At 71.6% G+C, this 55,643-nt stretch carries 53 protein-coding genes (1 of these 53 running past the window's edge); 25 read left to right on the top strand and 28 right to left on the bottom strand.

Annotation, left to right across the window (positions count from 1 at the left end; translation table 11 throughout):
- Nucleotides 1-58: 58 nt before the first annotated feature.
- The 3 genes from ACFT9I_RS22380 to ACFT9I_RS22390 form a co-directional block, all read right to left on the bottom strand.
- Nucleotides 59-604, bottom strand: a complete 546-nt coding sequence (locus ACFT9I_RS22380; RefSeq protein WP_382566738.1) for a bacterioferritin — start codon at nt 602-604, stop codon at nt 59-61.
- Between the two features lie 6 nt (nt 605-610).
- Nucleotides 611-988: a DUF5133 domain-containing protein gene (locus ACFT9I_RS22385; protein WP_382566740.1), complete on the bottom strand. Its 378-nt coding sequence runs from the start codon at nt 986-988 to the stop codon at nt 611-613.
- An 80-nt stretch (nt 989-1,068) separates the two neighbouring features.
- Nucleotides 1,069-2,913, bottom strand: a complete 1,845-nt coding sequence (locus ACFT9I_RS22390; protein WP_382566741.1) for a transketolase — start codon at nt 2,911-2,913, stop codon at nt 1,069-1,071.
- Between the two features lie 182 nt (nt 2,914-3,095).
- Here ACFT9I_RS22390 and ACFT9I_RS22395 point away from each other — a divergent pair, with 182 nt between their 5' ends.
- Entirely contained in the window at nt 3,096-3,920 is an 825-nt protein-coding gene (locus ACFT9I_RS22395; protein ID WP_382566743.1) for a helix-turn-helix domain-containing protein, read from the top strand.
- 50 nt (nt 3,921-3,970) lie between these two features.
- Here the strand turns inward: ACFT9I_RS22395 and ACFT9I_RS22400 are convergent, their stop codons facing one another.
- Nucleotides 3,971-4,138 (bottom strand): hypothetical protein, encoded by a 168-nt coding sequence (locus ACFT9I_RS22400; RefSeq protein WP_382566745.1) that lies wholly within the window; start codon nt 4,136-4,138, stop codon nt 3,971-3,973.
- A 73-nt stretch (nt 4,139-4,211) separates the two neighbouring features.
- A complete protein-coding gene (locus ACFT9I_RS22405; RefSeq protein ID WP_382566747.1) occupies nt 4,212-4,577 on the bottom strand; it encodes a hypothetical protein in 366 nt (121 codons plus the stop codon).
- A gap of 137 nt (nt 4,578-4,714) precedes the next feature.
- Between ACFT9I_RS22405 and ACFT9I_RS22410 the strand changes: the two genes are divergently transcribed.
- Complete coding sequence (locus ACFT9I_RS22410) at nt 4,715-4,903, top strand: hypothetical protein (protein ID WP_382566749.1); 189 nt, start codon at nt 4,715-4,717, stop codon at nt 4,901-4,903.
- Between the two features lie 92 nt (nt 4,904-4,995).
- Here ACFT9I_RS22410 and ACFT9I_RS22415 read toward each other — a convergent pair whose 3' ends face one another.
- The gene (locus tag ACFT9I_RS22415; RefSeq protein WP_382566750.1) at nt 4,996-5,904 is read right to left on the bottom strand and encodes an alpha/beta hydrolase family protein; all 909 of its coding nucleotides are present in this window, start codon (nt 5,902-5,904) and stop codon (nt 4,996-4,998) included.
- Nucleotides 5,905-6,006: 102 nt separating this feature from the next.
- Between ACFT9I_RS22415 and ACFT9I_RS22420 the strand changes: the two genes are divergently transcribed.
- A complete protein-coding gene (locus ACFT9I_RS22420) occupies nt 6,007-6,576 on the top strand; it encodes a TetR/AcrR family transcriptional regulator (RefSeq protein ID WP_382566752.1) in 570 nt (189 codons plus the stop codon).
- A 216-nt stretch (nt 6,577-6,792) separates the two neighbouring features.
- Here ACFT9I_RS22420 and ACFT9I_RS22425 read toward each other — a convergent pair whose 3' ends face one another.
- Together ACFT9I_RS22425 and ACFT9I_RS22430 are read right to left on the bottom strand one after the other, a co-directional pair.
- Complete coding sequence (locus ACFT9I_RS22425; RefSeq protein WP_382566754.1) at nt 6,793-8,946, bottom strand: phage holin family protein; 2,154 nt, start codon at nt 8,944-8,946, stop codon at nt 6,793-6,795.
- A gap of 160 nt (nt 8,947-9,106) precedes the next feature.
- Nucleotides 9,107-9,511 carry a hypothetical protein gene (locus ACFT9I_RS22430; RefSeq protein ID WP_382566756.1) on the bottom strand — a complete coding sequence of 135 codons (405 nt, stop codon included), beginning with the start codon at nt 9,509-9,511 and terminating at the stop codon, nt 9,107-9,109.
- 238 nt (nt 9,512-9,749) lie between these two features.
- Between ACFT9I_RS22430 and ACFT9I_RS22435 the strand changes: the two genes are divergently transcribed.
- Nucleotides 9,750-10,541, top strand: coding sequence for an MBL fold metallo-hydrolase (locus ACFT9I_RS22435; protein ID WP_382566758.1), 792 nt, complete (start codon nt 9,750-9,752; stop codon nt 10,539-10,541).
- Between the two features lie 11 nt (nt 10,542-10,552).
- The gene (locus ACFT9I_RS22440) at nt 10,553-11,266 is read left to right on the top strand and encodes a VTT domain-containing protein (RefSeq protein WP_382566760.1); all 714 of its coding nucleotides are present in this window, start codon (nt 10,553-10,555) and stop codon (nt 11,264-11,266) included.
- On the opposite strand, the gene ACFT9I_RS22445 is transcribed toward ACFT9I_RS22440, so the two are convergent.
- The 3 genes from ACFT9I_RS22445 to ACFT9I_RS22455 form a co-directional block, all read right to left on the bottom strand.
- Nucleotides 11,246-12,343: an MBL fold metallo-hydrolase gene (locus tag ACFT9I_RS22445; RefSeq protein WP_382566762.1), complete on the bottom strand. Its 1,098-nt coding sequence runs from the start codon at nt 12,341-12,343 to the stop codon at nt 11,246-11,248. The two genes, ACFT9I_RS22440 and ACFT9I_RS22445, sit on opposite strands and share 21 nt — an antisense overlap.
- An 87-nt stretch (nt 12,344-12,430) precedes the next feature.
- Nucleotides 12,431-13,708 carry an aminotransferase class I/II-fold pyridoxal phosphate-dependent enzyme gene (locus ACFT9I_RS22450; protein WP_382566764.1) on the bottom strand — a complete coding sequence of 426 codons (1,278 nt, stop codon included), beginning with the start codon at nt 13,706-13,708 and terminating at the stop codon, nt 12,431-12,433.
- A 39-nt stretch (nt 13,709-13,747) separates the two neighbouring features.
- Complete coding sequence (locus tag ACFT9I_RS22455) at nt 13,748-14,320, bottom strand: TIGR03086 family metal-binding protein (RefSeq protein WP_382566766.1); 573 nt, start codon at nt 14,318-14,320, stop codon at nt 13,748-13,750.
- Nucleotides 14,321-14,422: 102 nt separating this feature from the next.
- On the opposite strand from ACFT9I_RS22455, the gene ACFT9I_RS22460 reads away from it, so the two are divergent.
- The 4 genes from ACFT9I_RS22460 to ACFT9I_RS22475 all read left to right on the top strand — a co-directional run bounded on the left by ACFT9I_RS22460 (nt 14,423) and on the right by ACFT9I_RS22475 (nt 17,932).
- Nucleotides 14,423-15,925: a bifunctional phosphatase PAP2/diacylglycerol kinase family protein gene (locus ACFT9I_RS22460; protein ID WP_382566768.1), complete on the top strand. Its 1,503-nt coding sequence runs from the start codon at nt 14,423-14,425 to the stop codon at nt 15,923-15,925.
- A 98-nt stretch (nt 15,926-16,023) separates the two neighbouring features.
- Nucleotides 16,024-16,593 (top strand): GNAT family N-acetyltransferase, encoded by a 570-nt coding sequence (locus tag ACFT9I_RS22465; protein ID WP_382566770.1) that lies wholly within the window; start codon nt 16,024-16,026, stop codon nt 16,591-16,593.
- A 105-nt stretch (nt 16,594-16,698) separates the two neighbouring features.
- On the top strand, nt 16,699-17,514 hold the full coding sequence (locus tag ACFT9I_RS22470) for a methyltransferase domain-containing protein (protein ID WP_382566772.1): 816 nt from the start codon (nt 16,699-16,701) through the stop codon (nt 17,512-17,514).
- A gap of 58 nt (nt 17,515-17,572) precedes the next feature.
- Nucleotides 17,573-17,932, top strand: a complete 360-nt coding sequence (locus ACFT9I_RS22475; protein ID WP_382566775.1) for a VOC family protein — start codon at nt 17,573-17,575, stop codon at nt 17,930-17,932.
- Nucleotides 17,933-18,167: 235 nt separating this feature from the next.
- Here ACFT9I_RS22475 and ACFT9I_RS22480 read toward each other — a convergent pair whose 3' ends face one another.
- Together ACFT9I_RS22480 and ACFT9I_RS22485 are read right to left on the bottom strand one after the other, a co-directional pair.
- Nucleotides 18,168-20,150, bottom strand: coding sequence for a DUF5107 domain-containing protein (locus ACFT9I_RS22480; RefSeq protein WP_382566776.1), 1,983 nt, complete (start codon nt 20,148-20,150; stop codon nt 18,168-18,170).
- Between the two features lie 108 nt (nt 20,151-20,258).
- Nucleotides 20,259-21,155 (bottom strand): arginase family protein, encoded by an 897-nt coding sequence (locus ACFT9I_RS22485; RefSeq protein WP_382566778.1) that lies wholly within the window; start codon nt 21,153-21,155, stop codon nt 20,259-20,261.
- Between the two features lie 67 nt (nt 21,156-21,222).
- Here ACFT9I_RS22485 and ACFT9I_RS22490 point away from each other — a divergent pair, with 67 nt between their 5' ends.
- Nucleotides 21,223-21,570, top strand: a complete 348-nt coding sequence (locus ACFT9I_RS22490; protein ID WP_382566780.1) for a DUF6204 family protein — start codon at nt 21,223-21,225, stop codon at nt 21,568-21,570.
- A gap of 28 nt (nt 21,571-21,598) precedes the next feature.
- Here the strand turns inward: ACFT9I_RS22490 and ACFT9I_RS22495 are convergent, their stop codons facing one another.
- From ACFT9I_RS22495 to ACFT9I_RS22515, 5 genes are all read right to left on the bottom strand, one after another.
- Nucleotides 21,599-22,549: an LD-carboxypeptidase gene (locus tag ACFT9I_RS22495; RefSeq protein WP_382566781.1), complete on the bottom strand. Its 951-nt coding sequence runs from the start codon at nt 22,547-22,549 to the stop codon at nt 21,599-21,601.
- Entirely contained in the window at nt 22,546-24,561 is a 2,016-nt protein-coding gene (locus ACFT9I_RS22500; protein WP_382566783.1) for a prolyl oligopeptidase family serine peptidase, read from the bottom strand. The genes ACFT9I_RS22495 and ACFT9I_RS22500 overlap by 4 nt, the downstream gene beginning before the upstream one ends.
- Nucleotides 24,562-24,572: 11 nt before the next feature.
- Nucleotides 24,573-25,925, bottom strand: a complete 1,353-nt coding sequence (locus ACFT9I_RS22505) for a M20/M25/M40 family metallo-hydrolase (protein WP_382566895.1) — start codon at nt 25,923-25,925, stop codon at nt 24,573-24,575.
- Between the two features lie 37 nt (nt 25,926-25,962).
- Nucleotides 25,963-26,796 (bottom strand): M55 family metallopeptidase, encoded by an 834-nt coding sequence (locus ACFT9I_RS22510; RefSeq protein WP_382566785.1) that lies wholly within the window; start codon nt 26,794-26,796, stop codon nt 25,963-25,965.
- Nucleotides 26,797-27,018: 222 nt separating this feature from the next.
- Nucleotides 27,019-27,519 carry an FAD-dependent oxidoreductase gene (locus tag ACFT9I_RS22515; protein ID WP_382566787.1) on the bottom strand — a complete coding sequence of 167 codons (501 nt, stop codon included), beginning with the start codon at nt 27,517-27,519 and terminating at the stop codon, nt 27,019-27,021.
- Nucleotides 27,520-27,997: 478 nt separating this feature from the next.
- Between ACFT9I_RS22515 and ACFT9I_RS22520 the strand changes: the two genes are divergently transcribed.
- Nucleotides 27,998-28,141, top strand: a complete 144-nt coding sequence (locus ACFT9I_RS22520; RefSeq protein ID WP_382566788.1) for a hypothetical protein — start codon at nt 27,998-28,000, stop codon at nt 28,139-28,141.
- Nucleotides 28,142-28,203: 62 nt separating this feature from the next.
- Here ACFT9I_RS22520 and ACFT9I_RS22525 read toward each other — a convergent pair whose 3' ends face one another.
- On the bottom strand, nt 28,204-29,379 hold the full coding sequence (locus ACFT9I_RS22525) for a S8 family peptidase (protein WP_382566790.1): 1,176 nt from the start codon (nt 29,377-29,379) through the stop codon (nt 28,204-28,206).
- A gap of 283 nt (nt 29,380-29,662) precedes the next feature.
- On the opposite strand from ACFT9I_RS22525, the gene ACFT9I_RS22530 reads away from it, so the two are divergent.
- Nucleotides 29,663-30,490: a lipase family protein gene (locus tag ACFT9I_RS22530; RefSeq protein ID WP_382566792.1), complete on the top strand. Its 828-nt coding sequence runs from the start codon at nt 29,663-29,665 to the stop codon at nt 30,488-30,490.
- 84 nt (nt 30,491-30,574) lie between these two features.
- On the opposite strand, the gene ACFT9I_RS22535 is transcribed toward ACFT9I_RS22530, so the two are convergent.
- The 4 genes from ACFT9I_RS22535 to ACFT9I_RS22550 all read right to left on the bottom strand — a co-directional run bounded on the left by ACFT9I_RS22535 (nt 30,575) and on the right by ACFT9I_RS22550 (nt 37,237).
- Complete coding sequence (locus ACFT9I_RS22535; RefSeq protein ID WP_382566794.1) at nt 30,575-31,294, bottom strand: class I SAM-dependent methyltransferase; 720 nt, start codon at nt 31,292-31,294, stop codon at nt 30,575-30,577.
- Between the two features lie 47 nt (nt 31,295-31,341).
- Entirely contained in the window at nt 31,342-33,843 is a 2,502-nt protein-coding gene (locus ACFT9I_RS22540) for a SpoIIE family protein phosphatase (protein WP_382566796.1), read from the bottom strand.
- Nucleotides 33,844-33,989: 146 nt separating this feature from the next.
- Nucleotides 33,990-36,449 (bottom strand): MFS transporter, encoded by a 2,460-nt coding sequence (locus ACFT9I_RS22545; protein WP_382566797.1) that lies wholly within the window; start codon nt 36,447-36,449, stop codon nt 33,990-33,992.
- 329 nt (nt 36,450-36,778) lie between these two features.
- The gene (locus ACFT9I_RS22550) at nt 36,779-37,237 is read right to left on the bottom strand and encodes an SRPBCC family protein (RefSeq protein WP_382566897.1); all 459 of its coding nucleotides are present in this window, start codon (nt 37,235-37,237) and stop codon (nt 36,779-36,781) included.
- A gap of 130 nt (nt 37,238-37,367) precedes the next feature.
- On the opposite strand from ACFT9I_RS22550, the gene ACFT9I_RS22555 reads away from it, so the two are divergent.
- The 4 genes from ACFT9I_RS22555 (at nt 37,368) to ACFT9I_RS22570 (ending at nt 40,273) form a co-directional block, all read left to right on the top strand.
- Nucleotides 37,368-38,405: an Rv2578c family radical SAM protein gene (locus ACFT9I_RS22555; protein ID WP_382566799.1), complete on the top strand. Its 1,038-nt coding sequence runs from the start codon at nt 37,368-37,370 to the stop codon at nt 38,403-38,405.
- A gap of 22 nt (nt 38,406-38,427) precedes the next feature.
- On the top strand, nt 38,428-38,934 hold the full coding sequence (locus tag ACFT9I_RS22560) for an O-acetyl-ADP-ribose deacetylase (protein WP_382566801.1): 507 nt from the start codon (nt 38,428-38,430) through the stop codon (nt 38,932-38,934).
- 364 nt (nt 38,935-39,298) lie between these two features.
- Nucleotides 39,299-39,715 carry a RidA family protein gene (locus tag ACFT9I_RS22565; RefSeq protein ID WP_382566804.1) on the top strand — a complete coding sequence of 139 codons (417 nt, stop codon included), beginning with the start codon at nt 39,299-39,301 and terminating at the stop codon, nt 39,713-39,715.
- Between the two features lie 3 nt (nt 39,716-39,718).
- Nucleotides 39,719-40,273 (top strand): GNAT family N-acetyltransferase, encoded by a 555-nt coding sequence (locus ACFT9I_RS22570; RefSeq protein ID WP_382566806.1) that lies wholly within the window; start codon nt 39,719-39,721, stop codon nt 40,271-40,273.
- On the opposite strand, the gene ACFT9I_RS22575 is transcribed toward ACFT9I_RS22570, so the two are convergent.
- Entirely contained in the window at nt 40,257-40,946 is a 690-nt protein-coding gene (locus ACFT9I_RS22575) for an adenylosuccinate lyase (RefSeq protein ID WP_382566807.1), read from the bottom strand. The genes ACFT9I_RS22570 and ACFT9I_RS22575 overlap by 17 nt on opposite strands.
- 396 nt (nt 40,947-41,342) lie before the next feature.
- On the opposite strand from ACFT9I_RS22575, the gene ACFT9I_RS22580 reads away from it, so the two are divergent.
- The 9 genes from ACFT9I_RS22580 to pssA all read left to right on the top strand — a co-directional run bounded on the left by ACFT9I_RS22580 (nt 41,343) and on the right by pssA (nt 52,248).
- A complete protein-coding gene (locus ACFT9I_RS22580) occupies nt 41,343-43,133 on the top strand; it encodes a 3-hydroxyacyl-CoA dehydrogenase family protein (protein WP_382566809.1) in 1,791 nt (596 codons plus the stop codon).
- Between the two features lie 40 nt (nt 43,134-43,173).
- Nucleotides 43,174-44,013: a TetR family transcriptional regulator gene (locus ACFT9I_RS22585; RefSeq protein WP_382566810.1), complete on the top strand. Its 840-nt coding sequence runs from the start codon at nt 43,174-43,176 to the stop codon at nt 44,011-44,013.
- A 484-nt stretch (nt 44,014-44,497) separates the two neighbouring features.
- Nucleotides 44,498-45,835 (top strand): crotonyl-CoA carboxylase/reductase, encoded by a 1,338-nt coding sequence (gene ccrA / locus ACFT9I_RS22590; RefSeq protein WP_382566812.1) that lies wholly within the window; start codon nt 44,498-44,500, stop codon nt 45,833-45,835.
- 1 nt (nt 45,836) lies between these two features.
- Nucleotides 45,837-47,870, top strand: a complete 2,034-nt coding sequence (locus ACFT9I_RS22595; protein WP_382566814.1) for a protein meaA — start codon at nt 45,837-45,839, stop codon at nt 47,868-47,870.
- A complete protein-coding gene (locus ACFT9I_RS22600; protein WP_382566816.1) occupies nt 47,867-48,859 on the top strand; it encodes an HpcH/HpaI aldolase/citrate lyase family protein in 993 nt (330 codons plus the stop codon). Before ACFT9I_RS22595 ends, ACFT9I_RS22600 begins: the two co-directional genes overlap by 4 nt.
- 3 nt (nt 48,860-48,862) lie before the next feature.
- Entirely contained in the window at nt 48,863-49,381 is a 519-nt protein-coding gene (locus tag ACFT9I_RS22605; RefSeq protein ID WP_382566818.1) for a MaoC family dehydratase, read from the top strand.
- Between the two features lie 3 nt (nt 49,382-49,384).
- Entirely contained in the window at nt 49,385-50,590 is a 1,206-nt protein-coding gene (locus ACFT9I_RS22610) for an acyl-CoA dehydrogenase family protein (protein WP_382566820.1), read from the top strand.
- Nucleotides 50,591-50,759: 169 nt separating this feature from the next.
- Nucleotides 50,760-51,407 carry a phosphatidylserine decarboxylase gene (locus ACFT9I_RS22615; protein WP_382566822.1) on the top strand — a complete coding sequence of 216 codons (648 nt, stop codon included), beginning with the start codon at nt 50,760-50,762 and terminating at the stop codon, nt 51,405-51,407.
- Nucleotides 51,394-52,248 (top strand): CDP-diacylglycerol--serine O-phosphatidyltransferase, encoded by an 855-nt coding sequence (pssA, locus tag ACFT9I_RS22620; RefSeq protein WP_382566824.1) that lies wholly within the window; start codon nt 51,394-51,396, stop codon nt 52,246-52,248. The genes ACFT9I_RS22615 and pssA overlap by 14 nt, the downstream gene beginning before the upstream one ends.
- Before the next feature lie 74 nt (nt 52,249-52,322).
- Here pssA and ACFT9I_RS22625 read toward each other — a convergent pair whose 3' ends face one another.
- The 4 genes in view from ACFT9I_RS22625 to ACFT9I_RS22640 are tightly spaced (each overlapping or abutting the next) and all read right to left on the bottom strand, a layout consistent with a single transcriptional unit that may run on beyond the window.
- Nucleotides 52,323-53,600: an ABC transporter substrate-binding protein gene (locus tag ACFT9I_RS22625; protein WP_382566826.1), complete on the bottom strand. Its 1,278-nt coding sequence runs from the start codon at nt 53,598-53,600 to the stop codon at nt 52,323-52,325.
- Complete coding sequence (locus ACFT9I_RS22630) at nt 53,597-54,706, bottom strand: branched-chain amino acid ABC transporter permease (RefSeq protein ID WP_382566828.1); 1,110 nt, start codon at nt 54,704-54,706, stop codon at nt 53,597-53,599. Before ACFT9I_RS22630 ends, ACFT9I_RS22625 begins: the two co-directional genes overlap by 4 nt.
- Complete coding sequence (locus ACFT9I_RS22635; protein WP_382566829.1) at nt 54,699-55,589, bottom strand: branched-chain amino acid ABC transporter permease; 891 nt, start codon at nt 55,587-55,589, stop codon at nt 54,699-54,701. The genes ACFT9I_RS22630 and ACFT9I_RS22635 overlap by 8 nt, the downstream gene beginning before the upstream one ends.
- Nucleotides 55,586-55,643, bottom strand: the end of a protein-coding gene (locus ACFT9I_RS22640; protein WP_382566831.1) for an ABC transporter ATP-binding protein. The gene runs 878 nt beyond the window's last position; the window shows 58 of its 936 coding nt (coding positions 879-936); its start codon lies off the right edge, out of view; the stop codon is at nt 55,586-55,588. Before ACFT9I_RS22640 ends, ACFT9I_RS22635 begins: the two co-directional genes overlap by 4 nt.

Genomic DNA, 55,643 nt, shown 5'->3' on the forward strand with positions numbered 1-55,643 from the left:
GGGCACGTGAGTGCCCGCCGGCCGGCGGCGGTGCCGTTGCCCGGGTCGTACGGGCCCGTCAGGACTTGGCGACGCCCGGCAGCCGCTCCAGCAGCCCCCGCAGGTCGTCCGCGTGCTCCTCCTCCTGCGCGAGCAGGTCCTCGAAGACCCGGCGCGTGGTGGGGTCGCCGTTGCCCAGCCACTGCGCGATCTCCGTGTAGGAGGCGATGGCCACCCGCTCGGCCACCAGGTCCTCCTTGATCATCTCGATCAGGTCCATGCTCGCGTCGTACTCCGCGTGCGAGCGCTTGGTCAGGGTGTCCGGATTGAAGTCGGGCTCGCCGCCGAGCTGCACGATCCGCTCGGCCAGCTTGTCCGCGTGCTCCTGCTCCTCGCCCGCGTGTTCCAGGAATTCCGCGGCGACCGGCTCCGCGTACAGCCCCGTCGCCGTGTAGTAATGCCGCTTGTAGCGCAGGGTGCAGACGATCTCGGTGGCCAGCGCCTCGTTCAGAACCTGGATGACGCGCCCGACATCCGCCCCGTAGGCGTCCGTCACCGGGCCCTTCTCGATCTCCTTGCGCGCGCGGTCGCGAATCGTCTCGATGTCGGTGAGGAATTCGGCCATGACCGTTTACATCCTTTCTTTCCTGCTGCTGTCGCTGCTGTTGTGCCGACGGGTCCGCAGAATTCCCCGGCCCTGGAGTTTCCGGTCGCCTCGCGGGTTTCTGCCGAGATACGACTCCGCCGCGCGAATCGCCTCATGGGCGGTGCGGTGCCCCATCAGCACGCACAAGGTGTAGGCGACGTCGTCCAGCCGTCGCCGGCGCACCGAATTGTGCGGCTCTTGCAGGACCAGCTGCTCCCAGGTCCGGTAGCGGCGCAGAAGCTGGGCGAGCCCGGCCTTGTCCGGCAGAAGCATGTTCTTCTCCCGATTCCCGAAGTCGGCCCGGATGACCGGGCAACGGAAAAACACAAAGTTGTCCGGCTCGTCCCACACTGCGCCGCTCACCCGCTGTCCGCAAACGGACACGTTCCGCGTTCAAGCAGCGGCGCCGTCCGCTCACCGTCTCCGTCGGCGCGCCGTCCCGGTCAGCGCACCATCGCCGTTCCGGTGAGGAGCTTCACGGCCGCGGCGATCGAATCGGCGTCGATACCGGCGGCGCGCAGCTGCTCCCCGGGGGTCGCGGACCCGGGCATGTTCCGTACGCCGAGCCGCACCAGCCGGGGCGCGGGGCGGCCGTCGGAGAAGACCTCGGCGACGGCGTCGCCCAGACCGCCCTGCGGGTGGTGGTCCTCCACCGTGATCAGACAGCCGGTGTCCGCGGCGGCGGCCTGGAGGGTGACCTCGTCGGCCGGCTTGACCGAGTACATGTCGACGACCCGCACCGTGATGCCCTCGGCGGCCAGCAGCTCCGCCGCCACGAGGCACTCGTGGACGGTGATCCCCGAGCCGACGAGCGTCATCCGGTCGTCGATGGAGTGCCGCAGCACCTTGCTCCCGCCGACCGGGAACTGCTCGTCGGGGCCGTAGATGACCGGTGTCTTCGCGCGCAGCGTGCGCAGATAGCTGACGCCCTCCAGTTCGGCCATCGCGGCGACGAGCCGGGTCGTCTGATTGGCGTCGCACGGCTGGAGCACCGTACTGCCGTGCAGGGAACGGAACATGGCGAGGTCTTCGAGGCCCATCTGGGACGGCCCGTCCTGGCCGATGGAGACGCCGGCGTGCGAGCCGACGACGCTGATCGACGCCCGGCTGACCGTGGCCATCCGCAGGAAGTCGTGGGCCCGGGTCAGGAAGGCCGCGAAGGTGGAGGCGTACGGGATCTGCCCGCAGGCCTGCATGCCGACGGCGGCGGCCACCAGCTGCTGCTCGGCGATGTACAGCTCGAAGTACCGCTCGGGGTGCTCCTTCGAGAAGAACTCGGTACGGGTCGAGTCGCCGACCTCGCCGTCGAGCGCCACGATGTCGCCGCGCGCGGAGCCGAGCGCGGTCAGGGCCTGCCCGTACGCGTCACGGGTGGCGATCTCGTCGCCCACGTCGAAGCGCGGCAGGTTCAGATGGCCGACCTCGAACCGGGCGTCGGCCAGCGCCGACGTGGGCTTGCGCACCTCGACCCGCATGGACCGCCGGCCGCCCAGCTCCTCGATGGCGCTCGCCGCGTCCGGGAGAGGCTTGCCGTGCATGCCTTCCTGGTCCTCGACGGCGGCGACTCCCCGGCCCTTCATGGTGGCGGCGATGATCGCCGTCGGCTCCCCGAGGGTGGAGCGCGCCTCGTTGCAGGCCGCTTCGATCGCCTCGATGTCATGGCCGTCGATCTCGATGGTGTGCCAGCCGAAGGCGTGCAGCCTGCGGGCGTACGCGCCGAGGTCGTGCCCGTGGCGGGTGGGACCGCGCTGTCCGAGCCGGTTCACGTCGACGATCATCGTCAGCGAGTCGAGATGCTGGTATCCGGCGTGCTCGGCGGCCTCCCAGATCGATCCCTCGGCCATCTCGCTGTCACCGCAGAGCACCCACACCCGGTACGGGGCCTTGCCGAGCCGCTGCCCGGCCAGCGCCATCCCGACACCCACCGGCAGGCCCTGCCCGAGCGAGCCGGTCGCCACGTCCACCCACGGGAGCCGGGGCGTGGGGTGGCCTTCGAGCCGGCTGCCTTCCCGGCGGTAGGTGCGGAACTCCGACTCGTCGATGGCACCGGCCGCGAGATACATGGAGTACAGCAGGGGCGACGCGTGGCCCTTGGAGAAGATCAGCCGGTCGTTCCCCGGGTGGTCGGGCTGGTCGAAGTCGTACGTGAGGTGGTTGGTCAGCAGGACCGCGCCGATATCGGCGGCGGACATCGACGAGGTGGGGTGTCCGGAGCCCGCCAGATCGGCGACGCGGACCGAGTCGACCCTGAGCTGCTGCGCCAGTTCTGTCAGTAGTTCGGTACGCATGTCACTCCTCAACCTCACGGGAGACCTCACAGATACGACCGGGTGCGGCAGCCGGCCGCGCCGGTTCCACCCCCTATCCACCAGATTGCCCCACCTGAGGAGAGCCCGCAGAACACGGACCCCGGGCGGGCGCCGTCCGAACCCCGGGGCGGGTGCCCGCCGGGCCCGGCTACCGTCCACGTATGACATCTCGTACGTCGGGGACCGGGGTCGGGCCGCTGCTCAGGGGCTGGCGCGAACAGCGCCGGATCAGCCAGCTGGAGCTGGCTCTGCGCGCCGACTCGTCCGCCCGTCACATCAGCTTCGTCGAGACGGGCAGGTCCCGGCCGAGCGAGGCGATGATCCTGCGCCTCTCGGAACACCTGGACGTACCCGTGCGGGAGCGCAACACCCTGCTGCTGGCGGCCGGGTACGCGCCCCGCTTCACCGAGACCGCGATGGACGACCCGTCGATGGCGGTGGTGCGGGAGGCGCTGGAGCGGCTGCTGCGGGGGTACGAGCCGTATCCGGCGCTCGTCGTCGACGGGACGTACACGCTGGTGGCGGCCAATCGTGGCCTCGCCCTGCTCATGGAGGGCGTGCCCGAGCACCTGCTGGTGCCGCCGGTGAACGCGATGCGGGTCATCCTGCATCCGGAGGGGGCCGCGCGGCACATCCGCAATTTCCGGCAGTGGCGCGGGCACCTCCTGGACCAGATGGAGCGGCAGATCGCGCTCGACCGCTCCGACGCGCTGCGGGCGCTGTACGAGGAGGTCGCCGCGTACCCGCCGCCGGAAGGGGCCGACGACGACCCGGACGAGGCCGAGGACGACGACGCGGCGGCCTTCGCGCTGAGGAACTTCGCCCTGCCGTTGCGGATCGAGCACGGGGGCCAGGTCCTGACGTTCCTGTCGTCCATCTCGACGTTCAACACACCGATGGACGTGACGGTCGCCGAGCTGGCGATCGAGACGTTCCTGCCGGCCGATCCGGCGACGGCGAAGTACCTCTTGTCGGCGCTGGGCTGAGGGCGGACCGGCCCACCGGGCGCACCCCGGTGGACCGGTCCGGATACGCCTCAGGACCTGTCGTGTCCGTCCCGGCGGGGCTCGGACGCGCGGGCCGGCTCGGGGGCGGTCGTGGGTGCGGCGGAGGGGGTTGTCCGGGCCTTGGCCTCGTGCTCGGCGGAGCGCGCCGCCTCGGCGCGCAGCAGGGCGTTGAGTACGGCGAAGGGGTCGATGGGCATGGCTGTGTCCTCGCGGTGCGATGGGGGTTGACCGGCTGGTGGGGTCGACGGGCACAGGGGCGTGCCGGACCTCTCAGCAGCGCAGCACCGCACGGCGGGTGGCCGGTGGGGCGGCCGGGGTGTTCCTCGACGGGGCGGCGGCTCCTCCGTACGGAGGGCGCGACGCCTGCTCGCGCTTCCCGGCGCTCGGGCCCGCCGCCCCGCGTCCGGCTCGGGCCGACGCGGACTGCGCGGCCATCGCCGTGGTGTCGTGGTGCCCCTCCCCGGCGGGCTCGGGCACCGTCGACACGGCCGGGCGGGGTTCCGCGCCGCGCGCGGCCGACGCGCAGGGGTCGAGCGACATCCCCAGGAGGGTGCACAGCACCAGCAGCACGACGCACATGGCGGGACGGCCCGCCGTGGCGGGCCGGGCGCTGAGCGGTTCCAGGGCGCTGTTCACTCGGCACGACCTCCTGATCGTGCATCCTGTGCCCGCGAACGCCGCCGTGCCCGCCGGGAGGCCGAGAACCGCTCTCCCGGGGGACACGGGTTACGCCGACCCGTGGAGGGCCGCCGGCACTGAAGGGGTATCAGCGGATGGGCCGGTTCCCGAAGCCGGACGATTGTCCGGAGATGGTGGTCGGCTTCGTCCGCCGTACGGTCGAGCTGCCAGAGGGCACGCTCCCGCTGTACGAGACGGGCCGCACCGAGGTGAACACCTGGATCCGCGGCCCCCGGGGCCGTGACCGTCCGCACGCGCCCGAAGCCCCGGGCGGACACCGGTAACCGCGCCACCCCCGGCGTCCGGCCGGTCGGGGCGACGGGGTCGGCAGACTCGACTGCCGGGGACCGGACCCAGCCACCCGGCCCGGCCGGGTTCACTTGCTGGAGATGCTCCACTTGCCGTCGCCGTCAGCGGCGTTGCCGAGAGCGGCCCACGGGGCGTCGTCGAGCTTGAAGGCGCCGTAGAGGTAGGCGGAGACAGTGTCGGCGACGAGGGCGACGCGAGCCGGGTCCTCGTCGGTGGTCTCGGCGACCGCCTCGCCGGCGATCCCGCCCAGAGTGTGCTCGCCGTCGGCGATGAAGAGCAGGCTCTTCGGGGACGGACCGAGGTGATAGGCGTCGGTGAACCACTCCGGCCCCCGGGTGGAGAGCTGCGACTGGTCCTTGCCGCCCGCGACGACCAGGGCCGGGGTGGTCATGGTGGAGTAGTCCGGCCTCATGAACGGCAGGTGCTCGACGGCGAGTGGGGTGAGCGTGTCCCCGGTCCCGGTCACGGCGATCAGCGCACCGGCGGAGGCCGCGGGGTGGGAGAAGTCCTCCCCCGGCCTGCCCTCGGCATCGAACACGCGAGCACCGAGGACAGCGCCGGCGGTCTGGGCACCCCAGGAGTGGCCGACGACCGCGACACGCTCGCGGTCGGTACGCTCCGGCAGGTCACCGGCCTGGAGAAGGATGTCGTCGAGGTTGTCGAGTATCGCGTGGAGGTCGGCGATCCTGACGCGCCAGATGGTGGCGAAGCGCGGGTCGTCCCACCCGATGCCGTTACGGCGCGAGTCCAGGTGGGTGGGCTGGACCACGACGAACCCGGCCGCGGCCCACCGGTCGACAAGGGGCTCATACCCGTTCATGGACCATGCGTTGCCGTGGGAGAACACAATGACGGGCAGGTCCCGGCCCGACAGCGGGGCGGTGACCTTCACCTTCAGGTCGAGGCCGCGGCCGGGCGCGGGAACAGTGATGGGCCTGACCGAGAAGATTCGCCGGTCAAGAGGGTGGGAGGGCATGACGGACCTGCGCTTTCTTTGTGGGAAGGCTCTGCCATACTTTGGCGGAGCATCGTTCCGCCAACTTAGCGGAACATCGTTCCGCGAGCAAAAGGAGGAGCCGTGCCGGATTCCGTCGGGGTGCGCCAGGCACAGGCACAGCGCACCCGCAGCGCCGTGCTGGCGGCTGCGGCAGCAGCCTTCGTCGATCAGGGCGTCCAGGCCCCTGTCCGCGACATCGCGGAACGCGCCGGCGTGGGCGTCGGCACGATCTACCGGAACTTTCCGACCCGGGCGGACCTCGTCACCGCCGTCTACCGGCACCAGATCGACACCTGCGCCGCACTCGCGCCCCGGCTCCTGGAGGAATCAGCCTCACCGTCCACCGCCCTGGCCCGCTGGGTGGACGCGTTCGTGGAGTTCCTGGTGACCAAGCACGGCCTCGGCGCCGCGCTGGGGTCCGGCGACCCAGGGCTGGAGAACCTCCACGCCCTCATGCTCGACACCCTGGTCCCGGCCTGCGCAACCCTGCTGGACGCATGCGCCGCCGACGACGAGATCAGCGTGGACATCACCGCCTACACACTCATGCGCGCCATCGGAAACCTCTGCATCACCGGCCCCGACTACAGCCAGGACGACGCCAAACGCATGGTCACCACCCTTCTCGCGGGAATGTTGCACCACCGCTGACCAACGAGGTCGACAACCTCGAAGGGTGTCGTTGAACGAACGAATGTCGATCGCGAACAGGCAGTCGTACAGCTCTTCGGTCAGCTGCCGATCAGACCCAGGCGCACGCCGACTTCGCCGCCCTCCAGCAGCGCGGCCGCAGCCGCAAGCAGTTACTCAGCGCTACACACCACCTGGCGGTAGCTGTACGAGAACAGGGCCCCCACCGCGTGGACGTCAGGTGCCCTCGGGGCTCGGCTCCGGCTCCTCCTGGGGCACCATGTCGTGCGGCACCCTGGCACTCGCCGGTGTCTGGCCGAGGGGGACCTGCGGCCCGAGGCCGTCGTACAGCCAGCGCTTCAGCACCGCGTGGACCTGCTCGGCGCCCACCAGATCGCCGTCGCCGGGGACCGGCGCGGGCAGGGTCAGGGGCGACAGCAGGAAGGCGTTCGACTGCTCCCCGCCGAGTCCTCCGTGGGAGCCGATCTGCTCCTCGAAGGCGTGCACGCGGCCCGTCGCCGGGTCGTACATCGAGTTGACCATGATGTCCGCGACATGCGGGAACGTGTCGGTGCGCCGGACCGCCTCGGCGGCGCCCGGCCCCATCGTGGCCAGCAGCCCCGTGTCGTCCAGCTTGGCGACGGGGATCTCCGCCCCGGCGGGGCCGAGCACCACGGAGCCGTTCGCCTCGCTCCGTACGAGGAGGAAGCCGACGCCCGGATGGTTGGCGAGGGTCCGCAGCAGCGCGGGGTGGCGTTCGTCGATCTGCTCGCGGCTCATCCGCTCCGGGACGTCCGGGAAGGAGATCAGCCCCAGATTTCCCGAGGCGAGCACGATCGGGTCGGAGCCACGCGCCGTTCGTTTCCCGTCGTCGTCGCCGTCGTCACCCTCGTCGCCCTCGACGGGGCGGTGGAGGGCTATCCGTACGGCGTCACGCGCCGCGTCACGCGCCTCGGCGCCGCTCTTGGTACGCACCGCGCGCCGCGGCACGGGCAGCCCGCAGCCGGCCCGTACGAGATCCCGGAGCGTGAGCCCGTACACGCCCAGGAAGGTCTCGCCGGGGCTCTGCCCGTGGTCGGACAGGAGCACGAGGCGGTACGAGCGCGGCGCGTGGTCGGCGACCTTGGCCAGCAGCGCGATCGAGCGGTCCAGCCGCTCCAGGACCCGCGTGGCGTCGCGGCTGTGCGGTCCCGAGTGGTGGGCGACCTCGTCGTACGCGACGAGGTCGGCGTAGACGGCGGCGCGCCCGGCCAGCATGTCCCCTATCACCGCCGCGACCACGACGTCCCGCTCCACGACGGTCGCGAAGGCCCGGATGAACGGGTAGAGCCCGCCCCGGCCCACCCTGGGCCGGTCACCGCGGATACGTGCCCGCGTGGACTGGCCGACCTCGCGGCCGACCTCGGCGACGAAGGAGACGGCCGTACGGACGGCGTTGGCCGGGTCGGTGAAGTACGCGAAGTAGCCGGCCCGGGAGCGGGTGGCCCTGCCGCGCCGCGCGGCCATCGACAGGACGAGCGCGAGCTGGTCGGCGCCGCCGCTGAAGAGGTTGCCGCGGCTGGCGCCGTCGAGGGTGAGGAGCCCGCCGTCGCGGGTGTGCTCGACGGCGCGGCGCTGGAGTTCGGCGGCGCTGGCGGGCCGGTTGCTGACCATGATCCGCCCGCTCTCCTTCTCGTACCAACGGAAGGCGGGGACATCGTGGTTGCTGCCGTGCAGGATGCCGAGCTGGCTGGCGCCGGTCTGGCTGGACCAGTCGGTGCGCCAGGGGGTGAGCCGGTGCGTGGGGCGCTCGCCGAGCCAGCCGGCGACGGTGGGCATGTGGCCGTCGGCGACGGCGTCGAGCAGCACCTGGTGCCCCACGCCGTCGAGTTGGAGGAAGAGGGTGCCGGGCGACGCCGTGTAGCCGCGACGGGCGCTGTCCTCGCCGCTGCGGCGCCGGCGGCGTTCGGCGAGGCGCGAGAGCCTGCGCCGGTAGGCGTTGTCGTCGCGGACGGCGAGCGCGGTGGAGGTGGCCGAAGCGACGGCGGACATGACGGCGGCGACGACGATGGCGTTCTCGGGGTTGGCGGTGCCCCCGCCGTCGGGGGTGAGTTTGAGCGCGACCAGCAGCAGCGAGCCGTTGAGGAAGAAGACCAGCAGGCCGAGGACCAAGGCCGGCACGAGCAGGAGGGCACGGACCAGGAGAGGCCAGACGAGCGCGCTGAGCAGGCCGAAGGCGCCCGCTCCCAACGCGGCGGTGATCGCGGTCCTGGTGAGGCTGTCGTCGGCGCCCTGGAGCTGGAAGTCGGGCAGGATCCCGGCGAGCGCCAGCATGGTCAGCGTGGACACCGCCCAGACGACCACCACCCGCACCAGGGCCCTGCCGGCCGTCCGCCATCGACCCTTGAACACCGCGTCTTCACCTCACGTCCAGGGCCCGCACACCTCCACGGGCTTGATGCACAGCCTGACACAGCGCGCGGCGGGGCCGGTCTGCTTAAGGAGGCGGAGACGTGACAAGGCGGTGGACGAGGCGGGCTCGAAGAGGTGCGGCGGGTGCGGCGGGACGGCTTCAGCAGCCGTCGTAGCCCGCGGTCGGCATGGAGAGTCTGCGGTGGACCTTGGCCTTCGACGTCGCGTCGTACGAAGGTTCGTCCATCCCCACGGTCTCCAGGGGGATGCCGCGGCGCTCGCACTCGGCGGAGAAGGCGGGGGCCGACGCGAAGGCCCGGTCGAGCACCCGTTCGCTGGCGACGACGAAGGCGTCGATCTCGCCGGCCTCGACGTCCACCCAGAGACCGCAGTGGTCGGAGCGCATCCCGTAGAGGAGCAGTTGCCGGGTGACGACGTACCCCTTGTCGGCGGCCCAGCGCGCGCACATCGCCTGCTGGCCGCGGATGTCCACCAGGAACGGCTCGCGGTCGAGTTCTTCGAGCGGGGTGAGGCTGGCTATGGCCGCCACTCGTAAATCGCCCATGTTTCCGGCCCCCCGCTTCGCTTCACCCGACCGCTCCCCCGAAGCCGCCCCCCGTCCCCCGGTGTTCGACGACCCTACTCCGATCGGGCCCTCTTAAGGAGGCGCGTATCGAGCACGGGCAGGCGCACGGATGTGCCACAGGCGCACGCCTCGGGCGTACGCGGCACGGCCTGGCCGCCGGCCGCCCGCCGGCCGCCGTACGCTGAGGGCTGGATACGGACGGAGCTGAGGTCCCGCTTTGGGAAATGTCATCACCTGGTGGGGTCACGCCACCTGCACGGTCGAGGACTCCGGCGTCCGGGTGCTGACCGATCCGCTCTTCGCCCGCCGCCTGGCGCATCTGCGCCGCCGGCGCGGTGACGTGCCGCCGCCGGAGGCCGCGGTCGCGGACGCCGTCCTGGTCTCTCATCTGCACTCCGACCATCTGCATCTGCCGTCGCTGGCGAAGCTCGCGCCGGGCACCCGGCTGATCGTGCCGCGTGGCGCGATGCGGGCGGTGCCCGGACTGCGGCGGCTCGACGCCGTCCGGCGGCCGGGCGGTCTGCGGATCACCGAGGTCGACGCGGGCGACGAGGTGGAGATCGGGCCGCTGTGGGTACGGGCGGTGCCCGCGTGCCACGACGGGCGGCGGCTGCCGGTGGGACCGCAGCGCTCCCCCGCGCTCGGCTATGTCATCAGCGGTGAGCGCCGGACGTACTTCGCGGGCGACACCGGGCTCTTCGACGAGATGGCGGACGTCGTGGGCCCGGTCGATGTGGCGCTGCTGCCGGTGGGCGGCTGGGGGCCGCATCTGGGCCACGGCCATCTGAACGCCGACCGCGCGGCCGAGGCGCTGGCCAGGCTCGCGCCCGGCGCTGCGGTGCCGGTGCACTACGGCACGTTCTGGCCGATCGGTATGGACGGGGTCAGGCCGCACGAATTCCATTCGCCCGGCGACGAGTTCGTCCGCCAGGCGGCCCGGCGCGCGCCCGAGGTCGCCGTGCACCGGCTTCAGCACGGCGAGAGTGTGCGGCCGGGGGCCACCCTGTGATCGACCAGCTCATGAGCCAGCTGCCGTCGGAGTCCGCGCAGCAGGCCGTCACCTATCCGTCGCTGTTCCTGCTGGTGGCGCTGGGCGCGCTGGTGCCGGTGGTGCCGACGGGCGCCGTGGTGAGTTCGGCGGCCGTGGTGGCCTTCCATCAGACGGCGCCGCTCGCGCTGCTCTACATATTCGTGGTGGCGTCGTTCGCGGCGTTCCTCGGCGACATCACGCTCTACTGGCTGGGCCGGCGGGGGGTCAACTCGAAGAACGGCTCGCGCTGGCTGGCGGCGCTGGAGCGGCGGGTCTCCGACGACACGCTCGAACAGACGCAGCGCAAGCTGCGGGAGCACGGCGTGACGGTGCTGGTGCTGTCGCGGCTGGTGCCCGCGGGGCGGATCCCGGTGATGCTGGCGTGCCTGCTGACCAGGTGGCCGACGCCGCGGTTCATCAAGGGCGCGGTGCCGGCCTGCCTGGCGTGGGCGGCGACGTACCAGCTGATCGGGATCCTCGGCGGTTCGCTGTTCGACGAGCCGTGGGAGGGCGTCGTCGCGGCGGTGGCGCTGACGGTGCTGATCAGTGGCGGTCCCACGGTCTGGCGCAGGCTGCGGAGGCACGGCAAGGGGAAGGACGGGTCGGCGCGGCCGGACGGAAAGGGCACGCCCGGCGGGCCGGCCGGCTCGAACGGGCCCGCCGCCTGTGACGGGCCGGCCGAGTCAGACGGTCAGCAGGCGTGAGGATCCGACCGGCAGGTCCCACAGTTGTCCACGTGGTCTCCCGGTCCGCTCCCAGGCGGCCCTGACCCGCTCCAGCGGCTCCATCACGGGCTCGGCCGACAGCAGGAACGTCGCCCAGTGCATGGGCGCCATGTTCCGCGCGCCGACGTCCTGGCAGGCCCGTACGGCCTCCTCCGGGTCCGCGTGGACGTCACTGAGCCACCAGCGCGGTTCGTACGCTCCGATGGGCAGCAGGGCGAGGTCGATGCCCGGGTGGCGGCGGCCGATCTCCTCGAACCAGTGCCCGTAGCCGGTGTCCCCGGCGAAGTAGACGTTCTGCCCGGTGGCCACGTCACTCAGCACCCAACCGCCCCACAGGGAGCGGCAGGTGTCGGTGAGGGTGCGCTTCGACCAGTGGTGGGCGGGGACGAAGTCGAACCGTACGGTGCCGGTGCCACCGTTCCCGGCCGGCAGTTCGGCGGCCTCCCACCAGTCCAGCTCGGTGACGTGGGTGAAGCGGCGGCGCCGGCACCAGCGGGCGAGACCGGCGGGCACGAACATCGGGGTGTCCCTCGGCAGCCGTCGCAGCGTGGGCGCGTCGAGATGGTCGTAGTGGTTGTGGCTGATGACGACCGCGTCGACGGGCGGCAGGTCCTCCCAGCGGACGCCGACGGGCGTGACCCGCGCGGGCGTGCCGAGGATCCGGCGCGACCACACCGGATCGGTCAGGACCGTGAGCCCGCCGATACGGATCACCCAACTCGCGTGCCCCGCCCAGGTGACGGCGACGGTGCCGGCGTCCACGGCGGGCGGCGGCCCGGGTTCGAAGGGCAGCAGCGGGACGGCGTCGAGCGCGCCGGGGCCCGGCCGCGCGGCGCCCTCGCGGGCGAGCCGCGCCATCGCGCGTACGCCGGGGAGCGGGGTGGTCAGCCGGTGGGCGAAGGACCGGGGCCAATGGCGACGGACCTCGCCGAGCGGGCGGAGCGCGCCGTCGGCCGCCGTGCGGCGGGCGGGGTCGGGGGCCCTGCCGTGCCCGCGCCCGTGCTCCTGTCCGTGCCCGCGTCCTGTGAGGTCCGTCCGATCGGTCTGTTCCGTCATCGAAGCTCCGTTCAGGGCGGTGCGACACGGTTCGTCGGGGCCGTACGTCGGGGTCGTCGGGCGGTCGGCGGTCGGCGGTCGGCGGTCTCAGCGCAGCTCCCCCAGAGCCGCCGTCAGAATGCTGAGCGCTTCGGCGACATGCGGCAGTTCCAGCGGTTCCACTGCGGTGAGGGACTCCGTCCGCCGCTCCGGGGTTGACCCGAGCAGCGGTCCGGTGGCGAACCGCACGCGCAGCGCGCCCAGTTCGTCCCCGAACCGGTGCCCGCCCGGCACCGGCACGCCCAGCCGTTCGCCCAGGAACTCTTCGAGTTCCATGGAGTCGCCGACCCCCCGCGCGCCGAGTCCGCGGCGCAACGGCCCGAGGTCCGCGTACAGATGACGGCCCGCCTGCGGCGGTCTGGCCAGCGCGCCGGCGGTGAGGACGACATGGTGTACGGCGGCGGCCACGCGCGCGTGCAGCGCGGCCGCCTCGGCGACCCGCGCCGTCACGGCCGCCGGCTCGTCCAGCGCGTAGGCGGCAGCGGCGGCGACCGGCCCCGCGACGAGCGCGCCCAGCGCGGTGAGGTGGTCCACCGTCCTGGCCCGGCGGGCGGCGCCGGCGGGTGTGGCGGGGAAGCGGGCGACTGCGGCGGGCCACGACGCCGGGGTGAGCGCGCCCGCCAGGTCGAAGAAGACGGTGACGTCGTCGGGCCACATCTCGGCGGGGCTGAGCGGCACCGTCTCGTGCGGCCGGTGCACGGTGTCGCGCCAGGTCTCGTCACTGATGATGTGCAGGCCCTCGCCGACCGCGGCCTCGCACGCCTCCCGGAGAAGTTCGGGCGGGGCGACGGTGCCGGTGGGGTCGTCGGCGATCGAGAGCAGCAGCAGCCGTGGGGTACCGCCCTCGGCCCGTACCCGGCGCACCGTCTCAAGGAGGGCGTACAGATCGGGTACGCCGCCGCACTCCGCCGGGGTCGGCACCTGGAAGACGGGCCGGCCCAGAAGTCTGGCCTGCGGTGCCCAGGACGCCGGGTGCGGGCGGGGCATCAGAACGTCGCCGCCGTGCGCGGCGAGCAGCGCGAGGAGCAGCGGCTGCGCGCCGGCCGCCACGGCGACCTCCTGGGGATGCGCGGGCAGCCCGCGCCTGGACCAGTAGCCGCAGGCCGCCTCCCGCAGGACCGGCCCGCCGCCGGGCGGCTCGGGTGTGGTCCGGTCGGCGGCGTCGGCGAGTACGGCGACGAGTTCGGGGAGCGCGGGCAGGCCCGAGTCCGGGGCCAGGGGCCCGTACCGTACGGGACCGCGTCCTTCGTGCGCCGCCCCTGTCGTCTTCGTGGTCCCTGTCGTCTCCGTGGTCCCCGTGGTCCCCGTGGTCCCCGTCGTCCTCATGCGCGCCACCTCCAGACCGGGCCGGGTGAGGGGCTGTGCCTACGCTTCGCGCCCCAGCATCGCCAGCAGACGCGTCTGGGTGTCGGCGTCCGGCGGCGGATCCAGCGCGGTGTCGAACAGGCCGCTCTGCGACAGGCTCACCGCGTACGGCTCGACCTCCTCCAGCGCGAAGTCGACCAGCGGTCCGGGCAGCCGCTCGTTCACGCCGATCCCGCGCGACAGGTCCCAGGTGTGGACGACGGCGTCGAGCACCATCTGCGAGCAGTAGGCGTCAGCCGCGGTCGCGCCGTACGAGAGCGGCACCGGGCGATCCAGCGCGCCCCGCTCGCCGAACGCGGCGCGCGCCGCCGCCGCCGCGCGGTCCCAGGCGGCCACCGGGTCGTCGCCCAGCACGTCGCCGTCGAAGGCGTCGCCGACCTCTGCCATGGTCCGGCCCTCGCTCACCAGCGCGGGCACCCAGAGCTGCTCGGACGTCAGGTGGTTCACCAGGTCGCGTACGGACCACTCGGTGCACGGCGTCGTCGCGCCCCACTGGTCCGCGCCGACGGCGTGCACCCGGTCCGTGAAGAGGTCGAGCGCCTCGCCGTGCCGGTCCAGCAGTGGATTGTCCATGTCCCCCACTCTCCCCGGCCCCCCGCCCGGCCGCGAGTCCGGCCGGTCGGTGCCCGGATCCGGCCCCTGCTTGGGGCCACGTCGTACGGGTACCCGCGTTCCATGTCTGACATCCACACGGGCCGTACCCCGGCCGATCCCGGCACCCGGTCCAGAGTCGCCGCGCTGCTCACCGGCTGGGACCAGCAGGTCTTCCGGTCAGCGGCGGACCGGCACTGGCCGGGTGCCGGGCCCGTGCTGCCCCGGCTCAGCCGCTCGGCCAACCACGGGCTCCTCTGGTTCGGCGCCGCCGCCGGCATCGCTCTCGTCGGGCGCGGGCAGCGCTCACGGCGCGCCGCCCTGCGCGGAGTGGCGTCGCTGGCCGTGGCCTCGGCCGCGATCAACACCGTCGGCAAGCGGTCCGTACAGCGCCGGCGGCCCGTCCTGGACGCCGTGCCGCTGATAAGGCAGCTGAAGCGGCAGCCGATCACCACCTCGTTCCCGTCCGGGCACGCGGCGTCGGCCGCCGCCTTCGCCACGGGTGTCGCCCTGGAGTCGAAGGGCTGGGGCGCGGTGGTGGCGCCGATCGCGTTCTCCGTCGCGGCGTCCCGCGTCTACACGGGCGTGCACTACCCGAGCGACGTGCTGGTGGGCGCCGCGCTGGGGGTGGGGGCGGCGTTCGCGGTACGTGGCATCGTGCCGACCCGCTCCCAGCTGCCGTCGCCGGGCCGGCCGCACGCGCAGGCGCCGGCCTCGCCGGAGGGCGAGGGCATGGTGATCGTGGTCAACCGGGCGTCGGGCTCGTCGGACTCCGCGGGCGCGCTGCGCGACGCGCTGCCGCTCGCGGAGTTCGTGGAGTGCGATCCCGAGGAGGTGAACACGGAGTTGGAGAAGGCGGCGGAGCGCTGCGCCGCGCTCGGCATCGTCGGCGGTGACGGCACGGTCAACCGCGCCGCGGTGGTCGCCGCCCGGCACGGGCTGCCGCTGGCGGTGTTCCCCGGTGGCACGCTGAACCACTTCGCGTACGACCTCGGGATCGAGGAGTTCCAGGACACGTGCCGCGCGATGGCGGCGGGCGACGCCGTCCGGGTCGACCTCGGGCGGTTCACCGGGCCCGACGGTGTGAGCGGCCACTTCCTCAACACCTTCAGCCTGGGCGTCTATCCGGAGCTGGTGCGGGTCCGGGAGCACTGGTCGCCGCGGATCGGCGGCTGGCCCGCCGGGGTCGTGGCGGCGGTGAAGGTGCTGCGCGGCCAGCATCAGTTGGAGGCGGAGTTCGAGGGCCGGCGGCGGTCGCTGTGGATGCTGTTCGCCGGGAACGGCATCTACCAGCGCTTCGGGTTCACCCCCGGCCACCGGCTCGACCTCGCGGACGGTCTGCTGGACGTCCGGGTCGTGCACGGCGGGAGCTTCCCGAGCCTGCGGCTGCTGGCCGCGGCGGCGGCCGGGCCGCTGAGCCGGTCGCCGGTGCACGCGGCGGAGCGGATACGGCGCGTACGGATCACGGGGATCGCGCCCGGTACGCCGCTGGCCTTCGACGGCGAAGTGGCGGAGTCCCCGGCCGAGTTGACCCTCGACAAGGGCAACGAGGCGCTGACCGTCTACCGCCCGCGCGCGTTCCAGTGACCGCCGCGCATACAACCGCCGCGCGTACGACCGCCGGGCCTGCGACCGCCGCGCATATCGGTGGCGGGGCCGGCGGTCCGGGACGCAGGATCATGCACATGGAATCCGTACCCCCTCCCTCCCTCGAACCCTTCCTCGAAACCCCGCGGCTGCGGCTGCGTGACTGCGTCGAGGCCGACCTCGGCCGGCTCCTCGCGCTGGACAACGACCCCGGCGTGAAGCGCTTCATCGACGGCGGCGTGCCCCCCGCGCCCGAGACGTTCCGGGCCGAGGCCCTGCCCCGGCTGCTCGGGCGCGGCTTCTGGGCGGCCGAGGAGCGGTCCACGGGCGAGTGGCTGGGCTGGTTCGAGCTGAGGCCGCTGGACGACGCCGGCTGGGAGGTGGTGGAGCTGGGCTACCGGCTGCACCGGGCCGTGTGGGGCCGGGGGTACGCGACGGAGGGCGCCCGCGCGCTGGTGCGCAAGGCCTTCACGGAGCTGGGCACCGAGCGGGTCACGGCGAACACGATGACGGTCAACGTCGGCTCCCGCCGGGTCATGGAGAAGGCCGGGCTGAGGTATCTCCGTACGTACGTCGAGGAGTGGCCGGAGGCCATCGAGGGCTCGGAGCAGGGGGATGTGGAGTACGCGCTCACGCGTGAGGAGTGGCGGCTCACGGCTTCCGGGTGACCCACGCCGACGACCCACGTCGGACCACATCGCGAGACACGGGTCTCATATTCCGACATCGCGGCGTACCGTGACGGGACCACTTCACCCGAGGGAGTCCGGATCATGCCGAGAGAGACCGCCGTCTACACCCACGGCCACCACGAGTCGGTCCTGCGCTCGCACCGCTGGCGCACGGCGGCGAACTCGGCGGCGTATCTGCTCCCCGAACTCCGTTCCGGACTCGATGTGTTGGACGTGGGCTGCGGTCCGGGCACCATCACGGCCGACCTGGCGGCGCTGGTGGCGCCCGGCACGGTGACCGCCGTGGACGCGGCGGCGGACGTGCTGGAGCAGGCCGCGGAGACGGTCGCGGCGCGCGGCCTGGACAACGTCCGTTTCGCGGTCGCCGACGTCCACGCGCTGGACTTCCCGGACGACTCCTTCGATGTCGTCCACGCCCACCAGGTGCTCCAGCATGTCGGGGACCCCGTACAGGCGCTGCGCGAGATGCGCCGGGTGTGCAGGCCCGGCGGCACCGTCGCGGCACGCGACAGCGACTACGGCGCGTTCACCTGGTACCCGGCGTCACCGGCGCTGGACGGCTGGCAGGAGCTGTACCGCCGGGTCGCCCGCGCGAACGGCGGCGAACCGGACGCGGGTCGCAGGCTCCGCGCCTGGGCCCGGAGCGCGGGCTTCACGGACCCGGACATCACGTCCACGGCGGGGACGTGGTGCTTCGCGACGCCGGAGGAACGCGCGTGGTGGAGCGGCCTGTGGGCGGAGCGGACGACCGCGTCGGTGTACGCGGAACTGGCGGTACGCGGCGGCCACGCGGACGAGGAGCGGCTCGCCGGGATCGCGGCGGCGTGGCGCGCGTGGGGTGCCGACCCCGACGCGTGGTTCATGGTCCCGCACGGCGAAGTCCTGTGCCGGGTCTGAGGGTTGGTTCCCCCGGGTTCATGGTCGTGGGGAACGGTGCTTCGATACCCTCACCGGTATGGAAATCCTGGGAACCACGCTGCGCATCTGCGTCGACGACCTGGAGACCTCGGTCGCGTTCTACGAACGACTGACCGGTAGCCCCGCGCTCCGTTTCGAGCGCGGCGGGGTCTCCGTCGCCGCCGTCAGTTGCTTCCTGTTGATGAGCGGTCCCGCCGAGGAGATCGAGGTGCTGCGCAAGGTCACCGCCACGATCGCCGTCAAGGACGTCGACGACGCGTACGCCGCACTCACCGGCGTCGGCGCCCAGGTCCTCGCGGGCCCGGTCCCCACCCCGGCCGGCCGCAATCTGATCGCCGTGCACCCGGACGGTTCGGTCTTCGAGTACGTGGACCGCAACCCGGTGCAGAGCGGCTGACGCGGCGGGGCGTGTCGGCGAAGTCCCTTCCGGGTCAAGGCGCATGGCGCGCGCCGACGCGCCGTCAGCCACGCGCCCGCGGCGGGGCGTGAGCCCTCGCCGCGCGGGTGGACGACGTCACTTCGCGGACACGCCCCGGGCCCAGTCCGCCCGCCCCCACCGGGCGGATCGCGCCGCCCGCGCGACCCGGCCGAGGACGAAACCGCCCTCGGCCGGGCCCCGTTGAGGTCCCCGTTCAGTCCCCCGGCCGCATCCGGTAGTCGTACGCCGCCGGCAGCGGGTCGTCCGTCAGGGACGCCCATACCTCGTTCAGCGTCTCCGCGCCCTCCCGCAGGTCCGCCACCTCGAAGCCCGCGTCGAACAGCGCGCGGGCCGCCGTCTTCTCGCCCTCGGCGAGCAGCAGTTGGGCCTCGACCAGCCGGAACGCGCCGCGCTGCCGGATCTCCTCCGGGAGCCGGTCGAAGACCCGGCGCGCGTCCCGCTCGCGGTCGACGGCGAGCAGCGCGGCGATCGCCTCGCGTGCCAGCGCCGCCGTGGCCGCCGTCCAGGACTCGCCGTCGTCCTCCCGCTCCCGGCAGAGGTCGTCGAACGCCTCCACGTACTGGTCGGCCGCCCGCTCCGGGTTGCCGCCCTCCCGGTCGGCGACGGCCAGGCAGCGCAGCAACGGCCAGCGGGACGAGGCCAGTTTGAGGCCGCGTTCCCAACTCCGTACCGCCTGGGCCAGATCGCCCGCGTGCCACTGCGTGACACCGAGGTGGTACTCGGTCAGCGGCTCGGCGGGCGCCGTCTCCAGCATGTCGCGCCAGTGCGGGGCGACGAGCGTCGGCCCCGGCGGCTCGGCCTTCCGCGCCTTCGGGAACGTGCCCTGTGTGAACAGCTCGACCCACGGCTCCTGTTGACCGCCGAGCATGGACTCGTCGAACGGCGTACCGGGCAGCTGGTACCCGCCTCTCATCGTGCCGCGCATCACTTCGAGCGCGCCCCAGCCCGAGCCGGTGGCGAGCCGTTCGCCGGGCTCGGTGTCCGCGTGCGGCAGCCACGCCTCGTACGCGGCGTCGACGTCCGCGCGGGGCAGGGCGCGCTCCAGCCGGTCCTCGACCTCGGCGCGGGCCGCGCCCCAGTCGGCGCCGTGGACGGTGGCGGGGTCGGCTTCGAGCGGACCGTACGACTCCAGCCAGCTGAAGTCCTCGTGCCCGTCGAGCTTGACGTGTTCGAGCTGGGTACGGGCGAGCCCGGCCTGGATCTCGGCGTAACCGGGGGTGCCCTGTTCGGTGAGCCACTGCTGCCAGCGCCTGCCGCCGCGCCCGGCGCCCCAGAGGAAGAGTTTGCGTCCGCGCAGCAGGTCGGTGGACGTCTGGACCAGCCCGTGGCCGTCCGCGTCGAGCGAGGTGATCCACTTCCGGGCGGCCCGGGGGACCTCGTAGAAGTAGTCCGCGGGGTGTTCGCCGCGCAGCGGGTACGTGCGGTCGACGCCGGCGTACTCGGGCACCGGGACCCGGCGCAGGCTCCGTTCGTACCCGAAGTGCCACGCCTCCTCGGCGGGTGCGAGGACGCGGGTGTGCTCGTCCTCGGGGACGGCGATGTTGGACCACCAGTAGACGGGCGCGGGCCCCTGGTGCGGATTGCGTATCCGGACGCCCACGTGCAGGAAGTCGGACTCGTCGGGCAGCCACAGGTCGACCTGGAACGGCAGCCCGCGCAGCGGCTCCCACTCCCAGAGCCGGACCATCTCGCCGCCGTCGGGCGCGGGGACCAGCGCGGCGTTCATGGGGGCGCAGGAGAGCGTGGTGTGGCCGGTGGCGCCGATGTTCCACTCGATGCCGCCGGAGAACCAGGCGCCGTTGAGCGCGAAGTCGGCTGGCTGGAACACCGGGTTGCGGTACAGCAGTTCGCGGCCGGTGGGCTTGTGGTGCAGGGAGTGGACGCGCCCGCCGAGACCCGGCAGGACGGTGGCCCGCAGCCGGTCGTTCTCGATGACGATCGTGTCGAGGTCGGTGGGCTCGCGGTCGCGTCCGTAGCCGTCGAGGATCCGGACCGGCAGCAGGGTGCGCAGGGGCTCGTACCCGATCTGCCGCGCCATGTCGCGGGGCAGCTCCCGCTTGGCGCGTTCGTCGATGGAGTGCGTCTCGTCGAGCGGCCGGAGCGCGGGCAGGGGGTTCTCCGGCCCCAAGGGGGCGGCAGGCAGGGTCAGTACGGCACGTCGCACGCTCGTGGCCACAGGCAAACCTCGCTTCGCTCGCGGGGGCCGCCGGCGGCTCGGTTGGCCGACGCGCACCCGATGACCATGGAACACGGTCGAGTGCGCGCCGAACAGAGCACCCAGGGGTCAGTCTTGGGTGAAGGCCGCCACAACGATGTCCGCGAGGAGGGCCCCGGCGGTGCCGTCGGGGTCGAGGTCGGGGTCGTAGATGGTCAGGTTGAGACCGACGCAGCGGTCCGAGCGCACCAGGACCCGCAGGAGCGACTCCAGCTCGTCGGGGAGCAGTCCCCCGGCGTCCGGGGCGTCGACGGCCGGCATCACCTCGGGGTCGAGCACGTCCGCGTCGAGATGCACCCAGAAGCCGTCGGTGACGGGCGTCTCCAGCGTCTGCAGTACGGCGCTGGCGAGGTCGCCGGCACCCCATTCGCGGAACTCGCCGACGGAGACGGTGGGGATCCGCAGCCGGGCCAGTTCCACGCGGTCCTCGTCGTCGTCGCGGATGCCGAAGAGCCGTACGTCCTCGTCGCGAACGTACGGACGCAGCCCCTCGATGTCGCTGAGGTCGCTCTGGCCGCGCCCGGTGGCGATGGCCAGCTCCTCGCCGCCCGCCGCGCCGACGGACGGGGAGTTCCCCAGGTGCCGGAAGTCGGCGGAGCCGTCGATCGCGGCGATGCCGTACCGGCCGAGCCGCCGCAGCGCGAGCGAGGCACCGAGCTGGATGGAGCAGTCGCCCCCGAGGACGAGCGGGAAGTCACCGGCCCGTACGTGGCGCTCGATCCGGTCGGCGAGCCGGGGGGTGTACGCGGCAATGGCGGCGGCGTTGAAGACGCCGTCACCTTCCTTCCAGTCGCCCCGGTCGTAACGGGGCGGGACGACGACCCCGCCCTCGAAGGCGCCGAGCCGTTGCAGGATGCGCTGTTCGCGCATGGCGCCGGCGAGTTTGTAACAGCCGGGCACGGTGCCGGGGGCCGGGGGCCGCAGGCCCAGGTTGGAGGGAGCGTCGATCACCACGATATTCCGCATGCGGTCCATCCTCCGCGTCGTACTCTCGTTCTTCAAACAGGATCTTCCGGAAGAAGGCGGCACACCCATGACCACGCAGCACACGTACCGGGTGATCGTGCGCGGGACCTTCTCGGCGCTGACGGACGAGGCGCGTGCGGGGTTGCTCAACGAGGTCGACGAGCACGGGCTGAGCCAGATGCGGTTCACACCCGAGGGGTCGCTCACGTACGACCGGGTGCTCAAGCACTTCTCGTACCGCTTCGTGGTCGTGTCCGACGCGGCCGACGGCGAGGAGATGGCCGCGGCACTCGCCGAGGACCGGGCGGAGACGGCGCTGAAGGCGCTCGCCGGGGGTGTGGGGGTCGGCTTCGGGGAGCTGCGGTCGACGGTGACGGACATGGACACGATGAAGATCAACCGGAAGGGCCGCTGATGCCTCCGGCTGACCGGCACAGCACCACCTAGGTCAGGGCCGGCACGTCCAGCGTGAGGGTCGCGGCGTCCAGGGACGCCTCAAGGACCGCCGGGACGCCCAGCGGCACCGTCAGATTCGTCGGGCCGTGGCCGAAGCCCAGCTCCTCCACGATCGGGACGCCGAGGCCGCCGAGCCGGTCGAGCATCAGGGCGCGGACGACCTCGTACGGGCCGCAGCCCGCCCAGGAGCCGAGCGCGATCCCGGCGACCCCGTCCAGCCAGCCGGAGCGCAGGAGTTGGGTGAGGATCCGATCCAGGCGGTACGGCTCCTCCTCGATGTCCTCGATCAGCAGCAGCCCGCCGGCGGCGGACGGGCGGGCGTGCGGGGTGCCGAGGTCGGCGGCGAGCAGGCTGACGCAGCCGCCGAGGGTGATGCCCCGGGCACTGCCGGGGACCAGCGCGCGTGCCGTGGCCAGGCCGATGGTCCGCGCCGTGTCGGGTTCGAGGAGCGTCGCGCGCAGCGACTCCTGGGTGGCGGGGTCCTTGAGGAAGGTCAGCGCGGCGACCATGGGGCCGTGCAGCGTGGCGACGCCCGCGCGCACCGCGAACGCCTCGTGCAGCGCGGTGATGTCGCTGTAGCCGACGAAGACCTTGGGCGCCGCCGCGCGCATGGCGTCCCAGTCGAGCAGGTCGACCATGCGCTGGACGCCGTAGCCGCCGCGTGCGCACAGGACGGCTTCGATCGTCGGGTCGCACCAGGCGTCCTGGAGGTCGTGGGCGCGTGCCTCGTCCGTCCCGGCGAGGTACGCCAACTCCCGGTGCCTGTCGAGGACATGGGGCGCCACGACGGGGTCGAGGTCCCAGCCGCGCAGGATGTCCAGGCCCGCTTCGAGGCGGTCGGCGGGCAGCCGGCCGCTGGGGGCGACGACGGCGACCTTGGCGCCGGGTCGCAGCCGGGGCGGGCGGATCAGGGAGTCCAGGGAGTCTGCGGACGTCACTTCTTCAGCTCCAGCAGGGGGACGTCGGGGCGGTCGATCCCGAATGTCTGGGCGTACAGGGACAGTTCGGCCTCCAGCGCGCGGACCATCGTGTCCGCCCTGCGGAAGCCGTGGCCCTCGCCCTCGAAGGCGATGTACGCGTGCGGGATGCCGCGCCCGGCCAGTTGGTCGAGGAAGCGTTCGCACTGGACGGGCGGGCAGATCACGTCGTCCAGCCCCTGGAGCAGCAGGAACGGCGCGGTGATCCTGTCGACGTGGTTGATCGGGGAGCGGTCGCGGTAGCGGCCCGGCACTTCGGCGAAGGGGCCGACCAGCGACTCCAGATACCGCGACTCGAAGTCGTGGGTCCCGTCGGTGGCCCAGCTCGACAGGTCGAGGATGGGGTAGATGACGGTGCCGCACGCGTAGACGTCGGTGCCGGTGAGCGACGCGGCGCTGGTCCAGCCGCCCGCGCTGCCGCCCCGGATCGCGAGGCGCGCGGGGTCGGCGGTGCCCTCGTCGGCAAGGGCGCGGGCGACGGCCGCGCAGTCCTCGACGTCGACAACTCCCCATTGTTCACGCAGCCGTTCGCGGTACGCGCGTCCGTAGCCGGTGGAGCCGCCGTAGTTGACCTCGGCGACGCCGATGCCGCGCGAGGTGAAGTAGGCGATCTCCAGGTCGAGTACGAGTGGGGCGTGGCTGGTGGGTCCGCCGTGCGCCCACACGACGTACGGCGGCAGTTCGCCGCCGGGCGCGCTGTGGCCGGGGCTGTGCGGCGGGTAGATGTGGGCGTGGATCTCACGGTCGTCCGGACCGGTGAACATACGGATCTGCGGCTCGGGGTAGTACACGGGATCGACCGGGTCGTCGTGCGCCGAGCCGATGACCCGGGCCCGTCCGGTCGCCGTGTCCAGCTCCACGATCTCGTACGCGCTGCGCGGACTCGCGCCGACGCCGATCACGCGGGTGTCCCGGACGGCGAGGGTGGCGGCCCATTCGGTCCAGGGCCCCGCCGCGTCGGCGAGCTGGCCGGTCTCGGGGTCGAGTATGCCGAGCGCGGTGGCGCCCTTTCCGTGGACGACGGCGACCATGCCGTCGGCCATCGGCCGGAACCACTGGAGGCCGATCTTCCACAGTGGTCCGCCGAACTCCTCCTCGACGGCGGGGCTCAGCCGGGTAGGCGCGGAGACGCCGGCCGGCGCCGACGCGTCGAGCCGCAGCCGGTTCAGCTGCCACCAGTCGCCGGGGTCGGAGACGTACAGGAGTGAGCCGTCGAACGCCCAGTCGGCCTGCGCGACGGACTCGGCCGGCCCGCCGGCCACCGTGCGTACCCCCGTGAAGGTGCCCGCCTCCGTGATGTCGGCGAGCAGCAACTCCGTGCCGTCCCAGGGCATTCGGGGGTGGTCCCAGGCGATCCACGCGGCGTGCCGGCCGTCCGGGGACACGCGGGGTCCGGTGACGAAGTGGTGCCGGTCGTCGGAGAGTTCACGTACCGCCGAACGGTCGTCGGCGGCCGAACCGTCCAGCGGTACGGCGGCGACGACGCGGCGTACGTCGGTGGGGGACTCGCCGGTGAACTCCTCCAGGACGCACCAGACCTCACCGCTGTCGAGGCGCAGCTGCGGGTCGGCCCAGCGCAGGGTGCCGGTCTGCCGGCCGGCCGGGGGCGGGGCCGGAGTGAGCGGGCGCGGCTGCCCGTCGCCGTCCGGCTCGTACGCGTACAGCCGCTGGTCCGGGAAGTGCGCGAAGACGACGAGCGTCGCGCCGTCCTCCCGTACCGCCCCGTCCCAGGGCCTGCCGCCGTACTCGATGACCCTGCTGCGGACGTTCCACGGGGCGGGCAGAACCGATTCCTCGCGGCCGTCCGGCCGGCCGCGCACGAGTGCGCGCCGGCCGCCTTCCGCGGGACGCGGCTCCGTCCACCACACCTCGTCGCCGACGGTGGCGACATACTCCGGCCGCCCGTCGTGCGAGGCGGCCAGCGCGGCGTCGACCGGTGACGGCCATGAGCCGTACGGTGCGATCTGCGGCATGCCCAACTCCCCTACGCGGACTGGAGATAGTGGTCGAGGACGCGGACTCCGAAGTGCAGGGCGTCGACCGGGACGCGCTCGTCCACGCCGTGGAAGAGAGCCTGGTAGTCGAAGTCGGCGGGCAGCTTCAGCGGCGAGAAGCCGTAGCCGGTGATGCCGAGGCGGGAGAACTGCTTGGCGTCCGTGCCGCCCGACATGCAGTACGGCACGACGTGCCCGGCCGGGTCGAACCGCTCGACGGCCGCGCGGAGTTTGGCGTACGTCGGGGAGTCGACCGGCGCCTGGAGGGCCACCTCGCGGTGGTGGAACTCCCAGTCGACGTCGGGTCCGGTCAACTCGTCCATCGTGGCGCGGAATTCGTCCTCGCCGCCCGACAGCATGCGTCCGTCGACATAGGCGACGGCCTGACCGGGGATCACATTGACCTTGTAACCGGCTTCCAGGACCGTCGGGTTGGCGCTGTTGCGTACGGTCGCCGCGACCAGGTCCGCGGCCGGGCCGAGCTTGGCGAGCAGCTCGTCGGCGTCGAAGTGCTCGGCCTCGACGTCGGCGTCGATGTCGTGGAGCGCGGCCAGTTCCTTGAGCGCGGCCCGGACGGTCGGGGTGAGCCTGAGCGGCCATTCGTGGTCGCCGATGCGGGCGACGGCCGCGGCGAGCCTGCTGACCGCGTTGGCGCGGTTGACCTTGGAGCCGTGGCCCGCCCTGCCGTGCGCGGTGAGCTTGAGCCAGCCGGTGCCGCGCTCGCCCGCCCCGATGGGGTAGAGCGCCATGCCGGGCCCGGCGTGGAAGGTGAAGGCCCCGGACTCGCTGATGCCCTCCGTACAGCCCTCGAACAGCTCCGGGTGGTGGTCGGCGAGGAAGCCGGAGCCGTCGATCGCGCTGGCCTCCTCGTCGGCCGTGTACGCGAGGACGATGTCCCGGCGCGGCCGGACGCCGGACCGGGCCCAGGCGCGGACGACGGAGAGGACCATCGCGTCCATGTTCTTCATGTCGACGGCCCCGCGGCCCCACACGACGCCGTCCTTGACCTCGCCGGAGAAGGGGTGCACGGACCAGTCGGCGGGCTCGGCCGGTACCACGTCCAGATGGCCGTGGACCAGGAGCGCGTCGGCCGTCGGGTCGGTGCCGGGAATGCGCGCGACCACGTTCGTCCGGCCGGGGGTCCGTTCGAGGAGGGTGGGCTCCAGTCCGGCGGCGGCCAGCCGCTCGGCGACGTACTCGGCGGCGGGCCGTTCGTTGCAGTCGCCGTTGCCGCGGTTGGTCGTGTCGATACGGATCAGCTCCGAGGTGAACGACACCACCTCGTCCAGCGCCACCATGTCGATGGCCTCGGCTCGGTCGGTACTCGCGTCCACGGGCGTCATGTCAGGGGACCCCGCTGGCGTCTCGATGGGCGTCATGTCAGCCATACTGCTCCTCCACGGCGGACGAGACGATCGTGGTGACCGCCTTGAACGTGCGAATGCCCTCATACATCGTCTCGCTCGTGTACGCGACACGGCGTTCGCCGCTGCCCACCACTCCGGGTACGACCGTGGCGGCCGCGGAGAGATGCTCGGCGTCGAACTCCAACTCCACGGTGAACGGGCCGCCGTCGGCCGGTTCGTACCGTACGGCCAGCGCCGTCGCCTCCTTTGCCGCCGCGCGGATGTCGGCGGCGGTACGGGCGGGGGTGCGGCAGACCGCGGCGTACCGCGAGACATGGTCCTTCACCGCGACCTTGCGGGCGTCGGGCGCGTAGCCGTCGGCGTCCCGGCAGGTCAGGTCGTCGCCGGTGACGAGGACCACGGGGACCCCGTACTCGGCGACGACATGGGCGTTGAGCAGTCCCTCGCTCGCTCGCTCGCCGTTGAGCCAGACGCCGGTGATGGAGTTGGCGAGATAGGTGTGCGCGAGAACACCTTCGGTGCCCGCGCCCGTGTGATAGCCGACGAAGGCGATCGCGTCGACGTCGCCGTGCTGGACGCCCTCGACCATGCTCAGCGGCTTGTGACGGCCGGTGAGCAGCTGGGCCCGTTCGTCCAGCCGCTCCAGCAGGAGATTGCGCATGGTCCAGTGCGCCTCGTTGATCAACACCTCGTCGGCGCCGCCGTCCAGGAAGCCGAGGACGGCGGCGTTCACATCCGAGGTGAACAGGGTGCGGCAGCGCTCCCACTGCGGCGTACCCGGCAAGACGTCGGCCGGCCAGGTCACACCGGTGGCGCCTTCCATGTCGGCGCTGATGAGGATCTTCACCGGACTTGCCTTCTTCCCAGGTCAGAAGCGTGGAGTTAACCAGCTGGCAGCAATTGTCGCAGCGGCGAGTGTAGACCCGCGCGGTGGCGTCGACGCGCTCGCGTCCAGGGCCGTCGCCGGGGAGGGGGCGGGGCGGGGTCGTAGCCGACGCTGCGGCGCGCCGCGCCTGGACGGCGCCACGTGTCGGACACGGCCGCGGGCCCCGTCCGCGACCGTCCACCGTCACGTACGGCGATTCCGTCGCCCTTCCAGCAGTTGGACAGCGGCGGTCGCGGCCCGTCGGGCCGCCGCCGGGGCGGTCTTGAAGCCCGCTCCCGACCAGCCGGCCGCCACCACCGTGTGCGGCAGGCCGGGGAGCGGGCCCAGCACCGGCAGTCCGCCGTCGACGAACAGGTCCGTGCCGCTCGATCCCGTGAGCAGACTCGCCTCGGCGAGGAAGGGCAGCCTCGGGGAGAGCCCGTCCCGTATCCACCGCACCTGCTGGTCGTCGGGGATCGTCGCCGTCGACGATGGTGGGCAGCCGCCGACCGCCCAACTCGAAGATCCCGTACCGGATGAGCTTGCTCGCGGCGGGCCGGTCCGCCGGCCAGCGGTCCCCGAGCAGCGAGGGGGTGGCGCAGCCCGCGGCGACCAGGGCGACGTCGACACGCAGTTCGCCGTGGGCCGCCGCCCGGTCGCGCGCCCCCGTTCCGCGGGCTGGGCCTGGTCCAACCGGCACTTCACCGGCCCAGTGGCTCCACAGCCGGACCAGGGCCCAGACCTGCTCGCTGCTGCCGGGGCTGGGCACCTTCGCCCGCCCGGCGGTGTCCGACAGCCAGTCGCTGACCCGCTGCGCGCTCACTTCCGCGCCGTACTTCCTTACGGCGCGGCCGACTTCCCGCCGGGAGTAGCCCTGGCCCGCCGCACGCCTCGCGGCCCTGGCGCGGTTCTCCAAGGCCCGTAACTCCTCGTAGAACGCACGAGCGCGCTGATCCATCGACTCCCCCATGGCGATGACGGTCCTTGTCCCCACCCTGACCGCCGTGTCCGCTGCCCTCGACGGGCACTGCGGGCACACCCTGTGACAAGGAGGTATACGAGGCTTCTGCCCGTAGTGCCCGGTTCAACAGCCTTCCCCGGTGCCGGAGGCCCAACCTCGTTTCAGCGCCCGCTCGTTGTCGTCGGCGGAGCGGCGCACCGTACGAGAAGCCGGGGAGTGGTCATGGAACCGACGAGGTCCACCGCAACGCAGGTCACGGTCCGCGGTCTGCGTGCGGCCGCGCTGTACAGCTTCGTGACGGGAGCCGCCACCGCCGCGGGCACCGGCACCGTCGCGTGGATCGTCTGGCTCCTCCAGAGCCGCTGAGCCCCCCGTTGAGCCCGGGTCGGCTACAGCCACGCCCGGGGGAGTGCCCGGCGAATCGCCCGTCAGAGGCCGGCGGTGAACAGCAGCCTGTTGGGGGTGTTCGCGTGGACGCCGGTCAGGACGTCCGGGGTGGCCCGGTCCTCGATGAACCGCTGTACGGCGGCGGGGCGCGCGTCCGGGTGTCCGGCCAGGTACAGGGCGGCGACGCCGGTGACGTGCGGGGCGGACATCGAGGTGCCGCTCAGGGTGGTGGCGCCGCCGCCGAGCTTCGCGGATTCGACGGCCTGGCCCGGTGCGTACAGGGAGACGCAGCGGCCCCAGTTGGAGAAGCTGGCCTGCTGGTCCTGGCGGCCCGACGCGGCGACGGTCAGGACCCGGTCGGCGGATGCCGGGGAAACGGTGCAGGCGTCGACGGCGTCGTTGCCGGCGGAGACGACGGGCAGGACTCCCCGGTCGGAGAGCGCCGTGGCCGCGCTGTTGACGGCCGTGGATCTCTCCTCGCCGATCGAGGCGTTGAGGACGGCGGGCAGTTCGGCGTTGCGGGCGACCCAGTCGAGGCCCGCGATGGTCCCCGCCTTGTCGCCGTTGCCGGTGCAGTCCAGGACGCGGACGGAGACGACGCGGGCCCGTGGGGCGACGCCGTAGGTCCGGCCGGCGACGGTGCCGGCGACGTGGGTGCCGTGGCCGTGGCAGTCGAGGCCGTACTTCTCGCTGTCGGTGGCGTCGAAGCCGGGTACGGCGCGAGTGCCGAACTCGTCGTGGGTGTAGTCGATGCCGGTGTCGAGGATGTACGCGCTCGCGCCGGTGCCCTGGCCTTGGGTGGTGAAGGTGTTGTCGAGCGGCAGGGTCCGCTGGTCGATGCGGTCCAGACCCCACGTGGTGGCCGGTACGGGCAGCTCCTGGTGGATGCCGACCCTGGTGTTCTGCTCGACGGCCGCGACGGCGGGGTTGGTCCGCACCGCCCGCAGCAGCGACGGGTCGAGGACGGCGGCGAAGCCGTTGAGCGCCGCGGTGTAGGTGAACCTGGGGGTGATGCCGAGCGCCCGGAGTACGTCCCCGGCGAGACGCTCCCGCTTGAGCGTGACGATGTACTCGTCGGGGATCGCGCCGGCGGAACGCTCCACAGGCACAGGCACAGTCACAGGCACAGGTGGCGTGGCGTGGGCGGCGGCCGGGACGGTCGTGAGCGGAAGGGCCAGCAGCAGAGCGGCTGCCGCCCCGCGCAAGGACAGGCGCATGCGGTGGTACTCCGTTCGGATCGGGTCTCCGGAAGGTGTGATCACCCGCATGATCGTCCGCGTACGGACCGAAAGCCCGCGCCCCCGCCGGACCCGGCGGGCGGACAACCCGTACAGCGTGGAACGCGCCGAGTGCGCCGGTCGGCGTGTGCGCGGTGACGAGTGCGCCGGTCGCCTACCGGGCGGGCGGTTCGGGAGGCGGACTCGGCGTGCCGGACGGCGGCACGTCGTCGTTTGCCGGGCGTACGACCCCGCCCGCCGCCGCTCTATCCGGAGGACACCGATGGCCATCCCCGCCCTGGACCACTCGACGACCCGCTACTCCCTCCCGCACGCCTACTGGATGGCCCGCGCGGCCGGGCTGGCCCCGCTGGACCGGGACGCCATCGAGGCGCAGGCCACCCCGTGGGGTTTCGACGAGGTGCGGCACTTCGAGTCGACGCACCGGCTGCCGTTCCCGATCGAGGACACCCAGGCGTACGTGATGGCCGGCGACCGCATGATCGTCGCCGGTTTCCGGGGCACCGAGGTCCTGAAGATCTACGACTGGCTCACCGACGTCAACACCCCGCCCGTTCCCGGACCGGGGAACAAGGGCTTCGTCCACTACGGCTTCCACCAGGCCCTGCAGTCCGTCTATCCCCGGATCCGCGACACCATCCAGGAACTGCGCACCGACGGGCAGAGCGTCTGGTTCACCGGCCACAGCCTGGGCGGGGCCCTCGCGATGCTCGCGGGCGCCCGCTGGTACTTCGAGGAGCCTCGGCTCCTGCCCGACGGCGTCTACACCTTCGGCCAGCCCCGTACCTGTGAACGGTTCCTCGCCGGCCTGCACAACAAGGCGTTCAAGGACCGCTGTTACCGCTTCGTCAACAACAACGACATCGTCCCCCACCTCCCGCCCGAACCGGCGTTCACGCACGTCGACTCGCTCCGCTACTTCGACGCCGACGGCCGGCTCCACGAGTCCCTTCCACTGGCGGCCCGGCTGCTGGACCGGGTCAAGGGGCTGAGCGCCGATCTCTTCGCGCCGGAGACCGACGCGGTGAAGGACCACCATCTGGCCAACTACCTCGCGGCGTTCGAGAAGAACCTCGCCAACGCCCTTTGAGGGCAGGGGAGTTCCAGCCCGCACTGATCTCGTACGCAGCGATGGGTACGTAGCCGTCCTCCGGGGCATGCGAGCCGCGTAGCCTCAGGCGGCGGCCAGGACGAACCATCTGGCCGGCAGGTCGATCCGGGTGCCGTCGGCCAGATACTCCGTCTGGGGCAGCGTGGTGTCGCCGCTGTCGATGATCCGCAGGCCCGCCTCGCCCAGCAGCCTCGGCACCTCGTCGTCGGCGGCCCCGGCCGGCTTCAGGCCGTGGTCGAAGACCCGCCGCAGTTTCGCGGGCGGCCCGCCGGGGGCCTCCACGGCCCGCTGGAACAGGGTCTTCGAGCCCGAGGTCAGCTCCACGACGAACGCCCGGCCGCGCGTCCCCAGCAGCGCGGCCACCGCTCCGGCGACGGCGGGCCGGTCCTGCGGTTCGCTCTGGTGGATGACGGCGCGCATATAGACGTGGGTGTCACCGACCCGCTCGGAGAGCGCCCGGACCGCCTCGTGGTCCACGAGGCTGAGCTGCTCGAACTCGGCCACCTTCTCGGTGTCTGCCCGCCTGGCGTGCTCTATCGCCGCGTGCGAGAGGTCCACGCCGACCGCGTGGGCGAAGCGGGTGGCGAGATAGCGGGTCTGGGTGCCGTTGCCGCAGCCGAGGTCGACCACGGGCAGCGCCGGGTCGGCGTGCGGCAGAAGGATCTCGCAGTGCGGTACGGCCGTGAGGGAGGGGTCGGAGTCCCAGATCGCCTCGCCCGGTGCGTCGGAGGTGTCGCGCCAGTAGCTTTCCCACGAATCCCGGTAGCGCTCCGACACACCCATCTGCGTCCTCCTCGATGTGCGCCCGTGAGAGGCGAATTGACGACGCGTCAGTTTCGCGTCATGCGCGAACCCTTTCCCCCCAGCGCCTGTTCGAACCACACCGTCTTGCCCTGCGCCGTGCTGCTGCTCCCCCAGCCGCGGGCCAGCCGGCTCACGACCCGCAGCCCCCGCCCGAATTCGTCGTCGGCCGTCGCGCCCAACAGGCTCGCCGGGGCGGGTTCGTCGTCGGTGACCTCACAGAGCAGGGCGTCGTTGCGGACCAGCCGCAGTCCGACGTGGCGGATGCGGGCGTGCCGTACGGCGTTGGTGACCAGCTCGCTGACCATCAGTTCAGCGCTCTCCACGGCCCCCGGCAGATCCCAGTCGTACAGCTTGCCCCGCACCAGGCGCCGGGCCCGCGCGACCTCGCGCGGGTCGAGGGCGAGTTGCCACTCGGCGACGTCATCGTCCGGGATGCCGTTGAGCCGGGCCATCAGCAGAGCCACGTCGTCCTTGCGTCCGCCGTGGGTGTTGAGCGCGCGGATGATGGTGTCGCAGGCGTGGTCCATGGAGGCGGCGGGATGCGCGGCCGACTCGCAGAGCGCCGCCAGGCCCGCGCCGATGTCCTGGCCGCGCACCTCGACCAGGCCGTCGGTGCAGAGCACCAGCCGGTCGCCGGGATGGACCCGTACCGTCGCGGTCTCGAACGGCACTCCGCCGACACCGATGGGGGCGCCGGTCGGCAGGTCGAGCAGTTCGCTGCGGCCGTCGGCTGCGCGGACCACGACGGGCGGGATGTGCCCGGCGTTGGCGATCTGCAGCTCCGAGCGGATGGGGTCGTACACCGCGTAGAGGCAGGTCGCCAGATAGTTCTCACCCAGGCGCTGCGCCAAGTCGTCGAGGTTGCGCAGCAGTTGGGCGGGCGGCATCTCCATGGTCGCCATCGTCTGCACGGCGGTACGCAACTGGCCCATCATCGCGGCCGAGTTGAGGCCGTGCCCCATGACGTCGCCCACGACGAGCGCGGTACGTGAGCCGGGCAGTTTGACGGAGTCGAACCAGTCGCCGCCGATCCGGCCGAGGCGGGCGCCGGGCAGATAGCGGGTCGCGATGTCGCAGCCCGCCATGCGCGCGGCGACCTGCGGGAGCATGCTGTCCTGGAGAGTGTCGGCGACGTTCTCCTGATACGTGTACATCCGGGCGTTGTCGAGTACGAGACCGGCCCTGGCGGCCAGCTCGGCGCCGGTGGTGCGGTCCATGTCGTCGAAGGGCTGCCGCCCCTGACGCCGCATCAGCACCATGAAACCGAGCACCACGTCGCGCGCCTTGAGCGGCACGAGCAGCATGGAGCGGTTGTTGATGAGCGGGCGCAGGTCACGCTTCTCGAACTGCGCGGAGATCCGGTCGCCGTCCTCCTCGCTGAGCCGCGGGATGAGAACGGGTTCGCCGGTGACCATGCACTGGAAGAACGGGGTGTGTTCGGGGAAGGCGATGGCCTCGCCGACCGGCACGGTGTCGTCCCAGCGGCCCGGTTCGTCGTTGTGCTCGACCCAGACCCGGTGCCAGATGGTGGTCACGTCGGGCCGGCCGGTCGGGAAGCCCTCACCGGCCAGGACGGCGGCGCGCAGATGGGTGCCCGCGAAGTCGGCGAAGCGGGGCACGGCGGCGCTGGTGACCTCACGGATGGTGCGTGCCAGGTCGAGGGAGGAGCCGATCAGGCCGCTGACCTCGTTCAGGAACTCCAGCCGCTCGCGGACCGCCGCGTATTCGAGGTCGAGTTCGGGCGCGGGCGCCGGCACGAATGCGGGGTGGTCGTCGGGGTGGTGATCGGCGTGGTGGTGTACGAGGTCGGAGCCGGGGCCCTCGGGCTCCTTCGTACCGGACGCGCGCCCCGGCCGGCCGGGCGCACGGCGCGGCACGCCCCAGTCGGGAGTGACGGGCACCCGGTCGTGGTGGCTGAACTCCAGCACGGGGTAGCCGAGTTCGAGGACCTGGGCGACGATGCGCTCCGCGTCCGCGACGCTCATGTTCGGCAGGATGTGCGGGAGTTGGCCGGCCAGCGACTCGGCGTCCGGGAATTCGGTGTGCAGCGAGAAGCTCGGCGCGATCCGCGTGCTGTCGGCACCAGGGCCCATACGGAACTGGTCGACGTCCGCGGCGAGTACGAGATGACGGCCGGGTCCCGGACCGGCCAGCGGATAGGCCCACCACAGCACGTCGAGCCGGGGGCGCCCCTCGTCGGAGAGCCTCGCCCGGCCGGCGGTGGGGTAGGAGCTGCGCCCGTGCAGCTCCGGACCCAGTTCGTCGTACCCGTCGTACGCCTCGCCGTAGGCGTCGTTGGCGCCGTTGACCCGACCGGTCCGGTCCTCGGTGAGTGCCCCGGAGACCGGCATCAGATCGCCCGCCGGCTGCCCGACCGCGTCTTCCTTGGAATGGCCGAAAAGCCGCCGTGCGCCGCTCGACCAGTGCGACACGAGGCCGTCGGCGTCCACGACGACCACGGCAAGCGGAATCCGGCCGGTCACGGCGCGCTGCCGCCGTGACCGGAGCGGCGGAGTGCCACTGTCCATGGGTGGAAGGCTCCTTCCCCGCCGCCGGGATCTGCGGCTGTGCACCCACGGTACGGCTCCGAACACGCAATGCGCCGGGCAATGAACTAATAGGTCGTGCGCCCGCGCACGCCTAAAAGTTGACTGAAATTCAGTCAGTAGCCGGCTCAGTCCTCGTGCCCCAACTGCAGGTCCCTCTCGGTGCGTCCGCCACCCGCCATCCGCAGGACCGTGGCGACCGGCGGATAGCCCGCGGCGATCACCGTGTACTCGCCCGACGACAGGTCGACGAAGCGGAATGTTCCGTCCGCGCTCGTCGTGAGCGTGTCGACGACATTGCCCGCCGCGTCGAGCAGGGTGACGCGCGCGTCCTCGACCGGACGGCCGCCCCCGGCCCGTACGGTGCCGCGCAGTACCGCGCCGCCGGCCAGTTCGATGTCCTGCCGGGTCTCGCGCGAGGCCTGGACGCTGACGAGGAGCGCGGCGGGCCGGAAGGCGGGCGCGCTGGCCGCGAGGGTGTACTCCCCCGCCACCAACTCCGAGATGACGTAGCTGCCTTCGCGCCCGCTGCGGGTGGAGGCGACGACGTCACCGCGTACGTCGGTGAGGGTGACGGCGGCGTCGCGCACGGGTGTGCCGTCGGCGGTCAGTACGGCGCCGGCGAGGCGTCCGGCGCCGCCGAGCACCACGTCCAGCTCGACGGGGCGCTCGCCCACGGTGACGGTGACGGCCTGCGGCTGGTGCCCGCCGGCCGCGGCGATCATCACGTACGAACCGGCCCCCGGCACGCTCAGCGCGTACCGCCCGTCCTCACCACTGGCCCCGCGCCCGATCTGGGTGCCCTGTACGTCGATGAGGGTGAGGGCGGCGCGCGGGACGGTGGTGCCGTCGTGGTGCTGGACGATGCCGCAGACGGGGACGCCCGGGGTGTACGCGGGGGACGCGGCGGCACCGTTCGCGGAGACGGAGACGGAGCCGGACGTCGGGGTCGAGGACGAGGCGGCGCCGCGGGCGGCCGGGACGGCGGTGGACTCGGCGGCGGAGGCGTTGTGGGACACCAGCGGTTTCTCCTTGAGGAAGAAGGCGATGAGCAGGCCGAGCAGGAGCACCGGCACGAGGTAGAGGAAGATCCGCGGCATCGCGTCCGCGTACGCCTGGATGTAGCCGTCCCGCAGCGCGGGCGGCATCGCGTGCACCATCTGCGGCGTGATGGACTCGGCGCTCGGCAGCCCGGCCCCGGCCGGGATGCGGTCGGCGAGGGCGTCGGTGAGCCGGTCGGCGAAGAGCGTCCCGAAGATGGCGGCGCCGACGCTGCCGCCGATCTGCCGGAAGTAGGTGTTGGCGCTGGTGGCGGTGCCGAGGTCGGAGGGCTGGACGGAGTTCTGCACGGCGAGGATCAGCACCGGCATGACCAGGCCGACGCCGACGCCGAGCACGGCCTGCCAGACGCTGTATTCGAGCCGGGAGGTGTCGGTCTCCAGCTGGGACAGCAGCCACATGCCGACGGCGGAGAGCGCGGCGCCGAGGATGGGGTAGATCCGGTAGCGGCCCGTACGGCTGATGAGTTGGCCGGAGACGACGGAGGCGACGACGATGCCGCCCATCATCGGGATCATCAGCAGGCCGGACTCGGTGGCGGACGCGCCGTCGACCATCTGGAGGAAGGTCGGCAGATAACTGGCGGCGCCGAAGAGCGCGACGCCGATGACCGCGCCGACGAGACTGGTGACGTTGAAGACCGAGTCGCGGAACAGCCGCAGCGGGATGATCGGTTCGGGCGCGAAGTGTTCGACGACCACGAACAGGACCGCCGATACGACGGCGCCGGCGGCGAGGCCGAGGATGACGCGCGAGCCCCACTCGTGCTCCGTACCGCCCCAACTGGTCAGCAGCACCAGGCAGGTTGACGCGGCGGCGAGCAGTGCGGCGCCCATGATGTCGATCCGGGCCTTGCTGCGGGGCTTGGGAAGCTTCAGCACGGCGGTGACGACGGCGAGCGTGACGAGACCGAACGGGACGTTGAAGTAGAAGCACCAGCGCCAGGAGACATGGTCGGTGAAGAAGCCGCCGAGCAGCGGTCCGGCGACGGAGGCGACGCCGAAGGCGCCGCCGATGAGGCCCATGTAGCGCCCGCGTTGGCGGGGCGGCACGATGTCGGCGATGATCGCCTGCACGCCGATCATGAGTCCGCCGGCGCCGACGCCCTGGAGGGCGCGGAAGGCGATGAGTTCGTTCATCGTGCGGGACCAGCCGGCCAGGGCGGAGCCGATGACGAAGACGATGATGGCGAACTGGAAGACGCCCTTGCGGCCGAAGAGGTCGCCGAGCTTGCCGTAGATCGGCAGGCCGATGGTGGAGGTCAGCAGATACGCGGTGATCGCCCAGGACATCCGGTCCAGGCCCTGGAGCTCCCCGACGATCTTCGGCAGGGCGGTGGCGACGATCATCTGCTCCAGCGCGGCGAGCAGCATCGCGAGCATCAGCCCGAAGAAGACCAGGCGCACCCGGCGCGGGGAGAGTTCACCGCCCGGGGCGGCGGCGCCGGGGGCGGGTGGAGGCGGGTTGATCGTGGCCGGAGCGGGCACGATGGCCTGCTCGTCGTCCTTCACCAGCGTGATCCCACCCACGAATTGCTCCCCTTCGTCGCGTCTGCGCGGCGTAATTCTTCACATTGCACGCAGAGCGGGAGCAAGTTGGGCGCTTGGCGGAGAGGTGCGCGGCGCACGGAAGCACGGGGTTGTGAGGGTTGGTCAGGGGGCGCTCATCAGGGGCTTTCCCGTAACGCGTGGTGCGCGGGCGCACGTCACGCGTCACGGGGAAAACCACTCGAATCGGTGACCCCGGGGAGGTCGCGAGTAGACGCCTGGTCCGCCCCGGCCGCAGGGGACTTGACGGCCCTGGGGCGGGTCACTACGGCTCAGGGCGGCTCGGACCGGCCCCAGCCCGCAAGGACGACTCAGGACGCCTCGGGGGCCTTCTCCGTCTCGGCCGCCAGCTTCGCGAGCAGTTCGTCGTAGATACGGGCGAGCCCCTTGGGCGCGAACGTCCTCTCGAAGAAGCCGCCGATGCCGCCCGCGCCGTCCCAGACGGTGGTGACGACGGCCTTCGAACGGCCCTCGCCCGCCGGGGTGACCACCCAGGTGGTGACCATCGAGGAGTTGCGGTCCTTCTCCACGAGCTGCCCGTCGGTGGGCTCGGCGACCTCAAGGAGGCAGTCGCGGACGCGCTTGCTGGTCGCCTGGAGCTTCCAGTGGACGAGCGTCCCCTCGCCGTCGCCGCCCTCGCGGACCTCGTACTCGCTGAAGTGCGCGGGCAGCACCTTCGGGCGGATGTCCTGGTAGTCCGCCAGCGCGTCGAACACCGTCTCCGGGTCCGCCGCGATGATCCGCTCCGTCGTGGCTTCGACCTGCGCCATGGCTTCCTCCAGCATTCGGTTCTCCGGGCGGCCAGCCAACCATCTCCACGAGGCGCGCCCAAATCCGGGGTTGCATCGATCATGGGAACACGTGTTCTATTCTGTGGTCAGTACAACTGAGGAGGCGCACATGCGCTGGGACAATCTGGCCGAGAACCCCATATCGGCCCGCGACGCCGCGCTCTTCGGTACGGACGTGGTGACCACCAGGACCTTCGACACCCCCGAATTCCGGGGCATCACCTTCCACGAGATCCGCGCCCGTTCGATCGTGAACCGGGTGCCGGGCGCGTCCCGGATGCCCTTCGAGTGGACGGTCAATCCGTACCGGGGGTGCTCACACGCTTGCGTGTACTGCTTCGCCCGCAAGACGCACAGCTATCTGGACCTCGACACCGGCATCGGCTTCGACTCGCAGATCGTCGTCAAGATCAACGCGCCGGAACTGCTGCGGCGCCAGCTCGCGTCACGCCGCTGGCAGGGCGCGCACATCGCGATGGGCACGAACGTCGACTGCTACCAGCGGGCCGAGGGCCGCTACCGGCTGATGCCGGGCATCATCTCGGCGCTGCGCGACCGCGCGAACCCCTTCTCCATCCTGACGAAGGGCACGCTGATCCTGCGCGACCTCGAACTGCTGCGGCAGGCCGCCCAGGTCACGGACGTGGGCGTGTCCGTCTCCGTCGGCTTCACCGACCAGGAGCTGTGGCGCACGGTGGAGCCGGGCACACCCTCGCCGGAACGCCGGCTGGACGCGGTCCGCACGCTGACGGACAGCGGCATAGCCTGCGGGGTCCTGATGGCCCCCGTCATCCCCTTCCTCGGCGACAGCGCGGACCAACTGCGCGCCACGGTGCGGGCGATAGCGGCGTCCGGGGCGACATCGGTGACCCCGCTGGTGCTGCATCTGCGGCCGGGCGCGCGCGAGTGGTTCATGCAGTGGCTGGCGGAGCACCACGCGTATCTGGTGCCGCGGTACGAGCGGCTGTACGCGGAGGGTGCGTACGCGCCGAAGTGGTACCAGCGCCGCATCACCCGCCAGGTCCACGAACTGGCGGACGAGTTCGGCATCGGCCCGGCGGGGCGGGCGGGCCGGCGGCGCGTCCTGGTTCCGGAGACGCCTGATGTGGCGCCGGAGCCGGGGCCGACACAGCTGACGCTGTTGTAGTGCCGGGTGCGATCATCCCGGTATGACAGTGATCGAGGTCGTACAGGGCGACATCACACGCCAGGACACGGACGCCATCGTCAACGCGGCGAACGAGTCGCTGCTCGGCGGGGGCGGCGTGGACGGCGCGATCCACTGGGCGGCGGGCCCCCGCCTCGCCGAGGCGGGCGCGGCGATCGCGCCGTGCGCCCGCGGCGACGCGAAGGCGACACCGAGCTTCGACCTCCCCCCGCCGATCCGCCATGTGATCCACACGGTGGGCCCGACCTGGAAGGGCGGCGACCGCGGCGAGCCGGACACCCTGGCCTCCTGCTACCGCCGCTGCCTGGAGGTGGCGGACGAACTGGGCGCCAGGAGCGTCGCGTTCCCGGCGATCTCGACGGGCATCTTCGCCTTCCCACCGGACCGGGCGGCCCGCATCGCGATCGACACGCTCAGGTCGACGCGGACGTCCGTGGAACGGATCAGGCTGATGGCGTTCGACGCGGACTCGTTCCGCCTGCTGACGGCGGCGCTCGCGACGGGGTAGGGCGCCGCGCCGGGGCCCGGGGGGTGGATGGCCGGGTGGCGCGGCTCTTGGGCCGCGCTTGTCCTCAATCGCCGGACAGGCTGCAGATGCAGCCCGTCCGACCCCCGCGAACGAACCGCCCGCCGGGCGGGCATTTTCAGCCCGTCCGGCGTTTGAGGACGAACCGGCCACCGGACGGACCCGGTGCTACCAACTCGGCCTGGCCCCCGGCCGGGTGGCAGACCGACGGCATCCACCCGCCACGGATCAGCGGCGCGCGGCGGTTGGATGCCGCCGGCGTCCACCCTCCCGGCGGCTCCGACCGGCACACCCCGCCGGCGAAAAGCCCTCGTCGCGTGGTGGGCACGTCCGCGAGGATGGCCGCATGACTCGACTCACTCACGTGCACTCCCCCGCCGGCGTCGCCCCCGGCAACGGCTACAGCCACGTCGTCTGGGGCACCGGCCGCTTCGTCGCCGTGTCCGGGCAGTGTGCCTTCGACGCCGACGGCGAGATCGTCGGCGAAGGGGACGCCGGGGCCCAGGCGCGGCAGGTGTTCGAGAATCTGCGGCGCTGTCTCGCCGAGGCGGGCGCCTCCTTCGACGACGTCGTGAAGCTGACGTACTTCGTGACCGACGTCGCGCACCTCCCCGCCGTGCGCGTCGCGCGCGACGAGGTGATCGACACCGCGCGGCCCCCGGCCAGCTCCGCCGTCCAGGTGGCCGCGCTGTTCCGGCCCGAACTGCTCGTCGAGATCGAGGCGTTCGCGATCGTCGGGGAAGACGTCGGCGAGGGCGCCTGAGCCATGGGGCTTCTCATCCGGGCGATGACCGTCGACGACTGCGACGCCGTCGCCGCCGTGCGGATCGGCGGCTGGCGGTGGGCGTACGCCGGGATGATGCCGCAGGCGTACCTCGACGCGATGAGCGTCGAGGAGGAAGCGGCCCGCCAACGCGACCGGCTCACCGACAGCGAAAGCACCGAAAGCACCGAAAACACCAACCGCACCGTCGTGAACCTCGTCGCCGAGCGCGACGGCACGCTGGTCGGATGGGGCTGCTTCGGCCCCCGCCGGGACCAGGACGTGCCCGACACCGCCGGTGAGCTGTACGCCCTGTACGTACGGCCGGAGCACGTCTCCACCGGCGTCGGCCGCGCGCTGACGGAGGCGATCGTGGAGCGCGCCACGACGGACGGTCTCGATCGGCTGGTGCTCTGGGTGTTGCGGGAGAACACCCGCGCCAGGCGCTTCTACGAAAAGGCCGGTTTCCTACCTGACGGCGCGCGGGAACCCTTCGAGGTCGGCGGTGTCTCCGTGCCCGAGGTGCGCTACGCCCGTTCCCTCACGCGAGCCGGCTGAGCGCCTCCGAAGCCGCGCCGGACAGCCGGGGATGCGCGCGGGCCGCCCTGAGCAGGGTCAGCGCGCGCCTGTCCCCCAGCCGCCCCAGGCCCTCGACGCACGCGAGCGCCACCCGCCAGTGGGTCTCGTCCGGCGCCAGCAGCCGCTCCAGCGTCGCGACCAGGGCGGGTACGGACTCCGGCGCCCGTAGCTCGGCGAGCAGCCGCACCGCGTGGAGCGCGTACGCGGTGCGCAGCACGTTCGTGGCGAGCGCGGCGGCGGCGCGCGCCGTACGCGGGTCGGCCAGCCGGGCCAGCGCGCGGGCGGCGGACACGCAGCGCTCGGGATCCCGGTGGTTCAGGAGCAGCACCAGCGCCTCGAAGGCGCGCCGGTCGCCCGCGCAGCCGAGCCGGAAGGCGGCGATCTCCCTTGCCCACAGGGGGTGTTGGGGGGCGACGAGGACGTCGGCCAGTTCCTCGTGGTTCTCGGTGGCGATCAGCCGCCGGTACGTGGCCGAGTCACCGGACTCGTCCCGTACCCGGTCGGCCAGTGCGCGCAAGTCCTCGTCCGTGACGGCCTGTTGGGCACGGGGGGTGACCGACGCGCGGGGCCTGGTCACCCCCGCCGCCTCGGCCGCCTCCGACACCGTCCCCGCCGTATCCGCAGGTCCTGCCTGCCGTTCCAGCTCGTTCATGCGGGGCAGAGTATCCGCGCTGTGTGTCCGTGAGGATGCTCTCCGTGACCGACGGGACCGGGAACGGCCGGTTTCCGCCGGTGACGTACCGCACATCTCCCCAGGGCTGGCGCGCTCATTACCCACCGGTTAACCTCAAGTGAGCGGGAAACCCCCGCGGCTCCCGGCGGCCTGGTGACGCAGCCACCGTGAGTGCCCGTCGGTTCGGCAACACGTGGTTCGACAGCAGCACGCGGTGCGACAGCACCGCACGGCGCGACTCCGGGACAGGGTCCGCCAGTTCTCACCTCTCCACGCCATCGACTCTCCACGCCATCGACGCACGCGCGGCCCGCGGCATTCGGCCGTCGCGCACCTGTCCCCTCTTCAGTCGTCACTCACCCCTGGAGTCCCGTGATGGACATCCCTCTCTCCACCATCGCCGTCGTCGGTCTCGGCACGATGGGGACCGGTATCGCCGAGGTCCTCGCCCACGCCGGCCGCGAGGTCATCGGCATCGACATCGACGAGATCGCCACCGCCCAGTCGGTCGCCGCGCTCGAAGCGTCCACCGCGCGCGCCGTGGAGCGCGGACGGATCACCGAGGAGGAGCGGCGCGGCATGCTCACCCGGTTCCGTACCTTCACCGATCTCCAGGCCGCCGCGGACGCCGATCTCGTCATCGAGGTCGTCCCGGAGTCGTACGAGATCAAGCAGCAGGTCTTCCGCGCGCTGGACGGGATCGTCGGCCCGGCCACCATCCTGGCCACCGGCACGAACGCCCTGTCGGTGACCCGGCTCGCCGCCGACTCCTCGCATCCCGAGCGGGTGCTCGGCATGCACTTCTTCAACCCCGCCCCCGCGATGAAGCTGGTCGAGGTCGTGTCGTCCGTGCTGACCGCGCCGGCGGCCGTCACCGCCGTCACCGCGCTGGCGCGCGAGCTGGGCAAGGAGCCCGTCGCGGTGGGCGACCGGCCCGGTTTCGTCGCCGACGGGCTGCTCTTCGGCTATCTGAACCAGGCCGCCGCGATGTACGAGGCCAAGTACGCGACGCGCGAGGACATCGACGCCGCGATGCGCCTCGGCTGCGGTCTGCCGATGGGCCCGCTGGCGCTGCTCGACCTGATCGGCGTCGACACCGCCCGTACGGTCCTGGAGGCCATGTACGCCGCGTCGCGCGACCGGCTGCACGCCCCTGCGCCGGTCCTCAGACAGCTCAGCGAGGCCGGGCTGACCGGCCGTAAGTCGGGGCGCGGCTTCTACACGTACGAGGCGCCGGGCAGCGGCACGGTGGTGCGTGACGCGCTGACCCCGCTGGACGGAGGGAGCGGCGCGCGCGGCGACCGGCCCGCCGTCCGCTCGGTCGGCGTCGCCGGCTCGGGAACGATGGCGAGCGGTATCGCCGAGGTCTTCGCCAAGGCGGGTTACGTCGTGGTCCTCGCGGCCCGCAGCCAGGAGAAGGCGGACGCGGCCAAGGCACGCGTGGCCAAGTCCCTGGGCCGTTCCGTCGACAAGGGGCGGCTGACCGGGGAGGCGCGCGACGACGCCCTGGCGCGGATCACACCGGCCGGCTCGCTCGACGCGTTCGACGACGTGGATCTCGCCGTCGAGGCCGTCGTCGAGGACCTGGAGGTCAAGCGGCAGCTGTTCGCGACGCTGGACAAGGTCTGCAAGCCGGGTGCCGTGCTGGCCACCACGACGTCGTCGCTGCCGGTCGTCGCCTGCGCCCGCGCCACCACACGCCCGCAGGACGTCGTCGGCATGCACTTCTTCAACCCGGCTCCCGCCATGAAGCTGGTCGAGGTGGTCCGTACCGTCCTCACCTCGGACGACGTCCACGCGACGGTCCGCGAGGTCTGCGCGACGATCCGCAAGCACCCGGTGGACTGCGGCGACCGGGCCGGTTTCATCGTGAACGCGCTGCTGTTCCCGTATCTGAACAACGCGATCAAGATGGTGCAGGAGCACTACGCGACGCTGGACGACATCGACGCGGCGATGAAGCTGGGCGGCGGCTATCCGATGGGGCCGTTCGAGCTGTTGGACGTGGTCGGTCTGGACGTCTCGCTGGCCATCGAGCGGGTCCTGCACCGCGAGTTCCGCGACCCGGGGCTGGCACCGGCGCCGCTGCTGGAACACCTGGTGGCGGCGGGCTGCCTGGGCCGTAAGACGGGGCGCGGCTTCCGTGAATACGCGGCCCGGCGATAGGGCCTCCGAGCCGCCCCCGCAGGCGCGCTCTCCTGCACGGATGCAGTACGTTCGGGGCATGGCTCAGCCCGCTGACTCCGCCCGACGGCCCGCCCGTACGAACCCGACGACCGACGCGCCGGAGAGCGCCGCCGGCGGCCGCGCGGCGGCCCAGCGGCTCAAGATGCGCCGGGAACTGTCGGCGGCGGCCATGGAGTTGTTCTCGACCAAGGGGTACGAGGCGACGACCGTCGACGAGATCGCGGCGGCGGCCGGGGTCGCGCGGCGGACGTTCTTCCGGCACTTCCGTTCCAAGGAAGAGGCGATCTTCCCCGACCACGACGACACCCTCGTCCGCGCGGAAGCCGTCCTGAACGCGGCGCCCGCGCACGAGCATCCGCTCGACACCGTGTGCCGGGGCATCAAGGAAGTCATGCGGATGTACGCGGCTTCGCCGACCCTGTCGGTGGCGCGCTACCAGCTCACCCGTGAGGTGCCCACGCTGCGCGAGGCCGAGATCGCCTCGGTGGCCCGCTACGAACGTCTCTTCACCCGCTATCTGCTGGGCCATTTCGACGAGCACGACCACCCGGACGGCAACGACGACCCGCTGCTCGCCGAGGTGGCCGCGTCCGCCGTCGTCACCGCGCACAACCATGTGCTGCGGCGGTGGCTGCGCGCCGACGGCCAGGGTGATGTGGAGACACAGCTCGACCACGCCTTCGCGATCGTCCGTGACACGTTCGGCTCGGGCATCGGCGCGGGCCGGACCATGGGCGGCGCCGAGCGGCCGGCGGCCACGGTGAGCACCAGCGGCGAGGTCCTGGTGGCGGTAGCCCGTACCGACGCGCCGCTGGACGAGGTCATGCGCACGATCAAGCAGGCACTCAAGGACGCGTGACGTCGGAGCTGTTGCCGGAGACGCAACCGCGCCGGTAACACGGCTCGTGCGACATGCCCTCGGTGACACGCCTCCACTGAGACACCCCGCCGCCAATCGGCCACTTATGGTGACATTTCACCTCACAGAGTGGACCGATGGTGCTCATGCGTGCCTCACGGATGACAACTGAGACCAATTCTTGGCACGCAGTGCCTTGTCCTATGACACGGCGTGCCATACGTTGTGGGTGTCCGGGCGGCCGGCGTACCGAGACCTCTCGTACGCCGGCTGTCCCCGCAAGCCCCCCGGCCTGTGTGCCCGGACGCCTGCGTCACAGGCATTCCGCACGCCCACCCGGCGTCGCCACGCACCACCCCGCGTCGAACCACGCGCCGAACCGACGGCACACCTCCATCGCACCACGCGCACAGCGCGACCCCTCGTCCCATCCCTCAGGGACCTGTTCAGCGTTCCCGCAACACGCTTCGCCGGAGGCCACACCGTGAAGGACATCCTGGACGCCATCCAGTCGCCGGACAGCACGTCCGCCGACTTCGCCGCACTGCCCATGCCCGAGACGTACCGCGCGGTGACCGTGCACAAGGACGAGACCGACATGTTCGCCGGTCTCGACTCCCACGAGAAGGACCCGCGCAAGTCACTCCACCTCGACGACGTGCCGGTGCCCGAACTCGGCCCCGGCGAGGCGCTGGTGGCGGTCATGGCCAGCTCGGTCAACTACAACTCCGTCTGGACCTCGATCTTCGAGCCGATGTCGACCTTCGGCTTCCTGGAGCGCTACGGAAAGCTCAGCGAGCTGTCCAGGCGGCACGACCTGCCCTACCACGTCATCGGCTCCGACCTGGCCGGGGTGGTGCTGCGCACCGGACCGGGCGTCAACACCTGGCACCCGGGCGACGAGGTCGTCGCGCACTGTCTCTCCGTGGAGTTGGAGAGTTCGGACGGGCACAACGACACGATGCTCGACCCCGAGCAGCGCATCTGGGGCTTCGAGACCAACTTCGGCGGTCTGGCCGAGATCGCGCTCGTGAAGTCCAACCAGCTGATGCCCAAGGCCGCGCACCTGAGCTGGGAGGAGGCCGCCGCCCCCGGCCTGGTCAACTCCACCGCGTACCGCCAGTTGGTGTCGCGCAACGGTGCCGGGATGAAGCAGGGCGACAACGTGCTGATCTGGGGGGCGAGCGGCGGACTCGGCTCGTACGCCACCCAGTTCGCGCTCGCGGGCGGCGCCAACCCGGTCTGTGTGGTCTCCAGCGACCACAAGGCGGAGATCTGCCGGCGCATGGGCGCCGAGGCGATCATCGACCGCACCGCCGACGACTACCGGTTCTGGCGGGACGAGCACCACCAGGACCCGCGCGAGTGGAAGCGGTTCGGCAAGCGCATCCGCGAGCTGACCGGCGGCGAGGACGTCGACATCGTCTTCGAGCACCCGGGCCGGGAGACCTTCGGCGCCAGCGTGTACGTCACGCGCAAGGGCGGCACGATCGTCACCTGCGCCTCGACGTCCGGCTACACCCACGAGTACGACAACCGCTATCTGTGGATGTCGCTGAAGCGGATCATCGGCTCGCACTTCGCCAACTACCGCGAGGCGTGGGAGGCCAACCGGCTCGTCGGCAAGGGCAAGATCCACCCGACGCTGTCGAAGGTGTACCCCCTGGAGGAGACCGGCCAGGCCGCGTACGACGTGCACAGCAACCGGCACCAGGGCAAGGTCGGCGTGCTCGCGCTGGCGCCCCGCGAGGGCCTGGGTGTCAGCGACCCGGAGACGCGCGCGCAGCACATCGACGCCATCAACCGCTTCCGGGACGTGTGACATGCCGGAAGCGGAGACCGGCAGCGGCAGGGGCCCCAAGGACCGGCCGTGGCTCATGCGGACGTACGCCGGCCACTCGACCGCCGAGGCGTCCAACGCGCTGTACCGCAACAACCTCGCCAAGGGCCAGACCGGTCTCTCCGTCGCCTTCGACCTGCCGACGCAGACGGGTTACGACCCCGACCACGTCCTCGCGCGCGGCGAGGTCGGCCGGGTCGGTGTGCCCGTCTCCCATCTCGGCGACATGCGGCGGCTGTTCCAGGACATCCCGCTCGACCGGATGAACACCTCGATGACCATCAACGCCACGGCCATGTGGCTGCTGGCGCTCTACCAGGTGGTCGCCGAGGAGCAGGGCGCGGACCGCGATCTGCTGCAGGGGACGACGCAGAACGACATCGTGAAGGAGTACCTGTCGCGCGGGACGCATGTCTTCCCGCCGGTGCCCTCGCTGCGGCTGACCACCGACATGATCACGTACACGGTGGCGCACATCCCCAGGTGGAACCCGATCAACATCTGCAGCTACCACCTCCAGGAGGCGGGGGCCACCCCGGTCCAGGAGATCGCCTACGCGATGTCGACGGCGATCGCCGTCCTGGACGCGGTGCGCGACAGCGGGCAGGTGCCGGCGGCACGGTTCGGTGATGTCGTCGCCCGTATCTCGTTCTTCGTGAACGCCGGGGTGCGCTTCATCGAGGAGATGTGCAAGATGCGCGCCTTCGGCCGCATCTGGGACCAGGTCACCCGCGAGCGGTACGGCGTGACCGACGAGAAGCAGCGGCGCTTCCGTTACGGCGTCCAGGTCAACTCGCTCGGTCTGACGGAGGCGCAGCCGGAGAACAACGTCCAGCGCATCGTGCTGGAGATGCTGGGCGTGACGCTCTCCAAGGACGCGCGGGCCCGCGCCGTACAACTCCCGGCATGGAACGAGGCGTTGGGGCTCCCCCGGCCGTGGGACCAGCAGTGGTCGCTGCGGATGCAGCAGGTACTCGCCCTGGAGAGCGACCTGTTGGAGTACGAGGACATCTTCGCCGGGTCGCACGTCGTGGAGGCGAAGGTGGCGTCGCTCGTCACGGACTCGCTGGCGGAGATGGACCGGATCGAGAAGATGGGCGGCGCGATGGCGGCCGTCGAGTCCGGCTATCTGAAGTCGCGGCTGGTCTCCTCGCACGCCGAGCACCGGGCCCGGATCGAGTCGGGCGAGGAGAAGATCGTCGGCGTCAACTGCTTCGAGTCGACCGAGCCCAATCCGCTGACCGCCGATCTGGACACCGCGATCATGACGGTCGATCCGGCGAACGAGGCACGGGTGGTGGCCGCGCTGCGGGAGTGGCGGGCGGACCGCGACGACGCGCGGGCGAGCGCGTCGCTGGCCGCCCTGAAGCAGGCCGCGGCCGGCACCGACAATCTGATGGCGGCGACCGTGGAGTGCGCGCGGGCCGGCGTGACGACCGGCGAGTGGTCCTTCGCGCTGCGGGACGTCTTCGGCGAGTTCCGGGCGCCGACGGGGGTGGGCGGCGCGCCGGTCGCGGTCGCCGCCGAGGCGGGGACACCGCTCGCCGCCGTACGGAGCAAGGTGGACCGGACAGCCGCCGAACTGGGCTCGGGGCGGCTGCGGCTGCTGGTGGGCAAGCCGGGTCTGGACGGGCACTCCAACGGGGCCGAGCAGATCGCCGTACGCGCGCGGGACGCCGGGTTCGAGGTGGTCTACCAGGGCATCAGGCTGACGCCCGAACAGATCGTGAACGCCGCCGTCGCCGAGGACGTGCACTGCGTCGGCCTGTCGATCCTGTCCGGCTCGCACGCCGCGCTGGTGCCGGACGTGCTGGGCCGGCTGCGGGAGGCGGGGGCCGGGGACATCCCGGTGATCGTCGGCGGGATCATCCCGAGCGCCGACGCCGCGGTGCTGCGGGACGCCGGAGTGGCCGCCGTATTCACCCCGAAGGACTTCGGGATCACCGAGATCATCGGTCGTATCGTCGACGAGATCCGTCACGCCAACAAGCTCGACCCCCTGGAGGTCTCCACATGACCACGTCGCCGCAGTCAACCGCGCCGGAAACGCCCGCGAACAGGCTCCGGCCCCGCCGGTCGTGCCTGGCGGTCCCCGGCTCGAACCCGCGCTTCCTGGAGAAGGCCCAGGGGCTCCCCGCCGACCAGGTCTTCCTCGACCTGGAGGACGCCTGCGCGCCGCTCGCCAAGGAGGGCGCCCGGCACACCGTCGTCGACGCGCTGAACAAGGGTGACTGGACGGGCAAGACCCGGGTCGTACGCGTCAACGACTGGACGACGCACTGGACTTACCGTGACGTGATCACGGTCGTCGAGGGCGCCGGCCACAATCTCGACTGCCTCATGCTGCCCAAGGTCCAGGACGCGCAGCAGGTGGTGACGCTCGATCTGCTGCTCACCCAGATCGAGAAGACGATGGGCTTCGAGGTCGGCCGGATCGGTATCGAGGCGCAGATCGAGAACGCCAAGGGCCTGGTGAACGTGGACGAGATCGCGGCCTCGTCGCCGCGGCTGGAGACCATCGTGTTCGGCCCCGCCGACTTCATGGCGTCGATCAACATGAAGACGCTGGTGGTCGGCCAGCAGCCGCCCGGTTACGGCGCCGACGCGTACCACTACATCCTGATGCGGATCCTGATGGCGGCCCGTACGCACGATCTCCAGGCGATCGACGGGCCGTTCCTCCAGATCCGGGACGTGGACGCGTTCCGTGAGGTGGCGGGCCGCGCCGCCGCGCTCGGTTTCGACGGCAAGTGGGTGCTGCACCCGGGCCAGATCGACGCCGCGAACGAGATCTTCTCGCCGTCGCAGGAGGACTACGACCACGCGGAGCTGATCCTCGACGCGTACGACTACGCGACGTCCGAGGCGGGCGGCAAGAAGGGGTCGGCGATGCTCGGCGACGAGATGATCGACGAGGCGAGCCGCAAGATGGCGCTCGTGGTCTCCGGCAAGGGACGGGCCGCCGGTCTGCGGCGCACCTCGACGTTCGAAGCCCCGGAGGCGTGAGAGATGCGATTCGGACGCACCTTTGAGGAGTTCGAGGTCGGCGCCGTCTACAAACACTGGCCGGGCAAGACCGTCACCGAGTACGACGACCACCTGTTCTGTCTGCTGACCATGAACCACCATCCGCTGCATCTCGACGCCAACTACGCCGAGAAGACGACCGACTTCGGCAGGAACGTGGTGGTGGGGAACTACATCTACTCGCTGCTGCTCGGTATGTCGGTCCCCGACGTCTCCGGCAAGGCCATCGCGAATCTGGAGGTCGAGTCGCTGAAGCACATCGCGCCGACCTTCCACGGCGACACGCTGTACGGGGAGACGGTCGTCCTGGACAAGACACCGTCACGGTCCAAGGACGACCGCGGGGTCGTGTACGTCGAGACCCGGGGCTACAAGCAGGACGGCACCGTCGTGTGTGTGTTCCGCCGCAAGGTGATGGTGCCGACCGCGACCTACATCGACAGGCGCGGCGGCGAACAGCCCGGCCGCCCGGAGCCGATGCCTACGACGAGGGAGATCTGACCCATGAGCCGTCTCGCCCAGACCGCGGACCTGACCGACATCCAGCGGGAGATCCTTTCCACGGTAAGGGACTTCGTCGACAAAGAGATCCTGCCGGTGGCCACGGAGCTGGAGCACCGCGACGAGTACCCGACACAGATCGTCGAAGGGCTCAAGGAACTCGGCCTGTTCGGGCTGATGATCCCCGAGGAGTACGGCGGTCTGGGCGAGTCCCTGCTCACGTACGCGCTCTGCGTGGAGGAGATCGCCCGCGGCTGGATGTCCGTCTCGGGCATCATCAACACGCATTTCATCGTGGCCTACATGCTCAAGCAGCACGGCACCCAGGAGCAGAAGGACACCTTCCTGCCGCGCATGGCCGCCGGCGAGGTGCGTGGCGCGTTCTCGATGTCCGAGCCGGGGCTCGGCTCGGACGTGTCGGCGATCACGTCGAAGGGCGTCAGGGACGGCGACGACTACGTACTCGACGGCCAGAAGATGTGGTTGACGAACGGCGGCACGTCCACGCTCGTCGCCGTGCTGTGCCGCAGTGACGAAGGCCACCCCGAGGGCACGGCCCGTCATAAGTCGATGACCACGTTCCTGGTCGAGAAGGAGCCCGGGTTCGGTGAGGTACGGCCCGGTCTCACCATCCCCGGCAAGATCGACAAGATGGGTTACAAGGGCGTCGACACCACCGAGTTGATCATGGACGGACTACGCATTCCGGCCAATCGGGTCCTCGGCGGTACGACTGGCCGAGGGTTTTACCAAATGATGGACGGTGTCGAGGTCGGCCGGGTGAACGTCGCCGCGCGTGGCTGTGGCGTCGCACAACGCGCTTTCGAACTCGGCGTCTCGTACGCCCAGCAGCGCCAGACTTTCGGCAAACCGATCGCCCAGCACCAGGCAATCCAGTTCAAGCTGGCCGAAATGGCCACCAAGGTCGAAGCGGCGCATGCGATGATGGTCAATGCGGCACGCAAAAAGGACTCCGGGGAACGAAACGACCTGGAGGCAGGGATGGCGAAGTACCTCGCCTCCGAATACTGCAAGGAAGTCGTCGAAGACGCCTTCCGTATCCATGGCGGTTACGGCTTCTCCAAGGAGTACGAGATCGAGCGTCTCTACCGCGAGGCGCCGATGCTGCTGATCGGCGAGGGTACCGCCGAGATCCAGAAAATGATCATTGGCCGCCGACTGCTGGAGGAGTACCGATTCCAGGGTTGATCGCGGCCTATGGTCCCATTTGACCGCCCACGACATCACACCGCGTCATCGTCTTCCGGCCGCCGACTCGGCTTCTGCATTGCCCAGTTGCACCCGGCAACCGATACCATCGACGGAAAGCCGCCGTCCCCCGTTGCCCGTGCGGCTCCATCCGCTACGAAGGTCATTCATGCCCCACAGCCAAACCTCCGCACCACGCGGCAGCGTCCGCCTCGCGCGCGGAGCATCGCCGTGGCTTCTGCCGACCGTCGCCACCGCAGCACTCAGTCTGGTCCGCGCGCGCCGCTCGAAGCGCGCCGCCGTCATCGCCGTGCCCGCCACCGCTCTCGCGGCGGGCATGCTGTGGTTCTTCCGCGACCCCGAGCGAGAGATCACACAGGGCCGGGTCATCTCACCGGCCGACGGAGTGGTGCAGAGCATCATGCCGTGGAAGGACGGGCGCACCCGCGTCGCGATCTTCATGAGCCCGCTGAACGTCCACGTCAACCGCGCCCCCCTCGCGGGCACGGTGACGTCCGTGGAGCACATCCCCGGCGGTTTCGTCCCCGCGTTCAACAAGGAGAGCGAGAACAACGAGCGCGTTGTCTGGCACTTCGACACCGAACTCGGTGACATCGAGATGGTGCAGATCGCCGGCGCCGTGGCCCGGCGGATCGTGCCGTACGTACCGCAGGGGACCAAGCTGGAGCAAGGCGAGCGCATCGGCCTGATCCGTTTCGGCTCGCGCGTCGACATCTACCTTCCGGAAGGTGTCGAGGTCGCTGTCGAGGTCGGCCAGACCACGACCGCAGGGGTGACTCGAATTGACCGTGATTGATCCCGACACACAGGCCGGCTGGGCCACGGACGCCGAGGAGGAGGACGAAGCCGAAGACATGCCGCTGTCCATGCGGCTGTCGATAGCGGACACCCTCACCCTCGGCAACGCCACCTGTGGCTTCATGGCCGTGTACTTCACCACCACCGGCATCCTGATCCCGCATCTCACGGGCAGCGAAGAGTCCGGCATGGCGCGGCACTCCGCGGCCACCGCCGTGATCCTCATGCTGTGCGCGGCGGTCTTCGACCTGTTCGACGGCCTCGTGGCGCGCAAGCTGCGCAGCTCCCCGATGGGTGCGGAGCTGGACAACCTCTCCGACCTGATCAGCTTCGGCCTGGCGCCCGCGTACTTCGTGCTCGTCTACGGCATGGTCGCCGACGACGCGCATCAGCGGGTGTCGGCGCTGGCGGCGATCGTGGTGCTTCTGGCGGTGGTCCTGCGGCTCGCGAGATTCTCCTGCGTGGAGCCGAAGGACGGCATGTTCCAGGGCATGCCGAGCCCCTTCGGCGCGCTCACGGTCGTCTCGATCGTGCTTCTCGAGCTGCCCTTCGTGCCGACGCTGCTCGCCATCGTCGGCGTGGCGTGGCTGATGGTGAGCCGGGTCGAGTATCCGAAGCCACGAGGTGTCCTCGCGGTGGCGATGCTCAGCTGGATCGTGGCCGCGATGGGGCTGCTCGCGGCCTGGGCGTTCGACGCGCCCGGTGGCCAGCTCCTGCTCCAGACGGGCTGTGCGCTCCAGGTGGTGACGGGCGCGGTGATTCCGCTCTTCGCCACGGCGCGACGGGTGAACACGTTCCGTGACAACCGCCGTGAGGCGCGTGCGGCGCAGCTGCCGTAGCGGTACGTACCGATACATCGGAAGGGCCCGGACGCTTCAAGCGTCCGGGCCCTTCTCGTATACAGGGTGACCGGTCAGTCGCCGAAGGTGAACGACTCCGCGGGCTTCGCCACCTGCGCCTCCTGGACGACCTTCAGACCGCCCGGCACCTTCGAGTCCGGCTTCATGATCACGGACTGCCGGGTGGAGGGGGCCGTCGGGTCCGAGAAGTCGTGGGTGATCCCGAAGCCGGTGGAGAACTTGTCGAGCCCCAGGAGCGCCTTGTCGATGCCCGCCCGGGTGAGGTCCTTGTTCTCGCACGCCTTCTTCAGCAGCTCGCCGTAGAGCGAGGCGGCCGTCCACCCGGACACGACGCCGTTGTCGAGACCGTCGTCCGGGTAGGCCGCCGCGTACTCCGTGGCCAGCTTCTTCGGCGCCGGCTCGGCGGAGCCGATGGGCAGGGTGGAGGAGGCGATGTAGTAGTCCTTCATCAGCGCCGGGCCCGCCGCAGTGGCGAGCAGCTGCGGCGCGAACGCCGAGTTGTTGCCGACGACCGGCACATTGAACCCGCCCGCCGCCGCCACGCCCACCAGCGAGGCCGCCTGGCGCGGTCCGGCGCTGATGACGATGGCCTTGACCCCGGCCTTCTTGAGCGCGGCGACCTGCGCGGACATGTCGTTGTCGGTCGGCTTGATCTTCTGCTCGACGACCGTGAGACCGGCCTGCTCGGCCGCGTACTCGGAGCCGACGAGGGCGTTCTCGCCGTAGTCGCCCTCGAAGTACACATGGCCGATCTTGTCGCCCTTGGTGATGCGCTTGTTGGTGAGGAGGTAGTCGATGGCGTTGATCGTCTCGATGTCGTACGTGGCGCCGACGACCCGTACGTACGGGCTGCCGAGCAGATTGGCCGACCACGCCTGCGGCAGCACCAGGCCCTTGTCCTGGCCGTCGATGCGCTTCTCGACGGCGGCGACGAAGGGGGAGCCGATGAACTGGGCGAAGCCGAGCACGTCCGGCTCCAGCTCCGTGTAGGCGGCGACGGCCTTCTGCGGGTCGTAGCCGTGGTCGCGTACGGTCAGCTCGATGTCGCGGCCGCAGATACCGCCCGCCTTGTTCGTCTGGTCCGCCCACAGCTGCTGGGCCTGGGTGACGCTCTTGCCGAGGGAGGCGTAGACGCCGGTCATGTCGGTGAGCACACCGAGCGAGATCGTCTTGGCGGTGACGCCCTCCCCGGTCTTCACTCCCCCGGCGTCCTCACCCTTGTCGTCCCCCTCCGTGGCCTTGCCGCTGCACCCGGCGAGCGCGAGGGCGAGTACGACCAGCAGCGCCGCGCCGCTCCTGGGCGCGTTCGTGTGACGTGCGCGTCGCTTCATGACTTCTCCCGTGAGAACCGTCGAACCGTCGGAACTGACAGGCGGGTGAGTCCGCCGGGCAGGAAGAGCACCACCGCGACGATCGCGGCGCCGTACAGATAGCGGGACGCCTCGCCCGGGGTGACGCCGCCCGAACCGGGGTCGGCGACCAGTGGCAGCGTGTCGCTGTAGTGGGTGAGGAGCTGGGGCAGCAGGGCGACGAAGGCCGCGCCGACGACGGCTCCGGCGACCGTGCCCAGACCGCCGATGACGATCATGGCGAGATATTCGAGGGCCAGGATCATGCCGAAGTAGTCGGGCACGGTCCGTTGGAAGATCAGCGCGATCAGTACGCCGGCCAGCCCCGCGTACATCGAGGAGAGGACGAACACGGCGGCCCGGTAGCGGGCGACCGGCACACCCATCACACCGGCGGCGATGCGGTGGTCACGGATCGCGTTCATGGCCCGGCCCGGCCTGCCGCGCAGCACCCCGCGGGCGAAGAGTCCGCCGACGAGAAGGGCGAACAGGCCCGCGTACCAGAGCTTCTCCGCCGAGCCGAAGGGGACGGCGGCGATCACGACCTCGGTGTCGTCGAAGTCGAAGCCGAAGAGGGAGAGCACGGGGACGTCGCGGCCGTTGAACCCGCCGGTCAGATCCCCGGCGTTGAAGAGGACATGCTGCCCGATGAAGATCAGCGCGAGCGTCGCGATGCCGAGGTAGGCACCGCGCAGCCGGCCGGCGATGGGGCTGAAGAGACCGCCCGCCGCCCCCGCGAGGAGTACGGCCAGTACGACCGCGAGCCAGGTGGGCAGGCCGAGTCCGGTGAGCTGCCGGCCGTTCTCCGCGCCGCTCTCGCCGCCCTCGCCGGCGAAGACGCAGTAGCCGTAGGCGCCGACGGCGAGGAAGAAGGAGTGGCCCATGGAGAGCTGGCCGGTGGCGCCGGTGAGGAGGTTGAGGCCGATGGCGCCGATGGCGGCGGCCATGGCGAAGAGGCCGGCCTGGAGCCAGAAGCGGTCGAGGTAGAAGGGCAGGGCGAGGAGCAGGAGGGAACCGGCGAGCCAGGCGTAGGCGCGGGGGCTGCGGTGCGGTGGGGCCTTGGTGGCCGCGTGGGTCGGGTCAGACACGGGCCAGCTCCTTCGTACCGAACAGCCCGGCGGGCCGGATGAGCAGCACCACGACCATCACGAGATACGGCGCGAGGTCGCCGAAGCCGCGCCCGAGGAAGGTCAGATCGCTCTGGTAGCCGGTGGCGAAGGACTCCGTGACGCCGACGATGAGTCCCCCGGCGAGCGCCCCGGTCGTGGAGTCGAGGCCGCCGAGTATCGCGGCGGGGAAGGCCTTGAGCGCGGCGAGGGACGTGGCGCGTTCGAGCCCGGGGGTCGGGAAGACCGTGAGGAACAGCGCGGCGACGGCGGCGAGCGAGCCCGCGACCGCCCAGGCGGAGAGCGAGACGCGGCCGAGGCGTACGCCCATGAGTGCGGCGGTCTGGGGGTTCTCGGCCGCCGCGCGCATCGCGACGCCCCAGGTGGTGTAGCGGAAGGCGAGCAGGAACGCGGTGATCAGCAGCGCCGCGGCGACGAAGGCCGCGACCCGGGTCTGGGCGATGGTGATGTCCCCGACGGTGAGGAGCTTGTCGCCCCACGGGTCGCCGAGCGCGAGGACGTCGGTGCCGATGCGGCGGGTGAGTTCGGTGGTGAGGAGGATGTCGACGCCGATGGTGACGATGGCCAGGACGCTGTGGTCGGAGCCGCGGTAGCGCCGCATGACGGTGTACTCGACGGCCGATCCGACGACGGCGGCGCCCGCGATACCGACGGCGAGCGCCGGCCAGAAGCCGATGTCGTCGTGGAGCACGGCGGTGACGTAGCCGCCCGCGAGGAGGAGCGAGGCGTGGGCGAAGTTGACGACCTCGGTGGCTTTGAAGATGACGACGAAGCCGAGGGCGATGAGGGCGTAGACGGAGCCCATGGAGAGCCCGCCGAGGAGGAGTTCGACGAAGGTGGTCATGAGGCGGCCTCCTCGCCGCTGAGGCTGTCGTCGGCGCTCTCGATGGTGTCGGCG

It is taken from the genome of Streptomyces sp. NPDC057137, assembly GCF_042670825.1.
GTDB lineage: Bacteria > Actinomycetota > Actinomycetes > Streptomycetales > Streptomycetaceae > Streptomyces.

What these genes read in the sequence shown, in the direction of transcription:
- ACFT9I_RS22580 (WP_382566809.1), top strand. Translation starts at nt 41,343, where the DNA reads ATGGACATCCCTCTCTCCACCATCGCCGTCGTCGGTCTCGGCACGATG.
- ACFT9I_RS22615 (WP_382566822.1), top strand. Translation starts at nt 50,760, where the DNA reads ATGCCCCACAGCCAAACCTCCGCACCACGCGGCAGCGTCCGCCTCGCG.
- ACFT9I_RS22595 (WP_382566814.1), top strand. Translation starts at nt 45,837, where the DNA reads ATGCCGGAAGCGGAGACCGGCAGCGGCAGGGGCCCCAAGGACCGGCCG.
- ACFT9I_RS22410 (WP_382566749.1), top strand. Translation starts at nt 4,715, where the DNA reads ATGGGCCGGTTCCCGAAGCCGGACGATTGTCCGGAGATGGTGGTCGGC.
- ACFT9I_RS22560 (WP_382566801.1), top strand. Translation starts at nt 38,428, where the DNA reads ATGACAGTGATCGAGGTCGTACAGGGCGACATCACACGCCAGGACACG.
- ACFT9I_RS22525 (WP_382566790.1), bottom strand. Translation starts at nt 29,379, where the DNA reads ATGCGCCTGTCCTTGCGCGGGGCGGCAGCCGCTCTGCTGCTGGCCCTT.
- ACFT9I_RS22415 (WP_382566750.1), bottom strand. Translation starts at nt 5,904, where the DNA reads ATGCCCTCCCACCCTCTTGACCGGCGAATCTTCTCGGTCAGGCCCATC.
- ACFT9I_RS22575 (WP_382566807.1), bottom strand. Translation starts at nt 40,946, where the DNA reads ATGAACGAGCTGGAACGGCAGGCAGGACCTGCGGATACGGCGGGGACG.
- ACFT9I_RS22445 (WP_382566762.1), bottom strand. Translation starts at nt 12,343, where the DNA reads ATGACGGAACAGACCGATCGGACGGACCTCACAGGACGCGGGCACGGA.
- ACFT9I_RS22450 (WP_382566764.1), bottom strand. Translation starts at nt 13,708, where the DNA reads ATGAGGACGACGGGGACCACGGGGACCACGGGGACCACGGAGACGACA.
- ACFT9I_RS22430 (WP_382566756.1), bottom strand. Translation starts at nt 9,511, where the DNA reads ATGGGCGATTTACGAGTGGCGGCCATAGCCAGCCTCACCCCGCTCGAA.
- ACFT9I_RS22570 (WP_382566806.1), top strand. Translation starts at nt 39,719, where the DNA reads ATGGGGCTTCTCATCCGGGCGATGACCGTCGACGACTGCGACGCCGTC.
- ACFT9I_RS22490 (WP_382566780.1), top strand. Translation starts at nt 21,223, where the DNA reads ATGACCACGCAGCACACGTACCGGGTGATCGTGCGCGGGACCTTCTCG.
- ACFT9I_RS22605 (WP_382566818.1), top strand. Translation starts at nt 48,863, where the DNA reads ATGCGATTCGGACGCACCTTTGAGGAGTTCGAGGTCGGCGCCGTCTAC.
- ACFT9I_RS22550 (WP_382566897.1), bottom strand. Translation starts at nt 37,237, where the DNA reads ATGGCGCAGGTCGAAGCCACGACGGAGCGGATCATCGCGGCGGACCCG.
- ACFT9I_RS22380 (WP_382566738.1), bottom strand. Translation starts at nt 604, where the DNA reads ATGGCCGAATTCCTCACCGACATCGAGACGATTCGCGACCGCGCGCGC.
- ACFT9I_RS22470 (WP_382566772.1), top strand. Translation starts at nt 16,699, where the DNA reads ATGCCGAGAGAGACCGCCGTCTACACCCACGGCCACCACGAGTCGGTC.
- ACFT9I_RS22600 (WP_382566816.1), top strand. Translation starts at nt 47,867, where the DNA reads ATGACCACGTCGCCGCAGTCAACCGCGCCGGAAACGCCCGCGAACAGG.
- ACFT9I_RS22500 (WP_382566783.1), bottom strand. Translation starts at nt 24,561, where the DNA reads ATGCCGCAGATCGCACCGTACGGCTCATGGCCGTCACCGGTCGACGCC.
- ACFT9I_RS22520 (WP_382566788.1), top strand. Translation starts at nt 27,998, where the DNA reads ATGGAACCGACGAGGTCCACCGCAACGCAGGTCACGGTCCGCGGTCTG.
- ACFT9I_RS22395 (WP_382566743.1), top strand. Translation starts at nt 3,096, where the DNA reads ATGACATCTCGTACGTCGGGGACCGGGGTCGGGCCGCTGCTCAGGGGC.
- ACFT9I_RS22535 (WP_382566794.1), bottom strand. Translation starts at nt 31,294, where the DNA reads ATGGGTGTGTCGGAGCGCTACCGGGATTCGTGGGAAAGCTACTGGCGC.
- ACFT9I_RS22400 (WP_382566745.1), bottom strand. Translation starts at nt 4,138, where the DNA reads ATGCCCATCGACCCCTTCGCCGTACTCAACGCCCTGCTGCGCGCCGAG.
- ACFT9I_RS22485 (WP_382566778.1), bottom strand. Translation starts at nt 21,155, where the DNA reads ATGCGGAATATCGTGGTGATCGACGCTCCCTCCAACCTGGGCCTGCGG.
- ACFT9I_RS22460 (WP_382566768.1), top strand. Translation starts at nt 14,423, where the DNA reads ATGTCTGACATCCACACGGGCCGTACCCCGGCCGATCCCGGCACCCGG.
- ACFT9I_RS22565 (WP_382566804.1), top strand. Translation starts at nt 39,299, where the DNA reads ATGACTCGACTCACTCACGTGCACTCCCCCGCCGGCGTCGCCCCCGGC.
- ACFT9I_RS22635 (WP_382566829.1), bottom strand. Translation starts at nt 55,589, where the DNA reads ATGACCACCTTCGTCGAACTCCTCCTCGGCGGGCTCTCCATGGGCTCC.
- ACFT9I_RS22455 (WP_382566766.1), bottom strand. Translation starts at nt 14,320, where the DNA reads ATGGACAATCCACTGCTGGACCGGCACGGCGAGGCGCTCGACCTCTTC.
- ACFT9I_RS22555 (WP_382566799.1), top strand. Translation starts at nt 37,368, where the DNA reads ATGCGCTGGGACAATCTGGCCGAGAACCCCATATCGGCCCGCGACGCC.
- ACFT9I_RS22475 (WP_382566775.1), top strand. Translation starts at nt 17,573, where the DNA reads ATGGAAATCCTGGGAACCACGCTGCGCATCTGCGTCGACGACCTGGAG.
- ACFT9I_RS22585 (WP_382566810.1), top strand. Translation starts at nt 43,174, where the DNA reads ATGCAGTACGTTCGGGGCATGGCTCAGCCCGCTGACTCCGCCCGACGG.
- ACFT9I_RS22530 (WP_382566792.1), top strand. Translation starts at nt 29,663, where the DNA reads ATGGCCATCCCCGCCCTGGACCACTCGACGACCCGCTACTCCCTCCCG.
- ACFT9I_RS22505 (WP_382566895.1), bottom strand. Translation starts at nt 25,925, where the DNA reads ATGACGCCCGTGGACGCGAGTACCGACCGAGCCGAGGCCATCGACATG.
- ACFT9I_RS22390 (WP_382566741.1), bottom strand. Translation starts at nt 2,913, where the DNA reads ATGCGTACCGAACTACTGACAGAACTGGCGCAGCAGCTCAGGGTCGAC.
- ACFT9I_RS22540 (WP_382566796.1), bottom strand. Translation starts at nt 33,843, where the DNA reads ATGGACAGTGGCACTCCGCCGCTCCGGTCACGGCGGCAGCGCGCCGTG.
- ACFT9I_RS22625 (WP_382566826.1), bottom strand. Translation starts at nt 53,600, where the DNA reads ATGAAGCGACGCGCACGTCACACGAACGCGCCCAGGAGCGGCGCGGCG.
- ACFT9I_RS22465 (WP_382566770.1), top strand. Translation starts at nt 16,024, where the DNA reads ATGGAATCCGTACCCCCTCCCTCCCTCGAACCCTTCCTCGAAACCCCG.
- ACFT9I_RS22610 (WP_382566820.1), top strand. Translation starts at nt 49,385, where the DNA reads ATGAGCCGTCTCGCCCAGACCGCGGACCTGACCGACATCCAGCGGGAG.
- ACFT9I_RS22440 (WP_382566760.1), top strand. Translation starts at nt 10,553, where the DNA reads ATGAGCCAGCTGCCGTCGGAGTCCGCGCAGCAGGCCGTCACCTATCCG.